The following is a 57671-nucleotide window of genomic DNA, read 5'->3' on the forward strand; positions in this document are numbered from 1 at the left end:
CGATCAAGAAGCTATGCGTTCCGTAGGTGTGGAACAGGGACTGCCAGACCAAGATTCGCAAGATCCCGATCGAGGCGAGGATCGCTCCGAGGCCAAGGCCGGACAAGATCTCTCGGTGCATCACACGCCACCAATCGCGGAGCTTCACCTCGCCGAGCGCCATCGCGCGGATCACGAGCGTCGTGGCCTGGCTGCCCGAATTGCCGCCGCTCGAGATCACCAGCGGAACGAACAGGGCCAACACGACGGCGCGCGCGATCTCGGCCTCGAAGTAGCCCATCGCGGTCGCCGTCAGGCTCTCGCCCAGGAAGAGAACCGCAAGCCAGCCGGCTCTCTTCCGAATCATGTGGCCGATCCCGACGCGTAGATACGGAGCGTCCAGGGCGGCGGTGCCTCCGATCTTCTGGATGTCCTCGGTCGCCTCTTCCCGGACGACGTCCACGATGTCATCCAGGGTCACGATCCCCTTCATCCGGCCTTCCTCGTCGACGACGGGGAAGGCCAAATACCGGTGCGCGGCGAAGAGGCGGCTCAGCTCCTCCTGGTCCATCTGCTCGGGCACCGTCACCAGATTCGTCCGCATGATCGCGTCGATTTTCTGGTCGGCCTTGGCCGTGATGAGGTCCCGGTACGAGACCACGCCCAGGAGCTTGTGATCCGGGGAGAGGACGTAGGCGTAGGTGAGCGTCGCCCCCCGGTCCGCGGCGTGGCGCCTCAGGTAGGTGATCGCCTCGTCCACGGTCATGTCCGGCCGCAGGCGCGCGTAGCGCGGGTTCATCAGCCCACCGGCGTCGTCCTCGGCATAGGCCAGGAGCCCGCTCACTTCCTGGCGCGTCGGCTCGTCGAGGAGCGACATCAGGGGCTCGCGCTCCTCCGCGGGAACTTCCTGCACCAAATCCGCGGCGTCGTCGGGCGCCAGGAGCCGGATCCAGGAGCGCCGCTCCGCGGGCGGCAGGCCCAGGAGCAGGTCCGCCTGATCGTGCGCGCTCAGGCCCAGAAAGAAGTCCTCGGCCTGCGTGCGCTCGAGGGCCCGGAAGCTTTCCAAGCGATCCGAAGGGACGAGGAGCGTCCACGCCTCCTTGAGATCGGAGACCGAGAGCGGCTCTTCGAGTTCCGTGTCCGGGCTGGAAGTCATCATGTGAGCTCCCGAGTAAGGGGATCTGCGCGGGCTCGACACGAGCCCGCATCGAAGCGCACGCATGGTAGAAGATCGCTTCGGTCCCCATCAACCCCCGTGACGGTCCGGGCGCATTCGCCGGGGGCCGTGGGGTACAATTAGGGGTGAGATGAGCGTCTGAGCGCGCCCAGGAAGGGCGCGCCCGCCCTTGGGAGAAACGCCATGCACACCCGGCACCGCCCCGCGATGCTGGTCGTTGACGATGATCCGGGCTCGTCCGGTCTCCTCCGCGAAGTGTTCGTGGGGGAGGGCTACGACGTCGTGCTCGCATCGAGCGGGACGGCGGCGCTCGATCTGGCCGCCGCACGGCCGTTCGACATCGTTCTGAGCGACGTGCAGATGCCGGACATCGACGGCATCGAGGTGCTTCGCCGGCTCCGCCGCCTCACCCCCGACCCGACCGTGATCCTGGTCACCGCGTACGGGACCATCGAGACCGCGATCCGCGCGCTCCACGAAGGCGCGTTCGACTACGTCCGAAAGCCGTTCAAGCTCGACGAGGTGCGGCTCTGCGTGGAGCGCGCGATGGAGCGGAGGGGGCTCCGCGACGCCGCGAAGGGCGACGCGCCGGTACCCCGGCCCAGCATGCTCCCGACGACGGGACCCAAGCGGGCGCGGCCGATCGTCGGTTCCCACCCGGGCATGATGGAGCTGATCAAGCTCGTGTCGCGCGTCGCGGGGACGAAGAGCTCGGTCCTCGTCATCGGCGAGAGCGGCACCGGAAAGGAGCTGATCGCGCGGTCCATCCACGAGGCGAGCCCGCGGCGCGATCGCGCCTTCGTCGCGGTGAGCTGCACCAGCCTCTCCGAGACGCTCCTCGAGAGCGAGCTGTTCGGACACGTCAAGGGCGCCTTCACGGGGGCGATCGAACGTCGTCCCGGGCTTTTCGTGGAGGCGAATCGGGGAACGGTCTTCCTGGACGAGGTCGGCGACATGTCGCTCTCGATGCAGGCGAAGCTCCTCCGCGTGCTTCAGGAGCAGGAGATCAAGCCGGTGGGCGGGACCGATACGGTGCCGGTCGACCTGCGGGTCGTCGCCGCCACGCACCAGGACCTCGAGGCGTTGGTCGAAGCGAAGCTCTTCCGCGAGGACCTCTACTACCGGCTCAACGTCGTGGCGCTCCACGTGCCGGCGCTTCGGGAGCGGCGCGAGGACATTCCGCTCCTGGCCGGACACTTCCTCCGCGAGTACGCGGCACGGTCGGGCCGGCCCCTGCGGGGGTTTTCCCCGGCCGCCATGGATCTTCTGCTCGCCCATCCTTGGCCGGGGAACGTCCGCGAGCTGGAAAACGTCGTCGAGAGAGCGGTCGCCCTCGCCCCCGGGTCGATGGTTGAAGTCGGAGACCTGCCGGAAAGGGTGACGGGACGTGCGGAGGCGGGGCAATCCGCGTCTCCATCCCAGCCACGACAGACCCTCGATGAGATGGCCTGCCAGTACGTGCTGCGCGTGCTCGAGCAGTCGAAGGGAAACAAGTCGGAGGCGGCGCGGGTTCTCGGGGTTCCTCGTAGGACGCTCTATCGAATGCTGGAGCGCTACGCGGAGGCGGGAAGAATCTCCGATGTGAGCCACGGAAGTACTTCTGTGCATTGATGGCACATGTCCAGCAATCTGTCGCCTGGTATCATCTTAGCGTGATATACCGTTCTTGGCTGCGCAGATCAGGCACAATCATCCTACGGCGAACAAAGGCGGGCCTTCGCCCCAACATGTCGCGGGGGCTCGTAACCCTCTCGATCGGAGCAAGTTGAGCTCTCGAATGGAAACCTCCATGCGGCCACGCCGCGTGGCATGGGCTGTGCTACCACGAAGCGGACGTCCACATACGGGATTCCGGCCTATCGGCTCGAGCCCAGCGTGGCCTGCACGTGTTAGTCAGACACCCACCGACATCTCTTCCGGACACGAGGCCACGCTCTGGGTTCATGCCGATGAGGTCAATGGCCCTTGGCTGCTGACGGCAGCCTCGCGATGCTTCTGCCCCCCACACTTCGCGAGAACCGTCCGCCGGGGGCCTAAATTTTTCTTCCGCGCGGACGCGGACCATTTCTAAGCCTCCCGTGTTCGTGATCCGCCCCGTCCACCTCCGTCCCCTCCGCCCGCTTGCCTTCGCGATCCTCTTCGCCGCGGCGGTCGTGGTATCCGCCGTGACGCTTGGGGGCGCGGAGCCCCCGAAGTCGGCCTCGCCCGCCGCCCCGTCGCCGCGATCGCACGCGCGCAGGTCCTCGCCCAAGGCCGCGGCGCCCGCGGCGGTGCCGCCGGAGCAGATCGGCATCGTCGACGGGATTCCGATCTTGCAGGTCGAGTGGGATCGCCTCGCGAAGCCGTACTTCGAGGAGATCCAGGCCCGCGCCGGGCGATCGTTGAACGACGAGGAGCGGAAGCTCCTCCAGAAGAACGTCCTCGACGAGCTTATTCGGGAGCGTCTGTGGCTCGCGGACGCACAGCGGCGCGGAATGAAGGTGACCGAGGCCGAGATCGACGCCCGGATGAAGCAGAGCGACTTCTTCAAGACCGGCGGCAAGCTGGATGAGGCCAAGTTCCAAGCCTTCAAGCACTCTACCTCCTCCAACTATCCCGAGCTTCGTTTCCAGGCGGAGCGGGGGCTTCTTCTCGAGGAGTACGTGCGCTGGATGGAGCGCCGGTTCGGGCCGCGCGAAGCCGAGCTCAAGAAGACGTTCGAAGAGCGGACCACGCAGGCTTCGATCGACTACATCGTTCTCGGTCCCGACGCGGTCTCGCTCGACCCCGAAGCCACGCCCGCCCAGGTCCGCGCCTATTACGACGCCCACCCCGACGAGTTCATGAGTGGGGAGGAGGCGCGCATCCAGTACATCCGCGTTTCGGCCGTGCCCGAGGGCGCCGCGAGCGATTCCGCGCGCGAGGCGGCCGGGCGGGTCGCGATGAAGACCGCCGGCGATCTCCTCGCCGCGGTGAAGGCGGGCCTGCTCCCTGAGAACGCGGCGAAGCCGCACGGAGGGGTGCACGAGTCCGGATGGTTCCGTCTGAACGAGCCGGTCCGGGGACTCGGCCGGTCGGACGCGCTGGTCGCGCTCGTTCGGGCCACCCGACCGGGCGAGTGGGCCGAGGAGCCGATCCGCATCGGACCCTTCGTCGTCGTGGTGCGCTTGGCCGAGCGCCACGACACGGCCAGACTCCCGTTCCGGGACGTGGTCACGCAGGCAAAGAGGAAGGCCGACGCTGAAGTGCGTGACGCGTCGATCGATTCGCTGGCGCGGGCCGAGGTCCGGCTCCATCCCGACGTCTACGCCGTGCCGCGCGTGTCGGCGTCGATCCTGGCCCGCGGCGTCGACTCCTTCGATGCGGGCCGCCCGCCGACCGCCAAGGACGTGGAGAAGCGCCTCGACCGGCTCCGCCGGGAGCTGAAGCACTCGGGCTCGGAGCGCGCGTGGGCCGACTCGGCGCGCCCGGGCATTGCCGATCTCATCCGGCGGGAGCGCCGGCTCGACCAGGCGTGGCGCACGCTGCGCGAGGCCGGGGTTCGCCTGAAGGACAGGGAAGATCGAGCGCGGGTCGCGGCGCGCTACGCGGCGGCGGTCAGGGAGATCACGCTCTATCGGGGCGAGCCGCTTCCCGGACCGCTCCTCGTGGAAGGGAACCTGCTCGACACGCTCTATACGCTCCGCCCGGGCGATGTCCTCGGGCCGAGGGTGAATGGCGACTCGGTCTTCGTGGTCCGGGTGGATTCCCTCGATCTAGGCTACGTGCCGCCGTACGAGGCGGTCCGTGCCGCCGCGCGCGCCGCTGCGACGGAGCAGCGGCGTCAGCGCCTCGAGAGCGAAGCGGAGAGCTACTTCCGCGAGCACCGCGGCGACTATCGCACCCCGACGCGCTGGGTCATCGACGCCGTGGCCTTCCGGAGGGCGAAACCCCAGGACGTCAAGGTGTCTGCGGACTCGATCGCCGCCTACTGGCGCTCCAACCCGCTCGAATTCACTGTGCCGGGAAGAGCCCACGTGCGACACATCCTCGTGGCGTTCCGCGCGGCGGACGGCGCCGGCGCCCGCGAGGCGGCGCGCCAGAAGGCGCTCGCCGCGCGAAAGCGGATCGCGGACGGGGAAGACTTTGCCGCGGTGGCACGCGAGGTCTCCGAGGACACCGGGTCCGCGTCCAAGGGCGGAGACTTGGGCGAGCTGACGCGAGGGTCGGTGGCGAAGGAGTTCGGCGACGTCGCCTTCACGACTCCCGTCGGTGAGCTGAGCCAGGTGTTCGAAACCCGGTTCGGATTCCACGTCCTGGAGGTCGAGAGCCGGAAAGCGGAGCGCCTTCGACCGCTCGGCGAATGCGAGGAGGAGATCCAGGGCGTCCTGGGCGGAGCGGTCGCCGACTCCTCGGCCCGGACCGGCGCGCTAAAGCTGATCGCCGCGGCGTCGGAGCCCGGCGCGAATTTCGAATCGCTCGCGGCGGCGTACGGCGGCGCGAAGCGGTCGAATCCGGTCGGGGCAAACGAGCCGATCGAGGGGATCGGGGCGGCGCCGTGGCTCGAGAAGACGGTCGGCTCGCTTCCCGACGGCGGCGTCGCGCCGGAGCCGATCGAGCTCCCCGACGGCTACGTGGTCGTTCGACGCGTGCGGGAGGTGCCGCCCGGTCCGGCCACCTTCGAGGATGTGAAGGAACGACTGATGGCGGAGCGGCAGCTCCGCCGCCGCCGCGCGGTCGCGGATTCGCTGGATGCACGGTACCGGGCCGCGTTCCTCGCGGGGGCGAACCCCGAATCGCTCTTCGCCGGCCTCGGGGGCCTTCGCGTGAGCAAGCAGTTCGGGCGCGAGGGACCGATCCCGGATTTGAGCCGGGATCCCGCCCTCGCGCGGGATTCCACGTTTCTGAGCCGGGTCTTTTCATCCGAGCCCGGCACGCCGCTCCCGCCGATACGCGGGAGCATGGGGACGCTCTATGCCGTCGTGGACACGGTGGAGGTCCAGCCCCCCGCCGAGTTCGCCAAGCACCGCGACACGCTTCTCCGCGAGCTGGTCGACCAGCGGGTGGAGGCCTGGACGCAGCGGCTGCGCGCCAAGGCGCCGATCCGGATTCATAGGAAGGAGCTCCGGGCTCAGCTCGGCTGACGCCCGGGTCGAACGCCCTTGCGGCGCGCCGACCCGGCGCGTAGCATCTCAGTTCCTCGCGTTTCGCCTCGCCGTGGTCCCGCTCCCGAAAGGGGCGGTCATGCAGCGGGAACAGAACCTCAACATTCGTGACATGGAAGAAGCGGATCGGCCGCGCGAGCGCCTGCTCGAGCTGGGCCCCGGCGTCCTGAGCGACGCGGACTTGATCGCCGTCCTCTTCGGCAGCGGGAGCGCGGGGGAGAGCGTGCTGGAGACCGCAACCCGAGTCGCGCGCTCCGTCAACCTGCGCCGGCTTCCCCAGGTCGCGGTGGAGGAGCTGCTCGCGGTCAAGAGGATGGAGCCCGCGCGCGCGGCCCAGCTTCTCGCGGCCGCCGAGATCGGGCGCCGGCTCTGGCCCGAGGGCGATCAGATCCCGCTCATCCGGGGGCCGGAGAGCGTCTACGAGCTCACCCACGACATCCGGAGCTCGAACCGCGAGCACTTCGTGGGCTTCTATCTGAATTCCAGAAATCAGGTGCTGCGCCGCGAGATCATCTCGATCGGGAGCTTGAACGCGAGCATCGTCCATCCTCGGGAGGTCTTCGTCCCTGCCATCGCCGTTTCGGCCGCGAGCCTGATCCTTGCCCACAACCACCCGTCGGGCGATGCGACACCGAGCGAGGAGGATCTTGCCATCACGCGACGGATTCAGGAAGCTGGGCGCCTGCTCGGGATCGAGCTGCTCGACCACGTCGTCGTCGCGCGGGAGGCGTACATGAGCTTCAAGGAGCGGAGACTCTTGCGGTGAGCGCGCCGCGCGCGGAACGCTCCCCGGTCCTGAGGCCCGCTTTCACCCTGGGCCTCACCCTGGCCCTAGGACTCGCGCTCGGGCTCGCGGGCTGCTCCGGATCGAAGCCCGGCGTTGGGCTGTCGCCCCCGGCTGCCGCGCCCCCGGCTGCCGCGCCACGCGCCCCCATCGACGACGGGGCCGGCCCCGACGCGCTGGTCGCCCTCGCCGATTCGGCGGTGGCCGCCGCGGAGCCCGATCTTGCGCGGCGCGCCCTCGAGCGCGCGGTCCAGGCGGCGCCGCAGAGCGCGGCGGTTCACCTGGGATACGGGCGCTACTACACCGCGATCCTGCGTTACAAGGACGCCAAGGCCGAGCTCGACCGCGCGGCCGAGCTCGAGCCTGCGAGCCCCGAGCCGCCCTACTGGCTCGGCGTCGCCTACCTGAAAGCGGGAGAGAAGGAGCAGGCGTTTCGATCACTCTCCCGGGCGCTCCGCCTGGATCCGATCCACGCCGGCGCGCGGGCGGCGATCCGTCCAATACTCGAGGCCCGCTACCGGGGCGCGGGCATCCCCGGTGAGTACGCCGCGCTCGCCGAGCATTCCACCGTTTCGCGCGGGGAGCTTGGAGTCATGCTCGCGGTGGAGCTGGGAGTCGATCCGGATCGGTCGGTCTGGCGTGCCGAGGAGGTTCATCGGACCGACTGGGCCGTCCTCGACGGGGCGTGGGGCTCGCGCTGGCTCCGCGCCTCCGTCGCGCGGGGCTGGATCGGCCCGATGGCGGACCGGGACCTCCATCTGGACGACCCGGTGACACGCGGCGCGCTGGCCATGCTGCTCACCGAGATCGAGGTGGCCTCGCCGGCACCGGCCCGTCCGGATACCGCGGCCGTTTCCGCCCGAGCTTCCGGCGTGAGCGCCATTCCGGCGGAGTTCCCGGATCTGGGACCTCGGCATTATCTGGGGCGGGCCGCATCGGTCGCGGCGCGGCTGGGTCTCCCGCTCCGCGATGGGGGGCGCTTCGAGCCTCAAGCCTTTGCGGCCGGCTTCGAGGCGCTGCTCGGCATTCGTGGCTTGGCCCGAGCGATCGGGGCGACGCCCATTGTTTCAGGGGAAGCCGACGAGGTCTCTCTGGTAAAATAGTACCCATATGCGCCCCTCGGCCGGCCTCCGGGCCACGGCCCTCATCCTGCTCCTGCTCCCCGGCGCGCGGGTCGCGCGGGCGGCGTTCCCGCCCCTGGAACGCGGCCCCGGCGACGTGGCGCCGAGAAGCGCCATCCTGCAGGACCCCGCGAACCGCTCATCGACACTTCGGACCTACACGTCCGCCGACACGATCACCGTCTTCAACAACGACCTGGAGGGCCTCTCGAGCCCGGGGAACGAGGGAGGCTGGACCCACTCCGATCAGTCGGGGCAGCCCGCCGCCTGGAACATCTCCAACCTCTACGGGTGCGGCAGCAACGCCTTCTGGTGCGGTCTCGTCGACTCCTCCTGGACGGGCGATCCGAACCGGCGCGGCTACGCGAACAGCTGGGAGCAGATCCTCGAGAACTTCGTCAATCTCGCGGGAGCGGCGTCGCCCTACACGCTCTCCTTCAAGGTTCGAATGAACGTCGAGAGCGGGTTCGATCGCGGGTACGTGGAGGTGTCGCACCCGGTCGAGGGCTGGATCCCCCTGGCCACGCTGACCGGGGTCGTGAACGACGGGGGCGGGACCCTCTGCAACACCTATACGGTCACGATCCCCGACTCGGTCGTCGCCGCCTCGTCCACGCCTCACTTCCGATTCCGTTTCGTGAGCGACATCGAAGGCTCCTCCGAGGACGGGCTCTACCCAGCGGGTGAGGGGTGGGTGATCGATGACGTGACCGTGAAGGGAGGCGTGTCCGACATCCGCTTCTTCGACGACATGGAGTCGGGGATGGGGACGTGGACGCGATCCACCTTCCCGCCGGTCGGGGACTACTGGAAGATCGTGTCGAATCCGCTGACCCAGCAGGTCTGCACGACCAATACGGGCAAAGTCTGGCAGGTCACGGACAACGTGACGGGCGCGCTCGTCCCGCGGCTCGACGACAAGCTCCTGAGCCCCGCCGTCGCCGTGAACCGCTCGGACCAGGTCTTCCTCTTCTTCGACGTCTACCGCGACCTGCCGTTCGAGTCCTGCTTCTACTACGGCGTCACCTTCCGGACCCGGAACGCGGGCGCGCCCGCTTGGTCCGCGTGGGCCGATCCGACTGGGCTTCTCTACTACGGCAGCGAGAAGGAATGGCTTCGCCAAACGGTCGCGCTCGCGGGCGCGGCGGGCGTCGACTCGATCCAGTTCCGCATCGGGGTCAAGGACTATGGACCGGTCTATTGCGGCGGGAGCCAGGCGGCGAGCGGGACCCAAGTGCTCTTCGACAATTTCAAGGTCGGCGTGATCGCCACGGCGGGTCCGTCGATCAGCGTGGTGGAGACAGATCTCTACAACGATACGTTCCGCACGACGGCGTTCTACGGGAACGACAATTTCAACACCCCGCGCGGGGACAGCGTTGCGGTGAAGGTCAGCGCCGCCAAGGGGCTGAAGTCCGCCTCCTTCCTCTACAGCCTCAACAACGCGTCGTTCACCTCGATCACGCTGACCAAGGTGGGCTCCGGATCGTCCAACAACTACTTCGCGGACGTGCCGGCCTCGAATTACCCGCGCGGGACGGACCTTCGTTACTATTTCACGGCCACCGACTCGACCAACGCCGTGGTGACGCTCCCAGCGGACGCGCTCGCGGCGAGCCACTACTATCGAGCGACGATCCTCCCCGCGATCCAGACGAGCTCCGGACTCTGCCCCGACGACACCGCCCGCATCCTTTACGTCAACGCGACCTCCGGACCCGACCTCCCGACCGGAATCGGCCAGAGCCTCGCCGCCCTCGGCGCGCGCTACGACCGTTACGACGTGAACGCGCCCGGGTCGGGGGTCGGAAACGCCCTGGGGGGTGGGAACCCATCCAGTCCCGGGCCGGTGTGGCCGGCGGTGCCGCTCGCGACCCTCGGCATCTACAAGGCGATCCTCTGGGACACCGGCGATCGGTCGGCGGTGACCTTGAGCGCGCAAGATCAGACGCTGCTCCAGAGCTGGCTCGCCCTCACCGGAAAGAACCGAGGGCTCCTGCTCGCGGGCGACAACATCGCTTACGACCTCACGGTGAACGGTCAGGGAATCACGAATTTTCTGTCGTGCACGATCGGCGCCACCTATCTCCGGGACGTCTGGGAGGATTCGCCACAGGACTCCCTGACGCCGGCCTTGGCCGCGGGATCCGGCACGCGGATCTTCCCCGAGATGTTTTCGATCGACGGAGGGTGTCCCGGGATCAACCGGTTCGACGGGCTTGGCCTGAGCTCGTGCGCCGGCTCGACCGTGCGCCAGTGGCTCCGCTACCCGAACACGTATTCCGCCGCCACCGAGCGCCGCGACGCACTGGGGCCGGCCGGCGGGGACAGCGTCCGCGCCATGCTGCTCGGCTTCTCGCTCGATTACATGACCAGCACCGTGCGGCGAAACCTGTTCCTCTACCGCACGCTCGTCGAGGAATTCGAGAACCCGAGCTGCTACGCCGCGACCGGCGTCCCGGTTTCGCCTCCGGCCGAGCCGAGCGGCCTCGCGCGCCTCTACCCGGCCGTCCCGAATCCCTTCAACCCGAGGACCATGATCCGCTTCGAGCTCGCGCGGGGAGCCAGGACCCGGCTCCGGATCTTCGCGGTCGACGGGTCCTTGGTCCGGACGGTCGTCGATCGGGTCTATCCGGCCGGAGAGCACCGGGTCTACTGGGACGGACAGAGCGACCGGGGCCGCGATGTGGGAAGCGGCGCCTATTTCGTGAGCCTGGAGGCGGATGGGATCGTGACGCCGGGCCGGAAGGTCATCCTCTTGCGCTAGGCGCACCGTTCCCGGTATTCTATCGGTCGAACGCAGACATCCTTCGGGGCGGGGTGAAAATCCCCACCGGCGGTGAAAGCCCGCGAGCTCCGGGTCACGGACCCGGCGCAGATCCCGGTGAAATTCCGGAGCCGACAGTTAAAGTCTGGATGGGAGAAGGATCGTCGCACAGCTAGGGAACGTACGGCCTTGGGCCGAGCGCGCCCCGCGGGTGTCTGCCTGCGGGGGTTTTTTATTGTGAGCCTACGAACGATATCGAGCGTCTCGGACGGGCACGGGGAATCAAAACACGATGGGCAGGCGGAGGCCGAGGAGCGGGCCATGCGCCAGGCGATTCGCGTCGCCCGGCGCGGGATCGGATCGACCCACCCGAACCCTCGCGTCGGAGCCGTGGTCCTCCGCGGGCGGGAGGTCGTCGCGAGCGGCTACCACCTCCGCGCGGGCCAAGCCCACGCCGAGGTGCGGGCGCTCACGCAGGCGGCCGGGCTGGCCCAGGGCGCCACGCTGGTCGTCACGCTGGAGCCGTGCGCCCATTTCGGCCGCACGCCCCCCTGCGTCGACGCGATCGTGCGAGCCGGCGTCCGCCGCGTCGTGATCGGAATGCGCGATCCGAACCCGCTCGTGGACGGCCGCGGCATCGAACGGCTCCGCCGTGAGGGGCTGGACGTCGAGGTGGGCCTCCTCGAATCGGAGTGCCGCGCCCTGAATCCGCCGTATCTGAAGCAGCTCGAGACGGGGCTCCCCTGGGTGACGCTGAAGGCGATGCTCTCCCTCGACGGCAAGATGGCCAGCGAGAGCGGCGAGTCGCGCGGGCTGGGCGGGGAAGCCGAGCAGCGCCTCGCGCACCGGCTCCGGGCCGAGAGCGACGCGGTGCTCGTCGGAGTGGGCACCGTCCTCGCGGATGATCCGCTCCTCACGGTGCGCCTGGCGCGCGGGAAGACGCCGCTCCGGGTCGTGCTCGATTCGACGCTCCGAACCCCGAGCGAGGCCCGCCTCCTGGCAACCGCGGAGGAATCGCCGGTCGTCTTCGCGACGACCTCGCGGGGGAAGTCCCGGGTCCGCGAGATCGAGGCGCACGGTGCTTCGGTCTGGGTCTTCGAGCCGGCGGCCGATGGCCGCGTCCCGCTGGCCCCGCTCCTCCTCCGCCTCGCTGGCGACGGACGCTACGCGGTGCTGGTGGAAGGCGGCGCGGCGGTCCATACCGCCTTTCTCCGGGAGGGCCTCGCGGACCGGATCGCGGTCGGGATCGCCCCGGTGATCCTGGGCGGGGCGAGAGCCCCATCGCTCGCCGGAGACCTGGGGCGCTCGCGCCTCTCGGAGGCGATCGCCCTGGAGAGCCTCGTGGTTCGCCGCGTGGGGCGGGATCTCTGGATCGAGGGAAGCATCGAGCGAAATGGAGCCTCGGATGTTTAGCGGGATCGTCGAGCGGGTGGGCACGGCCGAAGGCGTCGAGCGCGTCGCGAGCGGGACCCGGCTCAAGATCCGGTCCGACTTCGAGCGCGATCCGGCCGCCGGCGAGAGCGTGGCGGTGAACGGAGTCTGCCTCACCGTCGAGCGCGCCTCGTCCGGAGTCTTCGAGGCGGTCGTCGTGGGGGAGACGCTCCGCCGCACCACGCTCGGCTCCCTCGAGGTGGGGAGCCGCGTGAATCTGGGGCGCGCGGTCCGCATCGGAGATCCGCTCGGGGGGCACTGGGTCCAGGGCCACGTCGACGCGGTCGCCACGCTCGGAGCCGTGTCGAGGGACGCCGCGGACGTTCGGGTGGAGATCGAGATCCCGCCGGCGTTTCGCCGCTACGTCGCGGAAAAGGGATCGCTGGCCGTGGACGGCGTGAGCCTGACGGTGGCGGCGGCTCGTGAGACCTCGGCCGTCGTCGCGCTCGTCCCGTATACGCTCTCGCACACGATCGCCTCGGAGTACGCGCCGGGCGGTCGCGTGAACCTGGAAGTCGACATCGTCGCGCGCTATCTGGAGAAACTCCTGGAAGCGCGCGGATACTTCAACGAAGCGGCGGGCGTTGCGTCCGCCGCGGGGAGGACCCGGTGAATCGCAAGCGGCCGCACCGCGCGGGAACCTTCGCCACGATCGAAGAGGCGCTTCAGGCGATTCGGGCCGGGTCCATGGTCGTCGTGATGGATGATGAAGATCGGGAAAACGAGGGGGACTTCGTCATGGCGGCGGAGAAGGTGACCCCCGAGGACGTGAACCTCATGACCCGGGAAGGGCGGGGGCTTCTCTGCGTGTCGATGCCGGGCGGGCGGCTCGAGGAGCTGGGGCTCGCGCTCATGACGCCGCTCAACACCGCGCGCTTCGCCACGCCGTTCACCGTTTCGGTCGATCTCCTTCGCGGCACCACGACCGGATCCTCCGCCCAGGACCGCGCGCTCACCATCCGCGCGCTCGCGTCGCCCAAGACACGGCCGGAGCAGCTCGCCCGCCCCGGGCACGTCTTTCCGCTTCGCGCGGACGATCACGGCGTGCTCCGCCGGGCCGGACACACTGAGGCCGCGCTCGATCTGGTCCGCCTGGCGGGCCTCCGCCACGCCGGCGTCCTCTGCGAGATTCTCGCGTCCAACGGCAGCATGGCACGGGGGCCGGAGCTGATCCGGCTCGCCCGGAAGCACCGTCTTCCGCTCGTCACGATCCGCGATCTGGTGCGCTACCGGTACCGGAAGGAGCGCATGGTGAAGCGCATCGCCGCGTCGCGTCTGCCGACGCGGTACGGCGATTTTCGGATCGCGGTCTACGAGAGCCAGATCGACGGCCATCACCACGTCGCGCTCGTGAAGGGCTCTCCGCAGAAGGGCACGGGCTTGGCACCGCTCGCTCGCGTTCACTCGCAGTGCTTGACCGGCGACGTTTTCGGCTCGCTCCGCTGCGATTGCGGCGAGCAGCTGGCCGCCGCGTTGGCGCGGATCGACGAGGAAGGCGTTGGAATCTTCCTCTACATGAGGCAGGAGGGCCGGGGGATCGGGCTCGCGAACAAGCTCCGCGCCTACGAGCTTCAGGACTTGGGGCTCGACACCGTGGACGCCAATCTCAAGCTCGGCTTCGCGCCGGACCTTCGCAACTACGGCGTCGCGGCTCAGATCCTGCGTGACCTTGGCTTCACGCGAGTCCGGCTCCTCACGAACAACCCGCGGAAGATCGAGGAGCTCGTCGATTACGGGATCGACGTGGCCGCGCGGGAGCCGCTCGAGATCCATCCCAACGCGATCAATCGGAAGTACCTCCAGACGAAGCGGAAACGCCTGGGCCATCTCCTCAAGCATCCCACGCTGAGCCTCCTCGCGTCGCCGACCTCGAACGGCCGTCGCCGGAGCCGGGGGTGAGCGCGCCGCGCACGATCGAGGGGACCATCGACGGGAACGGACTCGCCATCGCGGTCGTGGCCTCCCGCTTCAACGAGATGCTGACGGAACGCCTCCTCGTGGGCGCCCTCGACACCCTGGAGCGCCGCGGCGTCTCCTCCGCCGACATCGCCGTGGTCCGCGTGCCGGGAGCGTTCGAGATCCCGACCGCGGTCGCGCACCTCGCCCGCTCGGGCCGCTGGGACGCGGTGGTCTGCCTCGGGGCCGTCGTGCGCGGCGAGACGCCTCATTTTGAATGGGTCGCGGGCGAGGCGGCGCGCGGCATCGCGCGGCTCGGGGTGGAGACCGGCGTTCCGGTCCTCTTCGGAATCGTGGCCACCGACACCGTGGAGCAGGCGCTCGACCGGGTGGGCGGCAAACACGGGAACCGGGGCGCCGACGCTGCCGCGGCCGCGATCGAGATGGCCCACGTCACGCGCGCCTTGGGACGAGAGGCTCCGAAGTGAATCGCCGGCGCGAGGCGAGGGAGATCGCGTTTCGGGCGACGTACCAATCGGACGTGACCGGGGATCCGATCGACCGCTGCCTCGGGGAGATCGTCGAGGATCTGGACGTGCGCGACGATGTCCGGGAGTTCGCCGTGCTGCTCGTGCGGACGCTCGCGGACCATCGGGACGAGATCGACGCCGCGGTATCCCGGATCGCCCGAAACTGGTCGCTCGGCCGGATGGCGGCGACGGACCGATCGATCATCCGACTCGCGGCCGCCGAGCTCTACTTCCACGCCGATACCCCCACGCGCGTGGCGCTGGATGAGGCGATCGAGATCGCGAAGAAATACGGAATGGAGACCTCCGGAGCCTTCGTGAACGGAATCCTTGACCGGATCGCCCACGAAGCGCGACCCTCCGTCGGATGACGACCGCACTCATCTCGGACATCCACGGAAATCTCGAGGCCCTGGACGCAGTCCTCGCCGAAATCGAGGCGCGCCGGCCCCGTCGGGTGTTCTGTCTGGGCGACGTCGTCGGTTACGGCGCGAGCCCCAACGAGTGCCTCGCCAAAGTTCGGAAGCACTGCGAGCTCGTTCTGCTCGGGAATCACGACGCGGCGGCGAGCGGCGGGCCGGAGGCGGCGCGGTTCAACATCTACGCGCGCGTCGCCGCCGAGTGGACCGCCAAGACCTTGACGCGGGAGAACCGCGAATACCTCCAGCGCCTCCCGCTGACCTCGCCGCAGGGCTCGGCCTTCCTGGTCCATGCCTCGCCCGCGTGCCCGCGGGATTGGGAGTACCTCCTCGACCGCTTCGACGCCGAGCCGCAGTTCCACTACTTCAACGAGCCGGTCTGCTTCATCGGCCACACGCATCAGCCCGCGGTGTACATGGCGGACCCGTCGGGATGCAAGTCGCTCCCGCTCTCCGACGTCACGCTCGAGCCCGACCGCCGCTACATCATCAACGTCGGCAGCGTCGGCCAACCGCGCGACCACGATCCGCGCGCCTGCTTCGTTATCCACCATGAGGCGGCTGGAGGGATCGAATTCGTCCGCGTCCCCTACGACATCGAGGGAGCCCAGGCGAAGATCCGGGCCGCGCAGCTCCCGGAGGTTCTCGCCGCGCGGCTGGCGACGGGCGAGTAGCGCTTCGTGCGAGCTTCCACCGAAGCCCACTGGAGCCGCTTTTGGCGCGAGCGCGCGGCCGTCGACGACGTCTACCCGACCGCGGGACGCGTCGTCGATCGGATCGTTGCGGAGGGGCCGGTCCGGGGACGGCGGATTCTCGAGGTCGGTGCCGGCTCGGGACGCGACAGCGTCTCCCTCGCGGAAGCCGGCGCCGTCGCGGTGATGCTCGACTACTCGATGGCGTCGCTCCAGGTGGCGGGGAGCGTGGCGCGACGCGCGGGCGTCACCCCGCTCCTCGTTCGCGCCGACGCTCTTCGCATGCCGTTTCGGGAAGGTGCCTTCGACGTGGTGTTTCATCAGGGGCTCCTCGAGCATTTCCGCGACCCGCTCCCGCTCCTTCACGAGAACGTGCGCGTGCTGAAGCCGGACGCGCTGCTCCTCGTGGACGTCCCGCAGCGGTTTCATCTCTACACCGTGGTGAAGCACGCCCTGATCGCGATCGGGAAATGGTTCGCCGGATGGGAGACCGAGTTCACGATCAGCGAGCTCGAGGGGCTGATGCGCCGCTCGGGCGTCCGGATCGTGCGCCGGTACGGCGCGTGGATGATCCCGGGGCTTTTTTACCGCTCCCTCAGGCTGGGCCTCCTCAAGCTGGGCGTGGCGCGGCTTCCGCTCGAGCCGCCGCGCATTCCCCTGGTCACGCCGATGCTCGCGTCCGTTCGGTCCGTATGGTCGCGGACGCCGTTCGCGTTCTACACGTACTTCGTAATCGGCGCCATCGGGCGGAAGGGCGCGCCGTCGCCGGCCGGCTCTCCGGGTTGAACCTGATCGCGTTCAACTGGCGGGACCCGAAGCATCCGGAGGCGGGCGGCGCCGAGCTTCACCTCTTCGAGATTCTCCGCCGCGCGGTCCGGGACGGCGACCGCGCGGTCTGGCTGGCGGAACGGTTTTCCGGCGCGGCGGCCGAAGACTTAGTCGAGGGGATCGAAATTCATCGCGCGGGTTCGTGGTACAATGCGCACCTTGCCCTCGGGGCGCTGTATCGGAAGCGGTTCCGGGAGGAGCGATTTGACCTCGTCCTCGAAGACATCAATAAGGTTCCGTTCTTCACCCCGCTCTTCGCCAGGGCGCCGGTCCTGGCAATCATTCCCCATCTCTTCGGCGGCGCGGCGTTTCGAGAGGCGTCCGCTCCCGTCGCCGCCGTCGTCTGGGCCCACGAGAGCCTGATCCCCTTCGTGTATCGGCGCGCTCCCTTTCTCGCGATCTCGGAGAGCACCCGGGACGATCTCGCTCGGCGCGGCATCGATCCGAGCCGGATCGCGGTGGTCCGGTGCGGGCTCACCCAGGAGGATTACTCCGTGACCGTTGCGCCGGAGGCCCGACGCGACCCCACGATCATCTTTCTCGGCCGGCTCCGCCGGTACAAGGGCGCTCAGTACGCGATTCGCGCCCTCCCGCGCATCCTGGCTCACGTGCCCGCCGCCACGCTCATCGTCGCGGGGGACGGGCCCTACCGGCCCGACCTCGAGGCGATGGCGCGCTCCCTGGGCGTGGCCGAGCGCGTCACCTTCCTCGGCGCGGTCTCGCAGCGCGAGAAGGTCGCGGCGCTGAACCGCGCGCAGGTCGCGGTCATGCCTTCGCCGAAGGAAGGCTGGGGACTCACGGTCATCGAGGCGAACGCATGCGGTGTCCCGGTCGTCGCGAGCCGAAGCCCGGGCCTCATCGAGTCGGTCCGGGAAGGGGAGACGGGGCTTCTCACGCCGCACGGCGATGAAGCGGCCCTCGCCGACGGGGTGATCCGGCTCCTGACCGACCATGACCTCCGCGTGAGCCAAGCCAAGGCGGCCGTCGCCTGGGCGAAGACGTTCGATTGGGAGACCTGCTACCGCGGGAGCCGCGCGGTGATGGAGCGCGCCGCGTCGCGGAAGGTCGCGTGAAGGGGGGACTGCGCGGTCTCCTGAGCCGCTACAAAGTCCCGCTCATCGCGGCGAAAATCGTGTTGAGCTTCGCCCTCTTCGCCTACGTGGTCGCCAAGGTGTCGCCCGGGGACATCTGGGACACGATCCGTCCCGCGGACGAGCGATATCTTCTGGCGGCGGCCGGGCTCTTCCTGCTGTCGAACCTCATCGGAAGCTGGATTTGGGCCCGGCTTCTCCGCGCGCAGGGCGTCCCCATTCCGTATCGGAAGGCTGCCTCGTACTATTTCGTTGGGCTCTTCTTCAATAACTTCCTGCCCTCGAACATCGGCGGGGACATCACGCGGATCAGCGACGCCGCCAAGCACGCCGACCACGTGAGCCCCGTGTTCTCCGCGACCGTGATGGACCGCCTGGTCGGAGTGCTGGCGATGGCGTTGGTCGCGGTCCTCGCGTCATTCGCCGCGATCGATCGGATCCACCTCTACGCGATCTACATGGCGATCGTGATCACATTCGTGGTCTCCCTCGGCCTCTTTCTCAGCATCTTCAACCGGTCGGTGCTCAAGGCGTTCGAGTGGCCCTTCCGCGTCATCGGGGCGCGCACGATCGAGCGTGGGATCCGGCGGCTGATGGACGATCTCCACGGCTACAAGCAGCAGGGGAAGGTCCTCCGGTTGGTCTTCGCCGCCTCGGTCGTGGTCCAGGTGAGCCGGATCCTCGTCCACTACCTGGTGGGCCTCGCGCTTGGCGTGCGCGTCGCCGTGGGATACTACTTTTTGTTCGTGCCCGCGCTCGCCGCCCTCGTTTCCCTTCCGATCTCGCTCAACGGGCTTGGGATCCGGGAGGGGGCCGGCGTGGTTCTATTCCACATGGCCGGCATGACGAAAGAGCAAGCCTTCACGGTCCCGTTCCTAACCTATCTGATCTCCGTGTGCATCAGCCTGCTCGGGGGGCTCATCTTCGTCTCCCGCACCCCACGGCGCGCGCTGAAGGGAATCTTGGAGAAGCGTAGAACGGCGCGCGCGGCCGCCGCGGCGGGCGGACGGGCCCGGAAAGGGATCGATTGAGCACTACGAAGCGGTGGCACACCCTCTTCGCCGCGATCGCGTTCGGCGTGCCGCTCCTGGCCTACATCCGCACGTTGACGCCGACGGTCCCGTTCTGGGATTCGGGCGAATTCATCGCCACATCGCGAATCCTGGGCCTGCCGCACCCCCCCGGGAATCCCGTCTACACCATGCTCGGGCGGCTGCTCACCCTCATCCCGATCGAGACCGTGGCGTGGCGCGTGAACTTCATGAGCGCGCTCGCGTCGGCGCTCACCTGTCTCTTCACGTTCCTCTTCACCGTGCGCGCGCTCCGCCGAACCGTCTCCGGCAGCTCGATGGTCGAATGGCTCGGCTGCGAGCTGGGGGGGCTGGTGGCGACGTTCTTCCTCGCCTCGGTGAGCGCGTTCTGGGACAGCGCGATCGAGGCGGAGGTCTACTCACTCTCCTCGTGCATCATCGCCCTGACGGTCTGGCTGGCGTTCAACTGGTGGGACCACCTGGGCGAGCCGGGGAACGACAACCTGCTCGTCCTGATCGTGTACATCCTGGGCGTCTCGACGGGCGTTCACTTAGGGACCGTCCTCATCGCTCCGGGCCTCCTCGTCCTCTTCATGCTGGCCCGCCCGAGCTATTTCTCGAACCCCAGATTTCTCCTGCCCGCGATTTTCCTCGCGGTCTTCGTGGCGGTGGTCTTCCTGGCCGGCGCGCTCGAGATCCCCATCCCCGGATTCGTGCTCGCGGCGGTCCTGGGAATCGCCGTTCTCTACGCGGTGATCAACTACCGCACGTACGTGAAGAACAATCTGGTGGCCTGGTGGGTGGCCGCCGTCCTGATCGGTTTCACGGTCCAGATCTTCCTCCTGGTCCGCAGCCAGCAGATGCCGAACATCAACGAAGGCGCTCCGGGGACCCTGTCGACGTGGCTCGAGTACCTGAGCCGCAAGCAGTACGGCCCCGCCAACCCGTTCGAGCGGCGCGCCGAGGTCTGGTATCAGATCCAGCACATGTACCTCCGCTACGTGGGCCAGCAGTGGCACCTGATCGAGCGGCTGGGCCGCCTCGACCTCTCGTCCTTCTGGGTCAAGGCGGTGAACGCGATTCCATTCCTCCTGTTTTTCCTGGGCGCATGGTGGAATTACCAGCGCGACCGGAAGACGTTCTGGTTCTTCCTCACGGTGCATCTCGTGATGGGGCCCGCTCTGATCTTCTACCTCAACTTCACCGACCACGAAGTGCGGGAGCGCGAGTACTTCTTCACGAACTCCTATCACTTCATGGCGATCTGGATGGGCATGGGCGCGACCGCCCTCTATCAGCTCCTCGCGAGCGGGCTCGCGCCGTCCGCCGTGGCGGGAGCGCCCGCGCCCCGACCGGTGCCGGCGAACGGGGCCGCCGTCGATGCCCCCGCGGCGCTCCAGCCCTGGCCCGAATCGACCCCGACGCGGCTGGGCCTCGGACTCGGAGCCGTCGCCCTGATCGGAATTTCGCTCCTGCCGATGCGGTCGGGTTGGTTCACGCACGACCGCTCCGGGTTCTATATCGCCCACGACTATGCCTACAACATGCTCGTGCCGCTGGAGAGGAACGCGGTCGTCTTCACCAACGGCGACAACGATACGTTCCCGCTCTGGTACATCCAGGAAGTGGAGCACGTCCGCCGCGACGTCCGCGTGGTCAACCTGAGCCTGCTCAACACGGCGTGGTACATCCGCCAGCTGCGCGACCAGGAGCCCAAGGTCCCGATCTCCTTCACCGACCAGCAGCTGGACGTGATGGGTCCCTACCAGGATGAGAAGACGGGGAAGATCGTCTGGGTGAAGGACCTCGCGGTGCAGGACATCATCAAGACGAACGCGTGGAGGAAGCCGCTCTACCTCGCGGTGACGGTCCCCGACCAGATGGGGCTCGACAAGCGGCTCACGCTCGAGGCGCTCGTCTTCCGCATCAATACGCAGGAGTCCGGGCGGACGATCGACATCGAACGGACGCTGCACAATCTCTACGGCGTCTTCCTCTACAAGGGACTCCTCGACAAGAACCGGAACTACGACACCACGGTCTACAAGGACGAGAACGCGTATCGGCTGGTGCAGAACTACACGGCGGCCCATTTCCAGGTCGCCTATCAGCTGCAGCTCCTCGGCAAGGTTCCCCAGGCGATCCGCGTGCTCCAGGACGCCGCGAAGATCTCGCCCGATTTCCCCGGGCTGCTGGAATATCTCGGCCGGCTGTACGAGGACGCGGGAAACATGGGAGAGGCGGAGAGGACCTATCTCCAGGGCGTGAGGCGCTTCCCCGACGCTCCGGAGTTTCATTTCCACCTCGGGGTGACGTACTTCCAGTCCGGGCGCACAGAGCAGGGGATCGCGGAGCTGCGCCGCGCGGCCGAGCTGAACCAGCAGTACTTCGACTGGTTCAGCGCCCTCTTCACGGCGCTCTGGAAGGTGGGAAGGCACTCGGAGGCCGTGGACGTGCTCCGCACCTGGATCCGCGCGCATCCCGAGGATCGCGAGGGCGCCGGGTATCTGAAGCAGTACGAGGAATCGCTCCGCATCCTCTCGGGGAAGCCTTCGCCGGGCGGCGGCCGGCCCCCCGGGAAGGGCTAGAGGCGTGAATCGCGCGCTGGTGACCGGGGCGGCGGGCTTCGTAGGCTCGACCCTGGTCGAGGCGCTGCTGGATTCGGGATGGGAGGTGGTTGGGGCGGACGCCTTCACGGAGAACTACCCGCCGGCGCGGAAGCGCGCGAACCTCGCCCGGGCGCTCGCGCACCCTCGATTTCGACTCGTCGAGTCGGACCTTCGCACGGCGCCGATCGAGCCCCTGCTCGAGGGCATCTCGCACGTGGCGCACCTGGCGGCGCTGCCGGGCGTGCGCTTGAGCTGGGGGGAGCCGTTCCGTGAGTACGCCGAGCACAACGTCGTCGCGACGCAGCGGCTCCTGGAAGGGCTGCGCGTCCACGCGGTGGAGCGGGCGGTGGTGGCGTCGAGCTCATCGATCTACGGGCTTCCGGCGCGATTCCCGACGCCGGAGGAGGAGCCGCCGCGGCCGATCTCCCCGTATGGAGTGACCAAGCTGTCGACCGAGGCGCTCCTCCACGCCTACCGCGCGACCTTTCGGCTCCCGGTCGTCGCCCTTCGCTACTTCACGGTCTACGGGCCGCGCCAGCGGCCCGACATGGGATTTCACGGATTCTTCGAGGCAGCCCGCCTCGGGACGCCGGTCACGATCTACGGGGACGGCGGGCAGACCCGCGATTTCACCTACGTCGACGACGCGGTGCGCGGCACCATGCTCGCGATGACGCGACCCGCGCCCGAGCTGGCGTACAATATCGGCGGCGGGCATCGAATCTCATTGAACGAGGTGCTGAAGCGAATGGAGCAGGTGACGGGACGAACGATCGATCGGAAGCAGGTCGCTCCGCCGCCGGGCGATCCCCGCGACACCTCCGCGGACGTGTCGCGCGCGCGGCGCGATCTGGGATACGAGCCGCGGACCGATCTGACCGACGGGTTGAGGCGGCAATGGGAGTGGCAGCGGAATGGCTAACGTCGGAGGAGACGCCGCGCCGGGCCAGGCTCCCGGGCTCGACCTGACGGTGCTCGTGCCGGTCCTGAACGAGGCCGAGAACATGCGGCCCCTGGTCGAGAAGATCGTTCAGGATCTGAAGCCGCTCGGAAAGAGCTACGAGATCCTCGTGATCGACGACGGCTCGACCGACGGCACGTTCGACCAGCTGCGGGCGCTCGCGCCCTCGACTCCCGCGCTCCGGGCCATCCGCTTCCGGCGGAATTTCGGAAAATCGGCGGCCCTCTCGAGCGGCTTCCGCGAGGCGCGCGGCCGCGTGGTCGTCACGATGGACGGTGATCTGCAGGACGACTCGGCCGAGATCGCGCGGCTCCTCGCGAAGATCGATGAGGGATTCGACCTCGTCTCCGGATGGAAGCAAAACCGGAAGGATTCGATCAGCAAGACGGTCCCGTCCAAGCTCTTCAACGCCGTGACCTCGGCGGTGAGCGGCGTGCCCCTCCACGACATGAACTGCGGGCTCAAGGCGTATCGAGAGGAGGTCACGCGCACGATCCACCTTCGGGGCGAGCTCCACCGGTTCATCCCGGTCCTCGCGCACTGGAGCGGGTTTCGCGTGGGGGAGATCCGCACCGTCCACCACCCGCGAATTCATGGAAAGACGAAGTTCGGCGTCTCGCGCTTCTTGAACGGATTTCTCGACCTCACGGCCGTCATGTTCTTGACGACGAGCAGCAACCGGCCGGTTCATCTGTTCGGACGGGTGGGCATCGCGTTCGCGCTGGCGGGCGCCGCTCTCACGGTGGGCTACACCTGGCCCTGGTTCCTGGGCGAGGGCTTGAGGCTCCGTCCGGGCCTCCTCTTCGGGCTCGTTCTCGTCATCCTCGGGATTCAATTCCTCTCGCTCGGCTTCCTGGGCGAGATGATCGCGGGAAGCCGTGCGGAAGAGCCCCACTACGCGATCCGCGAGCGCCTCTAGGGCCGGACTCGCGCGGGATCGCGGCCGATGAGGGTCGCGCTCCTGGGGCCTACCCACCCGTACCGCGGAGGGATCGCCCACTACACGACCCTTCTCGCGCGAGCGTTCGCGAAGTCGCACGACACCCATATCATCTCCTTCAAGCGGCTTTACCCCGGCCTGCTCTTCCCTGGCGTCACCCAGTTCGACCGGAGCGCGGATGCGCTCCTGCCGCCGGTCGAGCCCGAGCCGATCCTGGACAGCATCAACCCCCTGACATGGCGGCGGGCGGGAATGAGGCTGCGCGAGCTCGGTCCCGACCTGCTCATCGTGCCGTGGTGGCATCCCTTCTTTGGGCCGTCGCTCGGCATGGCCGCGCGGCTCGCGCGCGTCGGCGACCGCCCCAAGCGGATCTTCCTGGTCCACAACGTCGAGCCCCACGAACCGACGCCGCTCAACCGTTGGCTCCGGCACTACGGGTTGTTGGCGGCGGACGGATTCATGGTGCACGCGCAGGCCGAGGCGGAACGCCTCAAGGCCCGGGTGCGCGGCGGCCCCATCCGCATTCATCCCCACCCGACGTATGAATTCTTCAGCGAGCACCCGCCCTCGCGCGAATCGGCCCGGGCCGCGATCGCCGCGCGGGGGCGCGTGATCCTCTTCTTCGGCTACGTCCGTCCATACAAGGGACTCGCGGACCTCCTGGAAGGGCTCCGTCTCGCGCGGGGCGACGCATGGGATCAGTGCTACGTCGTGGGCGAGTTCTACGAGCCCCGCGCCCGGTACGAGCCCGCGCTTCACGACCCGGCGCTCCGAGGCAAGGTGACCGTTGTCGACCGATACCTCGCCAACGAGGAGGTGGCGACCTACTTCGCGGCCGCCGACGTCGTCGCGCTGCCGTACCGATCCGCGACCGGCTCCGGGATCGTGCAGATCGCCTTCGGGGCGGGCGTGCCGGTGATCGCGACGAGAACCGGCGGGCTCGATGAGGTCGTCGAGGACGACGTCTCCGGCCTCTTGGTGCCGCCGTCCGATCCGGGCGCTCTCGCGCTGGCGATCGAGAGGTTCTTCGGGGAAGGCCTGGGCCCGAGGCTTCGGGAGGGGGTGGAGCGCGCGCGCGGCCGCTTCTCGTGGGGCGCGCTCCGGGACGCGCTTCTCGACCTGTACAAGGAAACCCCGTGAGCGCGGATCCCACGTGGGCGGTCGTGCTCGCCCACAACCAGCACCGGTATACGCGGGAGTGCCTCACCTCGATTCTCGCCCTCGATCCGCCGGCGGACCGCGTGCTCGTGGTCGACAATGCCTCGACGGACGGAACGCCGGAGCGCGTGCGCGCGGAGTTCCCTTCGGTCGAGGTGCTGGCCCTCGGGGAGAATCGCTACTTCGCGGGCGGGGTGAACGCGGGCCTCGCGAGGGCGCTCGAGGGAGGCGCGGATTCGATCCTGGTCTTGAACAACGACGTCGTGCTCGATCGCGGCGCGCTCGGGACCCTTCGCGCGGCGCTCGCGGCCGATCCTGCGCGCGGGGCTGCGAGCCCGAAGCTCTTCTTCTACGACCCGCCCGACCGGATCTGGTTCGCGGGCGGCATCGTGTCGCGCGGCTTCGCCCTGCTCAGGCACCGCGGCATCCACAGGACGGCCGGCGCCTTCAAGGACGGCGCCCGTCCGATCGATTACGTCTCCGGGGCGGCCGCGCTGCTCTCCCGCCGGGCGCTCACGACGGTCGGCCTCCTCGATCCGGACTTCGTCATCTACGTGGAGGATGCCGATTGGTCGGCCCGCGCGCGAGAGGCGGGCTTCACCCTCTGGTACGAGCCCGCGGCGCGCGGGTGGCACCACGTCTCGGTGACGAGCGGGGGCGGGCTCACCCCCCTCAAGGCCTACTTTCGACTCCGGAGCGGCGCTCTTTACCTCACGCGGCACGCCGAGTCGTGGGAGCGCCCGCTCGCGTGGGGGGCGTACGGGCTCTGGACGGTTGCCCTGCTCGTGCGATCGGCCTTCCGCTCGGATTTCCCTTCGGGCCGCGCGCTTGTCCTCGGCTTCCTCGACTTCACGCGTATTCTCCTCGGCCTGAAGCCACCCGAGCGTAGACCCGAAGCATTCGCTCCCCGAACTCCTTCGCGCTGAACCTGCGAACCCGCTCGCGCCCCCGGGCCGCGTAGCCTGTCAGGGAATCCGGATCGGTCGCGGCCCCGCGCAGGATCCCCGCGAGGGCCCGGACGTCCCCCGCGGGGAAGAGGTGGCCAGCGTCGCCCACCACCTCGGGCACCGAGCCGCCGTCGCTCGCGACGATCGGTACGCCGGCGGCCATCGCGAAGAGGAGCGGGATTCCGAACCCCTCGTGGAGCGAGGGGTAGATGAAGAGCGAGGCGCCGGCGAAGAGCGCGGGCAGCTCGGAGTCCGGTACGTGGCCCAAGAACCGGGCGGGCAGCCCAAGCCGGCGCGCCATCCCTTCGCACCTGCGCGCATACGTGTTCCGGGCGCCGGCCAGGGCCAGCATCGGGGCGGACGTACGATCCGGAAACGCCTGGGAAACCGCCTCGAGTAGGGTCGGAATCGCCTTGCGCGGGTCAAATCCCCCGAGATAGAGCCAGTACGGGCGGCCGCCGGCCAGGCGGGCTCGAAGCGGCATGCCGTCGGCCTCTTCCGCCGGTCGGAACCAGCGCGGGAGCGGATTCGGCACGACCTCGACCCGGTGCGCGGCGGTCGGGAGGTGCTCCTCGATGTCGGATCGGCTCGTCTCGCTCACGGTCACGATCGCGGCCGCTTCGCGGGCCGAGGAGGAGAGAGCACGGCGATAGAGCGCCCTGTGGAGCCACGCTGGCCTCGGCCACGGGACGTCGCGCGGAAAGCGCCAGGGAATCAGATCGTGGATGGTCAGGATCGACGGAAAGGGGAGCCCCTTCGGCAGCCCATGATTCCACGCAGCGTGAAAGAGATCGGGAGCCGGGTCGATGCGCCGGAGGAGTCGGGGCAGCGCATTCCATTCCCATCGAATCCGCCCGCCCGCGCCCCGGCGGACGAGAACCGGGACGGTCGGAGGAATCCGGCCATGGGGTACGGGGCGGTTCGAGACGCCCACAAACGTGGCGCCCTCCCCCTCGAGCTCTTCGAGAATCTGCCCGATGACGACCCCGACGCCCGTAACGGACTCGAGCGCGAGCGGGCGGAGGTCGATGGCGATTCGAAGATCGCGGGTCACCGGCGGCACGCTACGGGAGCCGGCGCCTCCGGTCAACGATCGCTCGCATCCTACGCCTTGACTTCGCCTTGCGCGGCCCGGTACCCTCATGGGATGCGCCATCACGGAGGCCCACGTGCGTCCCATCTGGGACGTCGTCTGGCTGAGTGACATCCCATGGGGGAGCCTCTGGCAGCGGCCGCAACAACTCGCGACCCGCATTCCCGGCGACGCGAGGATTCTCTTCGTGGAGCCGTGGGCCCTTGGCCACGCCCCCGCGGTGAGGCCCGTCCCGGTCGCTCCCAGGATCGCGCGCGTATCGTTCCCATTCCTGCCCCTTCACGCGCGAGCGCATAGGCTGCGGCGCTTGGCGTACCACTTCGGGAGCTCGGCGCCGGCGACGGCGGCGTTCTTCGCGCTCCAGCGCGCGTGGGCCCGCGGGCTCCGGGGATTCTTCCGCCCGAATGCCAAGCGGCTCGCCCTCGTGCAGAACTTCATGAGCGCTCCCGCGCTGGACGCGTGGCGGCCCGATCGGGTCGTCTACGACATGATCGACGCGCCGCTCCACTTCGCGCCGGTCCCGCCGCGGCTCGTGCCGCTCTGGGAGGGACTGCTGCGCCGGGCGGACCGGGTGGTCGTCACGTCGGGTCCGCTCCAGGCGCTCGCGAAGAGCGGAGGCGCTCGCGAATCGCTGCTCGTGGGAAACGGAGTGGAAGCGTCCCGGTTCCGCTCGGCGGAGTCCCACCCCGCGACCTTGCCGGGCCCGCCCGACACGCCGGTCCTGGGCTACGTCGGATCGATCCATGCGTGGTTCGACGTTCCCCTGGTCGCGGCGCTCGCGCGCGCCATCCCCGAGGCGAGGATCGTGCTCGTTGGTCCGGCGCACCCCGCGACCGCGCGGGAGATCGCGCGCGCCGCGGCTCTGGCGCCGAATCTCCACTGGATCGGACCCAAGCCCTACGCCGAGATCCCGTCGATCGTCGGGGCGTTCCGCGTGGGGCTCATCCCGTTCCGGAGAACGCCGCTCACGGAGGCGGTCAATCCGGTGAAGCTGTACGAGTACGCGGCCGCGGGCGTTCCGTGCGTGACGACCCGGTTCAGCGACGAGGTCGACCTCTGGTCCGAGGCGGCCCGCGTCGCATCGACCGAGGAGCAATTCGTGAGCGAGGCGCGGGCGCTTCTCGCCGCGCCGCCCGACCGGGCGCCGCTCCGCGCCTTCGCCGAGCGGCACGACTGGGATGAGATCGCCCGCCGCTTCACCGCGATCTGCCTGGAGGACGCCGCGTGAAGCGACCGGCGGCGCGTGCCGGAGGGAAGGGCGCCGCGGGGTCCCGCGCGCGCGGGCCTTCGCCGGGCGACCGAGAGGGGAAGCCGTTCTCTTGGACCTGGGCGTACGCGGCGGTCGCGCTCCTCGTTCTGCTCTTCTTGTATCCGATCGCCATGGGGAAGGTGTTTGTCTCGCCGGACTCCGTCGCGCCGGCCGGCTTCTCGAAGATCGCGACCGACGCGCTCGTGCACCGGCACGTCTATCCGCTCTGGAATCCGTTTCACTTCCTCGGGATGCCGACCTTCGGAAGCCTCGCCTTCGTGCCCTACGTCTACCCGCCGGACGCCCTCTTCGGTTTCTTACAGGAGGTTCTCCGGTTTCCGAAGATGACCTGGCTTCTGGCCCACTACATTCTGCTCGGCCTCGCGATGCTCGCGTTCCTGCGCGCCGCGGGCGCGGCCCCGGAGGGCGCCCTGCTCGGGGCATTCACGCTCGCCCTCACCCCGAATCTCGTGGCGGTCGGCGCTTTCGGGCACGGAAGCCAGATCATGACCGCGGCCTACCTGCCGCTCCTCCTCCTGCTCTTGGACCGCTTCGCGCGCCGCGGCTCGTGGCTCGCGCTGGCGGGATTCGCCTTCGCGGCGGCGTTCCAGCTGCTTCGCGCGCACGTGCAGATCGTCTTCTACTCCTGGATCGCGCTCACCCTCTACGCGCTGTTCCTCGGCGTCACGGCTCTCCGAGAAGGCCGGCGGGCGGAGGGAGTGCGCGCGTTCGCCGGGCTCGCGGCCGGCCTCGCCCTCGGATTCGGGATGAGCGCGTTCCTCTACCTGCCCGTTCATGAGTACGCGAAGCTCTCGACGCGCGGCGGCGGAGAGGGTGGGGGCGCGGGGCTCGTCTACGCGACCTCGTGGTCGTTCCATCCGCGCGAGATGCTGACCTTCGTGATCCCCAGCATGTTCGGCTTCGGGGGGAGCACGTACTGGGGCAGCATGCCGTTCACCGACTATCCGAACTACATGGGGATCGTCCCGCTGGCGTTCGCGGTCTATGGGGCCGCGCGCACGAGAGGGGTCACCCGGACGTATCTGGTCGCGCTCGCCGCGGTCGCGCTCCTGATCTCCTTCGGGAAGCACCTCCAGCCCCTCTACTCGCTCCTCTACTACCATCTGCCGTTCTTCAACAAGTTCCGCGTCCCGGTCATGATCCTGGTCCTGGTGCAGTTCGCCACCGCGGCGCTCGCCGCGCTCGGGCTCACGAACGCGCTCCAGTCCCGTTCGAATCCCGCGGGCAAGGGGAGCGATTCCGGTTCGGCGTGGATGCGCGGCGCGCTCCTCGCCGCCGTCGCGGGGTTCGGGGTGCTCTTCCTGATCAACCTCCTCGGCCCGGCCGTTCGAGACTACGCGGTTCGCTCCCGGCAGGGTTTCGACCCGAGCCACGCGCGCATGGCGCTCGACATGGCCTCCATCGACGCGATCAAGTCGGGGCTCTTCCTCGCGGCGGCGCTCGCCCTCGTGGGGATGGCGCGGAGGGGACGCCTCTCGCGGTCCGTCGCGGCGCTCCTGATCGTGGGCGTCACCGCGGCCGATCTCTGGACCATCGACCGGAAGATCATCGATCCCCAGGTCGCGACGCCGCGCGAGTACGACGACAACTTCCGCGAGACGCCGGAGATCGCGTTCCTCAAATCCGATTCGACCCAGTTCCGGGTGTTCCCGCTCCGCTGGGACGACAGCCGGCTGGCCGCGTTCGGCATCGCGTCGGTTCTCGGCTATCACCCGGCGAAGCCGCGACTCTACCAGGCGTTCGTGGACACGGTCGGCATCCAGTCGTTCGAGATGCTCCGGCTCCTGAACGTGAAGTACATCCTCGCCGACGGCGCGTTTCCGCCCGGGACCAAGGACGTCGCGCTGAGGTACGACGGGGAAGTGAAGGTGTACGAGGTCGAGGGGGTCCTCCCGCGGGCGTTCGTGGCCCACGCGATCCGCCAGGTCCGGGACGACGGGGTCGCCCTCGCGGTGATCCGGACCCGCGGGTTCGATCCGCACGCGGAGGTCCTCTGGAGCGAGCCGACCGCCGCTTCGCCGGTCTCCGCTCCCGGCGTCCCCGACTCGGTCCGGACGATTCGCTACGACTTCAACGAGGCCGAGTACCTGGCCTCCTCCTCCGCGCCTGGGCTCTTCGTCGTGATCGACGAGTTCGATCCCGACTGGGTCGCGACCGTGGACGGAGCGCCGGCCGCGATCCATCGCGTGAACTACCTGATGCGTGGGGTGGCCCTCTCCCCGGGGGTCCACCGCGTCCGCTTCGCGTACGCGCCGCGAGCGCTTGCAGCGGGAATCCAGATTTCGCTCGCGTCGGTGCTCGTGGGCCTGCTCCTGGCGGGATGGGGGGCGTGGCGTACGGTGGCGCGACGGGCCCAGGGCGGATCGCCCGCCGCGGCGGCTCCGGCGGTTCCAGAGGCCAGGGAGTGAAAGCGCTCGTCATCATTCCGACCTACGACGAGAGGGAGAACCTGGTCGAGCTCTTGGGCCGGGTCTTCGCCCAGAATCTTCCGACTGACGTTCTGATCGTGGACGATAACTCCCCGGACGGAACCGGCGAACTCGCCGACGAGCTGGCCGCGGCCAACCCGCGGGTGCACGTGATGCACCGCGCGGGAAAACTGGGGCTCGGATCCGCGTACGTGGCGGGCTTTCGGTGGGCGCTCGAGCGCGACTACGAGGCCGTGTTCGAGATGGACGCCGATTTCTCCCACAACCCCGACAGCTTGGGAGAATTTCTCCGCGAGCTGGAGAACGCCGATCTCGTCCTGGGCTCGCGCTACCTGCACGGCGTCACGGTGGTCAACTGGCCGCTCTCGCGGCTGATCCTCTCATACAGCGCCAACGTCTACAGCCGGGTCATCACCGGCATGCGGGTCAAGGACCTCACCGGCGGGTTCAAGTGTTTCCGCCGCAGCGTTCTCGAGGCGATCGACTGGAGCCGAGTCGGATCGGACGGCTACGCCTTCCAGATCGAGATCAGCTTCAAGGCATGGAGAAAGGGCTTCCGGATCAAGGAGATCCCGATCATGTTCGTCGATCGTCGCGCGGGCAGCTCGAAGATGTCTCGCAAGATCGTCCGCGAGGCGGTCTGGATGGTCTGGCGCCTGCGCCTCCTCGATCTCCTCGGCGCGCTCTAGGAGGCCCCGCGTGGGCATCTCGCTGGTCGTGGTCCACTACAAGACCCGGGAGGCGCTCGCGCGGCTCCTCGATTCGCTGCGGGCCGCGAAGCCGTCCTCGCTCCGCGAGATCCTGATCGTGAACAACTCGGGCGAACCCTTGGACGATCTCGCGCGCGGGGCGGGTTGGCCGGCGCGCGTCCTCACGCCCGGGAAGAACCTCGGGTACGCACGCGGCGTGAACGAGGGCATCCGGGCCGCGTCCGAGGAGGACGTGCTGATCCTGAATCCCGACGTCCAGGTCCCTCCCGGCTCGATCGAGGCCCTCGAGCGGGCGGCGGAGAGCCATCCGCGCGCGGGAATCCTTGCTCCCAGGCTTCTGAATCCCGACGGGAGCCTTCAGCTTTCCTCTCGCCGATTCTACAATTGGAGGACGCTGCTCCTTCGCCGTGTGCCCTTGGGAGCGCTCGTGGAGCGGAGCCGCGCGGTGCGCGCGCACCTGATGGCGGAATGGGACCACGAGGAGACCCGTGCCGTCGATTGGGTCTTGGGCGCCGCGATGTACGTCCGCCGCCGGGCGATGCGGGACGTGGGGCTGATGGATGAGCGGTACTTTCTCTACTTTGAAGACGTCGATTGGTGCCAGCGCATGTGGCGCCACGGCTTCGAGGTCGTCTACTGCGCCGAGTCGCGGATGGTCCACGACCACGCGCGGGCGAGCGCGCAGGGGCGGCCGCGTTCGGTCCGGGCGCACGCCGCCGGGCTCCTTCGCTTCACCGAGAAATGGAGCGCGATCGTGTACGCCATGAGCCAGCATCGCCGCCGCGTGGTACAGCTCCTGACCCTCGTCTCGGACATCGTCGCCGCCGCGGCGGCCTGCTTCGCCGCGTACGAGATCCGCGCCGCGCTCAATGCGTACTTCGAGCGGCCGGTCTACCCCATGCAGAGTTACAGCGGCCTCCTGTTCTTCACGATCGCGGTGACCGTGGCGGCCCTGGCGATGAACGGGCTCTACCGCCGCACGATCTTCAGCGAGGCGATCGAGCGCGGCTTCCTCATCGGGCAGGCGGTGATCCAAGCCGGCCTTCTCCTCATGGCGGCCACGTTCCTGTTCCAGATGCCACGGTACTCGCGCGTGCTGGTCCTGCTCGTCGGGCCAATCTTGTTCCTTTTTCTTCTCCTCTCGCGCGGGCTCCTGTCCCGCCTCGGCGCGGGCGCCCGGGCGCAAGGGTTCGCCTTCCGGCGGGTTCTTCTCCTCGGCTCCGGCTCGGAGGCCGAGCACGCGCGCGCGGCGCTCGAGGCCGCGCGCCGGGACGGATACGAGCCCCTTCACGCGGAGGCTCCGTCGGGCGAGGAGGAGACGCCGGAGGCGGCTGCGGCGCGCATCCGCGCGCTCGTCGACAGCGAGCGGATCCAGATCGTATGCGTCGTGCCGGAGTCCGACGAGATTCCCTACCTGCTCGCGCTGGCCGCGTCCCTTCGCGATTCGGGAGCGGCGGTCTACTGGGCGGGATCGGTCGCGCACCTGGCGTCGGCCGCCGGGGAATCGCGGAAGCTCGGCCCCCTCCGCGCGGCCCTTCTCTACGCCCCGAGCCGCGGGCTCTCGCTCCGCGCCCGGAAGCGGGTGAGCGACCTCGCCCTGTCGTTTCTGGTCGCGCCATGGCGTTGGGGCCGTCTCAGGGAATACCTCGCCGCGCAAGGCGAGGCGATCGGGCCCGGCGAAGCCTGGCGGCAAGTTCTGTCCGGGGAGCGGAGCTGGGTCGGGCGGAGCGCGTACGAGACCGACCGCTGGACCGACGTCCCCGCCTGGGCGCGCCTCGCCCTCGAATCGCTTCGCCCGGGCGTGGTCTCTCCCTCGAGCGACGCCGCCTCGGACCGCAGGGCCCGTCTCGAATCGGAGCTTGCGTACCTCGCGAGATTCTCGCTCGCCGAGGATCTGCGCATCTTCCTGAGGGCGACGGCGGGAGGCGCGGGCTGATGCCGATCGAGCGGACGCGGAGCCGGCCGATCCGGATCTGGCGGAGCGCGGCGCTCGCCGCGTTTCACGCGGCACTGCTCGCGGCGGCATCGCCCGGGACGGCCTTCGCGACGCGGCTCTTCATCAAGAACCACGTCAACTCGAACCAGATCGTGGGCCTCGCGGCGTGGCAGGGGAGGCTCGCGGCCGCGACGTTCGGTGGGGTAGTCTTCGCCGATCCGGCCACGGGTGCCCTCACGAAGCTGATCCGGGCCCCGGGCGGCCTCCCCTCGAACCGGATCCTCTGCGTCGTATCGAGCCCGAGCGGGTCCCTCTGGGCGGGCACCGCGGACAGGGGGCTCGCGCGGCTCCGTCCCGACGGCGGGTTCCGCCGGACGCTCACGTCGTTCGACGGCCTGCCGAGCGATCGCGTGCAGGCGCTCTATGTCCACGGCGACAGCGTCTGGGTCGGGACGAGCGGCGGCGTCGCGCTCTTCACCGAGAACCCGATCACCGGGCAGTTCGCGCTCCGGCGGTCCGATTCGAGCGCGAGCACGGGAGGCGCGCTCGTCGCCGACGACATCCGCGCGTTTCAGATGGTGGGCGACACGATCTGGTGCGCCACCTCCGCCGGCCTCTCTGCGTTCGCGGGCGGTACATGGCTCAATCGCGCGGCGGCGCTCGGGGTCCCGGTGCGGGACCTCGAGCTCCACGCCGACACGCTCTGGGCGTCCACGGTGGCGGGACCCCGCCGCTACGCGGCCGGCGTCTTCACGACCGTCGCGGCGGGGCATGCGGGCGAAAGCATCGCCCTCCACTCGACCGGCGGCGTCCTCTATTCGGGCACGACCGGCTCGGGCGTGTACCGCTATTCCCCCGGTGCCGGCTGGACCGCGCTCGGCTTGGTCGGACTCTCCAACGGCCGCGCGAACGATCTGGAGTCGGCGCCCGACGGAAGGCTCTGGATCGCCACCGACAATGGGCTTGCCAGGGACCTGAGCCCCGCGGTCGGTTGGGAGCTCCACCTCTCTCCCGGACCGGCGGTGAACGGGACGCAGCGCGCCACGGCCGACGCGCGCGGGGTTTGGTTCGCGACCGGGAATTCCGTGGAGCCCAGCATTCTCCACTACGACGGGCAGAGCTGGACCGAGCTCACCAACTTCTCGACCGGCGGCTCCCTCCAGCAGGCGAGCGTGTTCGGCATCTTCTCCGATGGCGCCGGAAAGCTCTGGATCGCTCACTGCTGCAGCGCCGGGGACCCGAAGCCCCGGACGGAGCGGTGGGACCCGGCGACCGGAGTATGGGACACCCTCGGCGTGACCAACCTCTACGCGTTCGCGCAGACTTCGACCGGCCTGGTCTTCGGGGTGAGCGTCGAGCACGGGAACGGCGCCTATGCCTTCGACGGCACGACGGCGGCGCTCCTCGACTCGCTGACCCCTTCGAACACACAGGGCGGAACGGGCGTCGGCATCGCGAGCAACAACCTACGCGGGGTCTCGTTCGACGCCGCGGGGCGCGGCTGGTTCGCCCTGGCCACGAGCGGGCTCAGCATCTGGGATGGGAACGGAACCCTCACCGACCACTCCGACGACCGCTGGCTTCGCTACACCGGAACCGGATTTCCGAGCGATCAGACCACCGCGGTCGTGACGACCGGGGCTTCCTCCGGATGGGTCGGGACCGTCGGCGGCCTCGTGCGCATGGTCAACGATTTCGTCGATCCAGCGGCGACGGCCGCGACGAACGCGAAGCTCCCCTCGCCCCAGGTCAAAGACCTCGTCCTCGACTCCGACGGAAACCTCTGGGTCGCCACGTCCGGGGGCCTCGCCCGCGTCGAGGCCGTGACCGGCGTCGTCGAGAGCTGGAGCGCGCTCGACGGTCTGGCCGGCGACGACGTTCAGTCGCTCGCCTGGGACTCCGGCCGCGGCGTCCTCTGGGCGGGAACCTCCGACGGCATCTCCGAGATCTTCCCGGGCGCGGGCTCAAGCGGGTTCAGCGACCGATCGTACCTCTACCCGAGCCCGCTCGGAGCGACCGCGACCGCGCTCCGCCTCGGGGGGATCACCGACGAGGTTTTCGGCGAAGTGCGCGACCTGACGGGCGCGCTCATCCGGCGCTTCCGCTGCGATCCGGCGCACAACGAGGTGTGGGACCTCCGCCTCGCGAACGGATCACCGGCCGCACCGGGCGTCTACGTCGTCGTCTTGAGGGCCGGCGACCGCTCGCGAATTCTTCGAACGGCGGTCGTGCGGTGAGGGTCGCCTCGGAAGTCGGGCTGGTCTCGCCGCCGGACACGTCGGCGTGGGACGGCTTGGTCGCCGCGTCTCCGGAAGCGACCGTGTTCCACACCTCGGCCTGGGCGAAGCTCTGGACCGAAGAATGGAAAGGCTCCAAGTGGGAGGCGATCGTCGTACAGGATTCGTCAGGCTACTCGGGCGGGATCGGCATGATCTCCCGCCGGCGGGGAATCTTCCGGACCGTCGAGTCGATGCCGTTCGGAACCTACGGAGGGCCGATCGTTCGCGAGGGGCATCCGGATCCCTCCGCGGTGCGCCGCCTTCTCATGGAGGCGTATGCCGCCCGAGTGGCCCGGAGGCTCGTGGCCCGCTCGCGCGTCACCTGGTACGAGGGGACCGCGGGCGATTTCCCGGACAACCTCCGCCCGGAGGAATCGATCACGCACGTGCTTGCGCTCTCGAGCGACTACGAGAGCGTGGCGAAGGGATTCTCTCCCTCGACGCGGCGTCTCGTCCGGCAGGCCGACGAGAGCGCGCTCTCGATCCGCGTCGCCGAGACGTCCGAAGATCTTCACGCGTTCTACGAGATCGCGGTGGAGACCGTTCGCCGCCGCGGCGGAACGCCCAAGCCGTATTCGCTCTACGAGCGAATCTTGAAATCCCTCGTGCCGGCCGGGCTCGCCCGGTACCACCTCGTCCTCCACGAGGGGGCGGCCGTCGCGGCGAGCCTCCACCTGTTCCACGAGGGGACCGCGATGAGCTGGCTCCCGGTCTCGCGCGAGTCGTCGTGGCATCTCCGCCCGAACAACTACCTCATCGCGAGCCTCCTCGAGACCCTCTGCGGGGCGGGCTACCTCGAGTACAACTTCGGCGCGACGCCTCTCGGCGCCGCCGGTCTCGTCCGGTTCAAGGAAGGATGGGGCGCGCGACCGCGGTCCGTCCTGATCGCGGGGCGCCGAAGCGCCCTCCACCGGCGACTTCGCTCCTAGGACGCCGGTGAGGATTCTCCTCCTCGCGCACGCCCCGGCGGTGCACACGCGGCGCTGGGCGCAGGGGCTTCGGGAGCGCGGTCACGAGCTTCGTCTGCTGACGGCGACCGAATCGGAGGTGCCGTCCGGCGTGCCCACGCGCGTCGTCGGTTGGCCCCTGCCGATCTCGGCGCTCCGCTACGCGAGCGCCCGCAAGGCGGTCCGGCAGGAACTTCGCGCGTTCCGTCCCGACGTGACCGTCGCGCACTTCCTGCCGAGCTACGGCTTCCTCGCCGCCCTGGCGGGGGCCACCCCGTGGATGCTCGTCTGCTGGGGCTCCGATCTGCTCCGGAACGCCACGCGCACGCCATTTCATCGCGCTCGGGCGCGCTGGACGCTCCGCAGCGCGCAATTGATCCACGTCGATGCCGGGAATCTCGAAGAAGCGGCGTTGCGCTTGGGTGCCGAGCCCGAGAAGGTCTGGAAGCGCGCGTGGGGCGTCAACGTCCGCGCGCTCGAGCCAAAGGAAGCCTGGGCCGCGCGTCGCGCCGGGTCCAGCGCGCTCCGCGTCCTCTGGACACGCCAGCTCGAGACGCTCTACGACCCCGCGACCTTCGTGCGCGCGCTCGGAATCCTGGGCCGGAAGGGCGTCGCCTTCCGCGCGACCATGGCCGGAGCCGGGCCGCTTCGCCCCGACCTTGAAGCACTCGCCCGACGCGAGGGAATCGCGGAGCAGGTCGTCTTCACCGGATGGGTCGAGGGCGAGAAGCTCCTCGCGCTCTATCGGGGCCACGATGCGTACGTTTCTCTCTCCCGGTCCGACTCGACATCGCAATCGCTCCTCGAGGGAATGGCCGCGGGCTTGGCGCCGGTGGTGACCGACATCGCCGGAAACCGGGAGTGGGTGACGCATCGGCGCGAGGGCCTGCTCGTGCCGGTCGGCGACGCGGAGGCGGTCGCCTGCGCGTTGGCCGAGATCGCGCGCGACGCGGCCACCGCCGGCGCCATGGCCGATCGCGCGCGGGCCGCCGTGACCTCCGGCGCGAGATTCGACGACACGCTCGCGGAGACGGAGGAGCGGCTCCGCGCGATCGCGGTCACCGCCGCAGGGCGGAACGGCGCGCTCCGCGGAGACCCCGCTTGAAACGGCTCCTCGTCCTCGCCTACTTCTTCCCGCCGATCGGCGGCGGCGGGTGCCAGCGTTCCCTGAAGCTCGTCCGCTACCTGGACCCGCTGGGCTGGACCTCGACTGTCGTGACCGCGCGCGATCCCGACTACTGGATCCTCGATCCCACGCTGCTCGAGGAGGTCCCCAACTCGACCGAAGTGATCCGCGCACGCGGGATGACGTCCCATCGTTTGCTCCGGCTCCTCGCGGGCGGGGGCGTGGCGGTCGAGCGGCGGCAGGGCGGGCGCGACCCGCGCTCGTTTCAAGCATTGAGGAAGCTTCAGTCGTGGCTCCTCATCCCGGACGGATATCTGCCGTGGGCGCGGGAGGCGGAGCGAGCCGCGGCCCGGCGCATCGAGGCGGGAGGCGTGGATGCGATCTGGACCACGTCGTCCCCGGAGAGCGCCCATCTGGCGGGGAAGGGTCTCAAGCGGCGCTTCGGCCTCCCGTGGATCGCGGACTTCCGCGATCCCTGGGTCGGGCGCGTAACGTACGCGCCGCCGACGCCGTGGCACGACGGGCGTCACCGCGCGCTCGAGCGCGCGGTCGTCGAAGCGGCCGACCGAGTCACGCTCGTGAGCGAGGCGATGGTCGCTCTGTACCAGGGGCGATATCCCGGCCTTCCGCCGGAGCGCTTCGTCTACGTTCCGAACGGCGTCGATTCGGACGACTGGCGCCGGGTCGACCGGCTGACGCCCACGGCCGCGTCGATCGAAGAGGAGAATCGCGACCGCGGGAGGCTCGTCCTCCTGCACGCAGGGCAGCTCGCGCATCGTCCCACGGCACGCACGCTGCTCGGGGCCGTGCGGCGGGTGATCGAAGCGGATCCCTCGGCCGAGGAATGGATCAGGCTCCGGTTCCTCGGTGGGAACGAGGAGCTTCTCCCGGACGATCTCGAAGACCTTCAAGGGATCGTCGAGCTCGAGCCATCCCGGCCGCACCTCGAGGCCCTCGCCGCCATGAAACGGGCCGGGGCGCTCGTCCTGCTTGGGCACGGCGGAGAAGCCGATGCGCTCCTCTACACCGGCAAAATCTACGAATACCTGACAAGCGGGCGCCCCGTGCTCGGGATACTGGACCCCGGCCCGGGCGCCGACCTACTCCGGGCATCGGGCGCGGGTCCAGTTTGCTCGGCCCGCGACGAGGGGGCCACCGCCGAGGCGATCGGACGCCTGTTCTCCGAGTGGCGCCGCGGCGGGGGTCTCTCCTCCGCGCCGCCCCGGCCGCAGGCCCCGGAATGGGAGCGAAGCGCCGTCGCGGCGCGGGTCGCAGGGCTCCTCTCCGGCCTCGATTCACACCCCCGCAACTAGACTTTCCCCACCTCTCCTCAAAATCCCGTAACTCATTACATAACACCATCATATTTTTGTAAAAAAGCCTGGAATCCGCCTTGACACCCCTTGGGTGCGGACGTACGATGCGGCGCGTGGTGAATTGTGGGACGAAGTGGGGAACGCTTCGATCCCCATAGGCGGGACGTTCGGGGGGCATCAAGGGATCTGGGATGGCGACGTTCCGCGGCAGTTACAAGCATTCCATTGATCACAAGGGGCGGGTGAGCATCCCTGCTCGCTTCCGGCGCCTCTTGTCGGGAGACGCGAGCGAGACGTTCGTGGTCCTCCGCGGTCTCGACGCTTGCGTCTCCCTCTTCCCGGCGGACGAGTTCAAGCGGCTCGAGGATCGACTCCGCTCCCGCTCATTCAGCGATCCAACCCATCGCCGCTACCAGCGCCATATGCTCCTCGACTCGCGCGATGAAACGCTCGACGCGCAGGGCCGCGTCGCGATTCCGCCGAGCCTCATCGCGCACGCCGCGCTGAAAAAGGAAGTGCTGGTGAACGGCGTGCTCGATCACATCGAAATCTGGAGTCCGGAAGAGTTCGAGAAATACATGGCCTCCTCGGACCGCACGTACGAGGACATGGCCGGAGAGCTTCTCCTGTGACGCGCGCGACGATCGATTCGCGAGCGGCGGGCGCGGCGGATCGACCCACCTATCAGTGGGAGGCCGCGCGCGGCGGCGCGCTCAAGCTCCGACTCTTCGGCAGCCTCGGGCGCCGGGAGCTCACGCGCGTCGTCGACGCGATGGTCGAGTCCGGAGGCTCTCCGCGCGACTCCCTTCGCATCGACTTCGAAGACGTGAGCCATCTGGATTACCGGGGTCTCTCGGAATTCACGTTGGCGCTCCAGCGCCTGCGCGATCGGGGAGCCTCGATCTGGTTTGTCGGGCTGAATCCGTACCTGCGCGCGCTCTTCCATGTGGCCGGCCAGGCGCCGGCTCTGAGCCGTCTCGAATGGCGCGCGACCGACTTCGAATCTGCGAGCTTCGCCCGCAGCCCCGCCGGAATTCCGGGGGCCGCCCGGGCGGAAGCCTGGGGCAAGACCAGGTACTAGGGGATCGCCGATGCCGGGTCACGTCCCGGTACTGAGGCAGGAGGCCGTGCGGCTGCTGGTGACCGACCCTGGGGGAACGTATTTGGACGCGACCCTGGGGTTGGGCGGCCACAGCCGCGAAATCGTGGCGGCGTTGGGAGGGGAGGAGGCTAGGGTCATCGCAATGGATTGCGATCCGGCGGCGGTCGAGCGCGCTCGCGCGAATCCGCCGGCGCCGCCACACCGATTCACCGCCGTCCGCGGGCGGTTCTCCGAGATCGATCAGGTTCTCGGGGGGCTCGGCATCACGGGCGTGCATGGCCTGCTGGCCGATCTCGGCATCTCCTCGGACCAGCTGGACGATCCGGCGCGGGGTCTCTCCTTCGCCCAGGATGGCCCGCTCGACATGCGCCTCGATCCGTCGCTCCCGATGACGGCGGACGCGTGGATCCGGGGAACGGACGACCGCGCCCTCGAGGCGGCCCTCCAATCGTACGGGGAGCTGCCCCGGGCCCGCGCCGCGACGCGCGCGATCCGACGCGCGGCGTCCGAGCACCATCCGCTCACGACGCGCACGCTTCGAGAGGCGCTCCAGCCGATCTATCCCGGTCCATCGCGGCCCCGCCGGATCGCGCAGGCCTTCCAGGCGCTCCGGATCGCCGTGAACCACGAGCTCGAGGAGCTCTCCGCGCTGCTCGAGATCGCGGCGCGCGTCGTTCTGCCCGGCGGCACGCTCTGCGTCATCGCCTATCACTCGCTCGAAGACCGAATGGTGAAAACCGCCATCCGCCCGCCGCGCCCCATGGACGCGTGGGTGGAGCCGACCCCGTCGCCGTGGGTGCCGTTGACCCCGCGGCCGATCCGCCCCTCGGTTGAAGAAGTCCGCTTGAACCCGCGTGCCTCGAGCGCGCGCCTTCGAGCGGCACGGAGAAAGGAGACTGGTTCGTGAGCGTAGCCAGCAACATTCTCGAGATTGTGACCCCCGGCGGAGCGATTTCCGGACGGTCGGGAGGCGCCCCGGCGCGCGCTTCCGCGAGGGCCGATTCCGGCCGCGTCTACCTGAGGCGTTACTCGGTGCAGGCGCCGCGGCCCCGGTACGGCAAGCTGCTCCTCGCGCTCTTCGTGCTGGGCTCGCTCCTCTTCTCCAAGGTCTGGGAGAGCACCATCACGAATTCCCTCTCGATGGAGCGGGAGCGGCTGCGGAGGGAAGTGCGGGGCCTCGAGAACCGGATCCGTCTCTCGTCGGAGCTCCGCGACCAGGCGGCGCTGCGCGAGGGAATCGATTCCCAGACGCTGCGCGCGCAGGGATTCGTCGCCCCCGATCCGGCGCGGATCATCGAGATCGATCTGGATCAGGCGATCCCGCGCGCCGTTTCGCGACCCGGAGTGGTCGACCGGCTCGGCGCGTTCTTCCGGCGAATTCACAAGGGCCGACCCGCGCCGCTTGACGCGGACGTCACGGCCGTGCCGGTGCGGGCGGCGGTGGGTCGATGAGCCCGCGCGATCTTCGTCGTCTCCGCCTCATCGCGGTTCTCGGCATGGGCGCGTTCCTCTTTCTCTTCGCCCGCCTCGTCCAGATTCAATTGCTCGACCACGGCCGGTTCGCCCGGGCGGCGAGACAGCAGCAGACGCAGCGCGTGATCCTTGAGCCGGAGCGCGGCCGGATCTACGACCGTCACCTCCGCTCCCTCGCCGACAACGTCTCGTTGAGCCGGCTTTCGGTCCGTCCGAGCGACGTCAAGAACGCGGGCGCCACGCAGGCCTTCCTCGCGCAGGCGGCGGGGCCGGCGGCCGCGAGCCGCTTCCGCGCCGGCAAGGCGCGGCACGCGGCCTACGTGCGGCTCTCGCCGCACCTGACCCCCGAGCAGGAACTCGCGCTTCGCACCACGGCGCTGCCCGAGGGAGTGCACGTCGAGGAGGTGCCCAGCCGCGTCTACCCGCTCGATCTGGTGGCACGGCCCGTGGTCGGGCTCCTGGGCGGGGAAGGGCTGGGCCTCGAAGGGCTCGAGAAGATGTTCGATCGCGATCTCAGAGGAGGGAGCGGCTGGGCGACCCTCTTCAACGACAATCGGGGGATCACCTATCAGCTGCCGCAGAGCCTCGTGAAGCTTCCCGAGGCCGGCTCGAGCATCATCACGACGATCGATCTCGATGCGCAGTCGATCGCCGCGCTGAAGCTGCGCGAGGCGGTCGAGCGGACCGGCGCGAAGAGCGGCATGGCCGTCTTCGCCGATCCCAGGACCGGCGACATTCTCGCGATGGTGACCGTGGACGATCCGCGCCGGCCGGGCGGCGACGGACACCGGAACCGTCTGATCGCGGACCAGTACGAGCCCGGCTCCACGTTCAAGATCCTTGCAGGTTGCGCCGCGCTCGAGGGGCGTGTCTTTGCCCCATCCGATTCCTTCTGGGTCGAGCGCGGCGAAGGTGATTTCGGCGGGTTCACGATCCACGACTCTCATCCCGAGACCCGGTGGTACTCGGTGCGCAGCGCGACGGCGCTCTCGAGCAACGTCTGCTACGCGCGGATCGGTACCCGCCTTGGCGCGGCGACGCTCTACGACTTCGCCCGTCTTTTCGGATTCGGCCAGGCCACCCGCATCTCGCTGCCCGGAGAGGCGCCCGGCCAGATCCGGCATCCGGACCGGTGGTCGAAGCGCTCGCTCGCGACCATCTCGATCGGCCAGGAGGTCCTGGTCACGCCGATCCAGATGCTGATGGCCTACGCCGCGGTCGCGAACGGGGGCATCCTCCTCCGTCCCCGGATCGTCTCGGCGGTGGTCGACCCGGACGGCGAGCCGATACGGGAGGTCCCGATCGAGCAGGTCCGGCGCGTGATCTCATCGGAGACGGCGAGGACGTTCCGCTCGTTCCTGCGCGACGCGGTGACCCAGGGGACGGCCACGGAAGCGGCTCTGCCCTGGTGCGAGGTGGCCGGAAAGACCGGCACGGCCCAGAAGACCGTGGAGAACGAGCGCGGTTACGGGGTAGGTCGCTACATCTCTTCCTTCATCGGAATGGCCCCCGCTGCCGACCCGGTCGTGGTCGGGCTCATCATCCTGGACGAGCCCAGGGGCGCCTATTACGGCGGCTCCGTCGCGGCCCCGGTCTTCCGGGAAATCCTGGCCGCATGGGCGCTCCAGGGACGCGGACCGATCGCGCTCCCACCCTCCACCGTCGTACGGGTCGATGACGAGGCCCCGGCGGCCGACGCGGTGCCCGACGTACGCCTGCTCGAGCTGAGCCGGGCGCGGGAGGAGCTGGCCCGGGCCGGATACGGAATGCGCGTCGCCGGGATGGGCGCCGTCGGAGGGCGGGTCTCGACCCAGTTGCCCGAGGCTCGGACGGCGGCGCGACCCGGAACCGTGGTCGAGCTGACCCTCGCGGCGCTCGAAGAGGAGGATGCGGCGGTGCCCGATCTCCGCGGTCTCGCGCTTCGCCAGGCGCTCTCGCGGCTCAGCGCCGTGGCCATCGAGATCGGAAGAGTGCGGGGAAGCGGCGTGGTCGTCGATCAGACGCCCGCGCCGGGCGAGCCGGCGCGAAAGGGAACCAAGTGCTCGCTGGTCCTGTCTCCGCGGGGCACGTGATCGCCGCACCCGCAAAGGAGGTTGCCGCCGTGCCGGGGATCTTGGGAGCCGCGGAGGTCGTCGGGAGGCTCGCGGGCGGGTGGGAGCGGGTGCAGTACGACTCGCGCTCGGTCGGGAAGGGAGATCTCTTTGTCGCGGTGAAGGGCGGGCGCACGGACGGGCACGAGTTTCTGCGCGCGGCGGTAGAGAAGGGCGCGGCGGCCGCGGTGGTCGAGCGGCCGGCCGGAGAGCTTCCGATTCCTCAGATCCGCGTGCGGGACAGCCGGCGGGCACTGGCGCAGCTGGCGGCCGAGGAGACCGGGCATCCGTCGAAGGAGCTCGTGATGGTGGGCGTGACGGGAACCAACGGAAAGACGACGACGGCGCACCTGATCCGCGGGGGGCTGGCCGCCCGGGGCGATCGCGTCGGCGTGATCGGAACCGTCGGCTACTCGTTTGAAGGGGCGGAAGAACCCGCTCCGCACACGACGCCCGAGGCGCCGGAGCTTTCGCGGCTTCTGCGCCGCTGGCGCGATCGGGGAGCGACCGCGGTCGCGATGGAGGTCTCGTCGCACGCTTTGGCTTTGGACCGGACATACGGCGTGGCGTTCGACGCGGGAGTTTTCACGAACTTGACGCAAGATCATCTCGATTTCCACGGCACGCTCGAGGCATACCGCGACGCGAAGCTCAGGCTCTTCCGCGCGGAGACCCGAGGTGATCGCTCCAAACAGTTCATGGGGGTGGTGAACATGGACGATCCAGCCGGTCGCTGGATCCGGGAGCATGGAGATCAGCCGTTCCTGGGATTCAGCTCGAAGAGCGCAGCGGAGGTTAAGGCCGAAGACGTGCGGTTCGACCCGGCGGGCACGAGGTTCCGGATCGATACGGCGCACGGCTCTTTTTCGGTCGCCCTCCGCCTGCGCGGTGCTTTCAACGTGATGAACGCGCTCGCAGCATTCTCCGGCTGCATGGCCGTCGGCGCGCCGCCGGCGGCGATCGCCGCCGGGCTCGAGGCGGTCGTCTCCGTTCCGGGGCGGCTCGAGCCGGTCGAGTCGGGGCAGCCGTTCCAGGTGCTGGTCGACTACGCGCACACGCCCGACGCGCTGGAACGCTCGCTCGAGGCCGTGCGCGCGATGAGGCCGCGACGCGTCCTCTGCGTTTTCGGCGCCGGCGGCGACCGCGACCGCGGCAAACGGCCGCTCATGGGGAAGGCGGCGGTTAAAGGCGCCGATCTGGTGTTCCTGACGTCGGACAATCCGCGGAGCGAGGATCCCAACGCCATCCTCGCGGACATCGTGGCGGGGACGGAGGGCGCGACGAACGTGCGCGTCATCGCGGACCGCACCGAGGCGATCCGGGCCGCCGTGGAGGCGTGCCAGGCGGGGGACGTGCTCCTGATCGCCGGGAAGGGTCACGAGACGTACCAGGTATTGAGCGATCGGACCATCGTCCTGGACGACCGGGATCTGGCGCGGCGCGCGCTCGAGGCGAGGGGCTTTCGCCCGTGAGCAGGACCGGCAGCCCTTGGCTCAAGCTGTTCGACGTCCTCGAGGTGACCGGGGGACGTCTCTGGGATCCGATGCCCTCGGGAACCGAGCCGCACTTCTCTGGCTGCGCGATCGATAGCCGTGCGCTGGAGGGCGGGGAGCTCTTCATTCCCTTGCCCGGATCGCACGCCGACGGCCATGACTTCATCGCGGCGGCGTTGAAGGGCGCGGCGGGGGGCAGCTTGATCCGGGCCGGGAGGGCGTCGTCGGCCGAGTGGCCGCGCGCCGGCAAGCCGGTGATCGAGGTGAGGGATCCGCTCGCGGCCCTCCAGGCGCTGGGGCGGCACTGCCGGGACCGCGTTTCGATTCCCGTCGTCGCGGTGACCGGGTCGAACGGCAAGACGACCACCAAGGAGATGATCGCGGCCGTCCTCGGCACCGCGAGCAAAGTGCACAAGAACGTGGGAAACCTGAACAATCACATCGGCGTCCCGCTCACGCTCTGCCGGCTCCGCCCGGAGCACGAGGCGCTTGTCATCGAGCTCGGGATGAGCGCGCGCGGCGAGATCGAATTCCTCGCGACGCTCTGCCGGCCGACCGTGGGCGTCCTCACGAACGCCTCGGCGGCACACCTGGCGCAGCTGGGAACCGTGGAGGAGGTCGCGCGGGCGAAGAGCGAGCTCGCGGCGGCCATCGCTCCCGATGGGCTCCTGGTGCTGAACGCCGACGATCCACTTCTCTGGGAGATGAACCGGCGCCGCGCGGTCCCGATCCGGAGCTACGCCCTCGACAACGCCGAGGCGGACCTGAGGCCCACCCAGATCTCGACCACCGCGGTGGGGGGCACCCGATTCACGCTCCCCGACGGGACGGTCGTGTCGCTCTCGCTCCTGGGGCGCCACAACGCCCGGAACGCCCTGGCCGCGATCGCGGTCGGCGATCACCTCGGCGTTCCGCGCGATCGGGCCGCCGCCGCGCTCCATGCGCTGCGACCGACACGTCACCGCCTCGAGCTGATCGAGTCGAAGCGAGGGGTTTCGATCGTCGACGACGTGTATAACGCCAACCCCGCCTCGATGCGCGAAGCGCTCGCCCTCCTGGGATCGATGGAGACCGGCGGGGCGCGCCGCGCGGTGCTCGCGGACATGCTGGAGCTGGGCGTGGGCGCCGAGTCGCTCCACGAGGAGGTGGGGCGCCTGGTGCCGCCGGATTCGTGGCTCTACGTGGCCGGGACTTATGCGACCGCGGTCGAGCGCGGAGCGCGTGACGCGGGGCTTCCGGCGTCGCGCATCCGGCGTTTCGAGGACGTGCCCGAGATGGCGGCCGCGGTCTCGAAGGACGCGAAGCGCGGCGATCTCATTCTCGTGAAGGCGTCGCGCGGGATGCGCCTCGAGCGCGTCGTGCAAGCGCTCGAGCCTGGCTCGGCGGGGAAAGACTGATGTTCTACCACTTCCTCTATCCGCTCCACGAGTACTTCGCGCCGTTCAACGTTTTCCGGTACATCACGTTCCGCTCCGCCTACGCGCTCGCGACCGCGCTCCTGATCGCGCTGGTGCTCGGACGTCCGGTGATCGCCAAGCTCAAGAGCCTGGGCGTCGGGCAGAAGGTTCGCGACGATGGGCCGAAGACCCATCTTCCCAAAGCAGGCACCCCGACGATGGGAGGAGTCCTCATCGTCATCGCGATCACCATCTCGACCCTTCTCTGGGGGAATTGGGGCAACCGGAACGTCCTGATCGCCCTCGCCGCGACCCTCTGGATGGGCTCGGTCGGCTTCATCGACGACTACCTGCGCGTGATGCTCCATTACCGGAAGGGGCTCCTGGGCCGGTACAAGCTGGCGGGCCAGATCCTCTTGGGGATCGGGGTGTTCGTCGCGGTCTACTTCTACCCGGCGCACGGAATGATCGATCCGGGCGCGACGAACGTTCCGTTCCTGAAGCGCACGGTGATCGATTTCGGGTGGCTCTACCTTCCCTTCGTGATCCTGGTCATCACGGGCGCGTCGAACGCGGTGAATCTCGCCGACGGCCTGGATGGCCTCGCCGCGGGGATGACCGCATTCGCCGCGGTCGCGCTCGGCGGCATGTGCTACATCACCGGCCACGTCAAGTTCTCCGAGTACCTCCAAGTGCCGTACATCGCGGGCACGGGAGAGCTGACGGTCTTCTGCGCCGCCGTGGTCGGGGCCACGCTCGGCTTCCTCTGGTGGAATTGCAATCCGGCCGACGTCTTCATGGGGGACACCGGCTCGCTGTCGCTCGGCGCGGCCCTCGGTGCCGTGGCGGTCCTCATCAAGCGGGAGTTCCTGCTCGCGATCGTCGGCGCTGTTTTCGTGGCGGAGGCGCTCTCGGTCCTGATCCAGGTCTTCTCGTTCAAGGTCTGGGGGAAACGGGTCTTCAAGATGGCGCCGTTACACCATCACTTCGAGCTGTCGGGATGGAAGGAGCCGCGCGTGGTCGTCCGATTCTGGATCGCCGCCGCGCTCGCCGCCCTGGTCGGCTTGAGCACGCTGAAGCTGCAATGAACACCACCAAGAGCCCTCCCTGGTTCGCGGGACGGCGCGTCCTGGTGGTGGGCTTGGCGCGGAGCGGCACGGCCGCGGCGCGGCTGCTTCTCAAGTACGGAGCGAACGTGAGGGCGATCGACCGCCGGCGGCGGGATGAGATTTCGGGCGACGCGGCGGACCTCGAGCGCCGCGGCATGGAGGCACGTTACGCCACGATGGACCCGTCCGCGCTCGAAGGGCGGGACCTCGTCGTCGCGAGCCCCGGCGTGCCCGCGGACCTTCCGCTCTTCGTGGAAGCCGAGCGCCGTGGAATTCCGATCGCGCCCGAGATCGAGCTGGGATTCGCCGTGGCGAAGGCCCCTACGGTCGCGGTCACCGGCACGAACGGGAAGAGCACGACCGTGGAGCTCTTGGGCGCGATGGGCCGGAACGCGGGCCGGAAGACGGAGGTCTTGGGGAACATCGGGACCGCGCTCTCGGAGCGCGCGGAGGAGGTGCCCGAGGACGGGTTTCTGGTCGTCGAGGTCTCAAGCTTCCAGCTCGAGCTCTGCACGCGGTTCCGCCCGCGCGTGGGCGTGATCCTGAACGTCACGCCGGATCACCTGGACCGCCACGGCACGATCGACCGCTACGCCGAGATCAAGGTGAAGATGTTCGCGAATCAGACCGCGGAGGATTTCCGGGTCCAGCCGCTCGGCGACCCGCGGCTCACGCGGCTCCTCCAGCCGATGCGCTCCCACCCGATCTGGTTCGGGTTCGCCGATCCGACCGGAGACGGCGTCTGGGAGTCGGAGGGGTCGATCCGGTACCGCGTCGCGGGCCGCGAGGGAACGCTCATGCGCCGGGACGAGGCCTTGCTCCAGGGGCCGCACAACACCGAGAACCTCTGCGCCGCCACCGCGGCCGCGATGGCGCTGGGCGTGCCGGCGCGGGCGGTCGTGAAGACGCTCCGGGAATTTCGCGGCCTTCCGCACCGTCTGGCTCTGGTGGCGGAGGTCGAGGGGGTGCGCTACGTGAACGACTCGAAGGCGACGAACGTCGACGCGCTGCGCCGGGCGCTCGAGTCGTTCGATTCGCCCATCGTCCTGATCGCGGGGGGAAGGGACAAGGACGGCGACTTCGCGTCGATCGCGCCGCTCGTCCGCGAGCGGGTCCGCCAGGCCGTCTATGTCGGGGAGGCGACGTCGAAGCTCGAGCAGGCCTGGCCGCGTGTTCCCTCGGTGCGCGCGAAGACGCTGGAAGATGCGGTCCAGCTGGCCCGGACCCACGCGACGGCCGGAGGGGTGGTCCTCCTCTCTCCCGGCTGCGCGAGCTTCGACATGTTCCGGAATTTCGAAGAGCGGGGCGCCCGGTTCGAGGCCGCGGTCCTTGAGCTGAAGCGCTCGCTGACGAGGGCGAAACGATGAGCTTCGCGATCACGCCGCCGCGGCGCCTCGATCTCACGCTGCTCCTGCCGGTGGCCGCCCTCGTCGCGCTCGGCCTGGTGATGGTCTATTCCTCGAGCGCGTTTCTCGGCGCCGAGCGATACCAGTCGGAATATTTCTTCCTGAAGCGCCACGCGATCCGGATCGGGATCGGCCTCGTCGTGCTGCTCCTGGCGGCGCGCGTCGACTATCACGTCTACATGCGCCTGGCGCCGTGGGCCCTCGGCGCCTGCACGGCGCTCCTCGTCGTGCTCCTCGCCGTCGGCGGCGTGGGTGTCCGGGGCGCGAATCGCTGGCTCTCCTTCGCGGCCATGAACGTGCAGCCGACCGAGCTGGCGCGCATCGCGTGCGTGGCCTACTTGGCACGGCTCCTCGACCGCAAAGGGGAGCGCATGGCCTCGTTCAAGGACGGCGTTCTGCCCGCGGTCTTCGTGCTGGGCGGTCTTTCGCTCCTGATTCTCCTCCAGCCCAATCTGGGGAGCACCATCGCGCTTCTCGCCACCGGATTCCTGATGCTCCACCTCTCGGGCACCCGGTTTCGCCACCTGGGGTTTCTCCTCCTCGGAGGGATATTCCTGGCCTCGATCCAGGTCCTTCGCCATCCGTACATGATGGACCGCGTCGAGGCGTGGTGGGGTCTCTGGGGGAGCGGCTCGATCGACTCACTCGGCAAGAACTGGCAGCTCTCCCAGTCGATCATCGCGCTCGGCTCCGGCGGGCTCTTCGGCACCGGGCCCGGGCACGGGCTCCAGAAGGTCTTTTTCCTGCCCGACCCGCACACCGATTTCATCTACGCCGTGATCGGGGAGGAGCTGGGCCTCATCGGGACAGGCGCGGTCCTTCTCGCCTACGTGGTCCTCTTCCTTCGTGGCCTCAAGATCGCGGGCATGGCGCCCGACCGCTTCGGCTTCCTGCTCGCGGCCGGGCTGACCGTGAATCTCATCGTCTATGTCGCCATCAACGTCGCGGTGGTGACCGGCGTGGTGCCCACCACCGGTCTGCCGCTGCCTTTTCTGAGCTACGGGGGCTCGGCCCTCGTGGTGAACCTGGGGGTAACTGGTGTCCTCCTCAACATCGCAAGTCAGATGGAAACCGGCATTCGAACGACCTCGGTCGGAGGGAAGGCCGCGGTCCGGCGTGCGGGTGGACGATAGCGCGCGTTCCGTTCGCATCCTGATCGCGGCGGGTGGGACGGGCGGACACGTCTATCCCGGAATCGCCATCGCCGAGGAGTGGATGCGGATTCATCCCGATTCGACCGTCACCTTCGTGGGGACGGAACGGGGCGTCGAGGCGAAGGCCGTGCCCGCCGCGGGATTCGCGTTCCGCGCGATCGACGCGCGCGGGTTTCCCCGGCGGCCGGGGCTGGGCATGATTCGCGCGGCGTGGGGATTTGGGAAGAGCTTCGTTCAGGTGGCCGGGATCATCAAGGACGTCAAGCCGCACGCGGTCATCGCGACCGGCGGCTTCGTCAGCGGGCCGGTGGGCCTCTGGGCCCGCCTTCTCGGCATTCCCTTGGTGCTCCAGGAACAGAACTCGGTGCCCGGCGCGGCGAACCGCTGGCTCAGCCTCATCGCGAGCCAGGTGCACATCAGCTTCGTGGAGTCGCGGAACTACTTCCGTCGGAGGAACAACCTGAAGGTCTCGGGAAACCCGATTCGAAGCTCGCTTCTGCGCGGGGACCGGCAGAGCGCCTACGAGTGGCTCGGCCTCGACCCGTCGCGTCGGACACTCTTGGTGTTCGGCGGCAGCCGCGGCGCCTCCAGCATCAACCGGGCGCTCTCGGGAGCGCTGCCGCGTCTCTCGCGGGTGCCGCAGCTTCAGATCGTCTGGCAAACCGGCGCGGAGGATTTCGAAGCGAGCCGGGCCCGGGCCAAAGAGATTTCCATCCCGGTTCGTGCCTTCGCCTATCTCGACCAGATGGAGAAGGCCTACGCGGTCGCGGACCTGGCGGTCTGCCGCTCCGGGGCCATGACCATCACGGAGCTCACGGCGTGCGGCGTTCCGGCGATCCTGATTCCGTACCCCCACGCGGCGCGGGACCACCAGACGCAGAACGCGCGCGGCCTCGTCGAACGGGGCGCGGCGGAGATGATCGCGGACAAGGAGCTGACACCGGATAGTCTGGCCGACCAGATCGAGATCCTCTTCCGCGACGAGCAGCGGCTGCGGCGCATGGGCCGAAACGCGCGCGCCTTCTCGCGAACCAACGCCGCGGAGCGGATCGTTCGATCGATCGGGGAGCTGCCCGAGCTGAGTGCCGCGGGCTCCGAGTCCCCGAGCGGGGAATGAACGGACGAATTCGGAGGATCCATCTGATCGGAATCGGCGGGAGCGGGATGAGCGGGATCGCGGAGGTGCTTCTGAACCTGGGGTATGAGGTGTCCGGCTCGGACGTGAAGGAGGGCGAAGTCGTGGCCAGGCTCCGGGAGCTGGGCGCGCGCGTCGCGGTCTCCCACGACGCCACGCACGTCGAGGGGGTGGACGTCGTCGTCGCCTCGACGGCGATCGAGGAGTCGAACCCCGAGATCCAGCGCGCCCACCTGCTCGGCATCCCGGTGATTCCGCGGGCCGAGATGCTCGCCGAGCTGATGCGGATCAAGCACTCGGTCGCGGTCGCGGGGGCGCACGGAAAGACGACCACGACCTCGATGGTGGGCGAGATCCTCGCGCGCGGCGACCTGGACCCGACGGTGATCGTCGGCGGGCGCCTCATGGCGATCGGCGCCCACGCGCGTCTGGGACGCGGGCCGTACCTGGTCGCCGAGGCCGACGAGAGCGACGGCTCCTTCCTGCTTCTCTCGCCGACCATCGCGGTGATCACCAATATCGACGAGGAGCACCTCGATTTCTACAAGGGCTTGGAGGAGATCCGCGCGGCGTTCCTCCGCTTCGTCAACCGCGTGCCGTTCTACGGGACGGTCGTCCTCCCGATCGACGATCCGAACGCCGCCCTGATCCGCCACGACGTCAAGCGGCGCGTGCTGACTTACGGCTTCGGGACCGACGGCGACTTCGCGGGGAAGGACCTCGTGGTCGATTCCAAGGGCGTCCGGTTCCGGCTGGTCGCGCACGGTCGGGACGAGGGATCGATCGAGCTCAAGGTCGCCGGCGCGCACAACGCGAGGAACGCCCTCGCCGCGGCGGCGACAGCATGGGAGCTGGGCATCCCGTTCCCCACGATCCGCGCCGCGCTCCACGACTTCGCGGGCGTGGGCCGTCGTCTCGAGGTCCGCGGCGACGTATTGGGCGCGCTCTGGATCGACGACTACGGCCACCATCCCACGGAGATCGAGGCAGCGCTCCTCGCGCTCCAGGCCTCGTACGGCCGCCGGATCGTCGCCGTGTTCCAACCGCACCGCTACTCGCGCACGCAGGCGCTCCTCGATCGGTTCGCGCGGTGCTTCACGGGAGTGTCCGAGCTGGTGCTCCTCCCGATCTATCCCGCCGGGGAGAAGCCGATCGAGGGAGTCACCTCGGAGGCGCTGGCCGCCGCGGTGGAGGCGGCGGGCGGACCCCGCGTCCGTCGGGCCGCCTCGTTCGACGAGGCCGCGTGCCAGGTGGGGAAGGCGCTGAAGCGCGGAGATCTCCTCGTGACAATCGGCGCCGGCGACGTCTACCGGGTCGCCGAGATCGCCAGGGGGAAGAGTCGATGAGAGCCGGCTATCAAGAGCAGCCGACGTGGAAGAAGCCGGCGCGGCGGCGGCGGAATCGGAGAATCCTTCTGCTCGTCCTCGGCTCCGCGGCGGCCGCGCTCCTGCTTCCGCTTCTCGCGCGGCCGACGGCGCGCCTTCTGGGCGTTCTCCCCCCGTTTCGCGCGGGGGGCTTCGAGATCAGCGGCTATCTCTATCTCTCGCCCGAGGAGATCCGGGCTCAAATCCCGGTCCGCGAGGGAGCTTCCTTGTTCGGGATCGATCCCGCGAAAGTCGAGGCCGCGCTCCGGCTGCATCCGCGGATCGAGGACGCGCGGGTGACGCGAGCCCCGGGACGTCTCCGGGTGGAGATCCGGGAGCGCCGCACGTTCCTCCTCGTGAACGCCGGGACGCTCCTCGAGGTGGACGCCACCGGGACGATCCTCTCGCCGCTCGCGCGGGGCCTGGTCGCCGACCGGCCCGTCCTCTCGGGCGTGCCGTTTCCCACCGTGAAGCCGGGCGCGCACGTCACGAGCGCGCGCCTCGCCGACGTGCTGCGGCTCGTCTCGCTCCTCGAGGCCCCGGAGGTGGGGCTGGTCTCGGATATCTCGGAAATCATCTCGGAGGACCGGAACCGCGTGGTGCTTCGCACATCGCGCGATCAGATCCCGATCTATGTCGACCCGGAGCGCGTCACCTTGCCCGCCATGCGGGCCCTGGGCGCCGCGCTGCGGGACGTACGGGAACGCGACCGCCGTGTCCTCGCGGTCGACACGCGCTATCGGGATCAAGTCGTGGTGCGCTGCGCGCCGGGGGACAGCATGACCGTCGCGGCGCCGCGCTCGAAGGTCTAGGGAGGGCCGGGATGCCAGAAGGGAGAATGTACGCAGGCCTCGATATCGGCACCACCAAGATCAACGCGATCGTGGCGGAGTGGGACGAGGAGACCGACGGAATCAGGATCATCGGAGTCGGGACCGCGCCCTCGGACGGGCTGAAGCGCGGGGTCGTGGTGAATCTGGAGAAGACGGTCCGCTCGATCCAGCACGCCGTGGACGAGGCGCAGCGGATGTCGGGGCGGACGATCAAAGGAGTCTACGCGGGGATCGCGGGGGATCACATTCGCGGTATCAACAGCCGCGGCGTCATCGCGGTCGCGCGCAAGGACTCGGAGATCCGGCCGGGCGACGTGGCGCGCGTGACCGAGGCCGCGAAGGCGGTCGCGATCCCGACCGACCGCGAGATCCTCCACGTGATTCCGCAAGAGTACATCGTCGACGATCAGGACGGGATTCGCGACCCGGTCGGGATGTCGGGGGTCCGCCTCGAGGCGGAGGTCCACATCATCACCGGCGCGGCGTCGGCTTGCCGGAACCTGATCCGCGCCGCCGAGCGCGCCGGGCTCTATGTGGAGGAGTTGGTGCTCGAGCCTCTGGCCTCGGCGCACGCCGTCCTCACGCCCGACGAGCGGGACCTGGGCGTGGTCCTCCTCGACATCGGCGGGGGAACCACCGACGTCGCGGTCTTCTTCGAGGGCTCGATCCGCCACACGGCGGTGATCGGGCTCGGGGGCTCAAACATCACGAACGATCTGGCCATCGGTCTCCGCACGCCGGTCGAGCGGGCAGAGGCGCTCAAGCTCACCTGCGGGTGCGCGCTCACCTCGATGGTGCGCCAGGAAGAGTCGGTGCGCGTGCCGAGCGTGGGAGGGAGACCGGATCGGGACATCTCGAGGCACATGTTGTCGATGATGATCGAGCCGCGCGTGGAGGAGATTTTCGCTCTGGCAAGCAAGGAGGTGCGGAAGAACCACGTCGCCGACCTGCTCGGCGCGGGTGTGGTCCTGACCGGCGGCGCGTCGTCGCTGCCCGGGATGCCCGAGCTGGCGGAGCAGGTTTTCGACCTGCCCGCACGCCGCGGAATCCCGATCGGTTTCAGTGGATTGACGGAAGCGGTTTCCAATCCCCGGTTCGCGACCGGAGTCGGCCTGGCGATGCACGCATTGCTGCACGACGCCAGGCCAAGGGCGGCGGAGGGGGGAGTCATCGGTCGGATCTCGGTGGGACTCCGACGTTGGATCGAGGAGCTGGTCTAGGACCGGCGCAAAACCAGGGAGGCTAGAGTCGAATGTTCGAGCTGATCGATGATGATGACAAGGATTCGTTGGCGGCATCGATCAAGGTGATCGGCGTCGGAGGGGCCGGTGGGAACGCGGTCAACCGGATGATCGAGGCGGGGTTGAGGGGCGTCGAGTTCATCGCGGCGAATACCGACGCGCAGGTTCTGGATGCGTCGCTCTGCCCGAAGAAGCTCCAGCTGGGCACGGGCCTCACGAAGGGCTTGGGCTCGGGCGCGAATCCGGGCGTCGGGCGGGAGGCGGCGGAAGAGGAAGAGGCCCTCATCTCCGAGGCGCTCGAGGGCTCCGACATGGTGTTCGTGACTGCCGGGATGGGCGGCGGCACCGGGACCGGCGCCGCGCCGGTCGTGGCGCGCATCGCCCGATCGCTGGGAGCGCTCACCGTGGCGGTGGTGACGCGCCCCTTCGAGTTCGAGGGAAGGAAGCGGGCGCAGATCGCCGAGGAGGGGCTCCGCGAGCTCCGGGAGAAGGTGGATACCCTCATCGTGATCCCGAACCAGCGGCTTCTCGCGATCGTCGAGAAGCACACGCCGCTCCGCGAAGCGTTCAAGGTCGCGGACCAGGTGCTCCACCACGCGACGAAGGGCATCTCCGACCTCATCACGGTTCCGGGTCTGGTCAATCTCGACTTCGCCGACGTCAAGACGGTGATGGCCGAGCGCGGAAACGCCCTCATGGGCGCGGGGCACGCGACCGGCCCGAACCGGGCGTACGAGGCGGCCCAGGCCGCGGTCTCGAGCCCGCTGCTCGACGAGATCTCGATCTCGGGTGCCGAGGCGCTCCTCGTGAACGTGACGGGCGGCGAGTCGATGACGCTGCACGAGATCAATGAAGCGGTGACGGTCGTCGTCGACGCGGCCGGCCACGACGCGAACGTGATCTTCGGCGCGGTGATCGACGAGTCGATGGGCGATTCGCTTTCGATCACGGTGATCGCGACCGGGTTCGGCAAGGGCGACGCCAAGGCGAAATCGGCCGAGCAGCTGCGCGCGATGACGAGTCCGAGGATCTACGAAATCGAGCCGCGCGAGCGGGCGGTGGCGCGCCCGCCGGTCGTGGTCCGGCCGGCTGCCCGCGAGGAAGACGTCGAGCCCGAGGAAGCGCCGGGTCCGGCTCCGACGGCAAGGCCCGCATTCCGGATGGCGCCCTCCACCACGCGGCGTCCCTTCGGCGGACGTGCCATCACGAAAGAGAACATGGATGTCCCCGCGTTCATGCGGAAGCAGATGGATTAGGGAGTTTCCCCTGCTGGAAGGGGATCCCCCGCCAGGGGGCGGGGTGTAGGGGTGGGGTGGGGAACGTGCAGCGCGTCCGGAGCTAGATCGCCCGGGCGCGCTGCGTTGCTTTTTGGCCCATGTTCTTCTGCACGGAGCCGGTGCGGAGGCACCGCGTGCAGACGCGGATCCGTTTCGGCCGTCCCGCGACGAGCGCGCGAACCGTCTGGAGATTTACCTCCCAGCGCCGCTTGGTCACGTTGTGGGCGTGGCTGATGTTCTGCCCGTGCTGAACGCCCTTGCCGCAGATGTCGCAAACTCTCGCCATGAATTCCTCCAGTGTGAAGAGCGCGCCAGTTTACTCGATCCGACCCTTCCGCCGCAACGGTTCGGCCCGTTTCGCAGCGCCACACTGAGATCCCGCCCCGTGCGGTTTGCCCCATTCGACGAGGGCGACCTGCACGGGGCCGCACCGCGCCTGGAGCCAAAAATCGAGCCTCACGCCGCGCGTATCCCATTGCCATTTAGCTAATTGCGGGAGCCGGCCACAACCCCTGGCACATCGGTTGCGTCCTATGGTGTGGAAGAAACTTGACGCGCGACGCGGTGCCGGGGGGCGAACAAGAGTGAAGGCGTTCCATCGCAGCGGCTTCACGCTGGTCGAGATCATGGTCGCGGTCGTGGTGGCCGGCGTCCTGATGGCCGCCGGGCTTCCCTCGTTCATTCATTTCTCCCGCTCCCTCTCCCAGAAACAAGCACGCGACCTCCTCGAAGGATCGCTCCGACTCGCCCGCCAGCAGGCCGTGACCTCCCACCGGCCGATCGTGGTGGCGTTCGGAAACGGGATCTCCACGGCGGGCGTCACGACCTACAGCGTCCACACCGACGTGAACGGCGATCGCGTCAAGCAGATCGGTGAGCCATGGAAGTCGTTCACGCTGCCGGGCGGTACCCAGCTGACGTCGGTCTCGCTCTCGCCGATCGATTCCGTGATCTTCGACTCGAGCGGCGCGCTCGCCCCGAGCGTCACGGGCGGATCGGTCGTCGTCGGCGGCCAAAGCGGCGACCTCGACACGCTGCTCATCTCGGCGACCGGCCTGGTCTACCGCCCATGACGCGCCGAGCCCAATCCGGCTTCACGCTCGTCGAAGTGCTCGTGGCGCTGATGGTGTTCGTCATCGGCATCCTGAGCATCGCGGCCATGATGCCGTCGGGGTCTCGCAGCGTGAACCGGTCGGGGGACGAGACGCGCGCCTCGGAGTTGGCCTCCGCGCGCGCGGAGCGGCTGCTCTCCACCAGCTACGCCGACCCGGACTTAACGGCGGGGTCGCATCCCGATCCCGCGAATCCCTACGACGGAAAATATTACGTGAGCTGGTCCGTGCAGAACGACCAGCCGATGGCTCAGTGCAAGAGAGCCACCGTGGACGTGCGCTGGCCGACGGCGCTCTCCGCCCCGGGCGCGAGCGTCGTCATCGTGGTTCCGAGATCGGGAGGCTGACGTGAATCGGGTCGATCGACAGAGGTGGGCGCGCCCGGCTCGCGGATACACGCTCGTCGAGCTCATGGTCACGATGACGATCCTGAGCGCCGTCTTGGCCGCGGTCTACTACTCGTTCTTCCGCGCGCAGTCGAGCGCGCGCCGGACCGAGCGGGTCGTGGATGCCCGGCAAGGCTCCCGCGCTGCGCTCCAGCTGATCGAGCGGGAGGTCCGGATGGTCGGCTCGGGCTGGGGCCGGATTCCGATCTACGGCGCGCTGAACGGCTCCCCGATGACGATCCACGCCTTGGTGCCGGGCTTCACGACCGCCGCCGGGAACGATTCCCTGGAGCTCCTCGGCGGCTGGGACGCGTGCACGACGCTTCGCGCCCCGATGACCACCCCGAGCTCCGGATCCCCGATTCCGTGCGACAGCACGACGGGGTTTCGCGCCGGCGACTTCGTTCTCGTCACGAACGGATCCACCGCGCACATCTTCCAGGTCACGGCGGTGCCGAATGCGCCGGCGGATCTGGTGCACGACGCCTCCTCGATCTACAACATGGCGG

47 protein-coding genes, 1 pseudogene and 1 riboswitch (2 of these 49 only partly in view) are annotated in these 57671 nt (G+C 69.1%); of the genes and pseudogenes, 45 read left to right on the forward strand and 3 right to left on the reverse strand.

Annotation, left to right across the window (positions count from 1 at the left end):
• A pseudogene (mgtE, locus tag E6K79_06695) lies at window positions 1-1135 on the reverse strand (magnesium transporter) (it extends 153 nt beyond the left edge of the window).
• A 204-nt stretch (window positions 1136-1339) separates the two neighbouring features.
• Here mgtE and E6K79_06700 point away from each other — a divergent pair.
• The 19 genes from E6K79_06700 to E6K79_06790 all read left to right on the forward strand — a co-directional run bounded on the left by E6K79_06700 (window position 1340) and on the right by E6K79_06790 (window position 25463).
• Entirely contained in the window at window positions 1340-2767 is a 1428-nt protein-coding gene (locus E6K79_06700) for a sigma-54-dependent Fis family transcriptional regulator (GenBank protein TMQ64720.1), read from the forward strand.
• A 467-nt stretch (window positions 2768-3234) separates the two neighbouring features.
• The gene (locus E6K79_06705) at window positions 3235-6258 is read left to right on the forward strand and encodes a hypothetical protein (protein ID TMQ64721.1); all 3024 of its coding nucleotides are present in this window, start codon (window positions 3235-3237) and stop codon (window positions 6256-6258) included.
• A gap of 100 nt (window positions 6259-6358) precedes the next feature.
• The gene (gene radC / locus E6K79_06710) at window positions 6359-7045 is read left to right on the forward strand and encodes a DNA repair protein RadC (GenBank protein TMQ64722.1); all 687 of its coding nucleotides are present in this window, start codon (window positions 6359-6361) and stop codon (window positions 7043-7045) included.
• A complete protein-coding gene (locus E6K79_06715) occupies window positions 7042-8166 on the forward strand; it encodes a hypothetical protein (GenBank protein TMQ64723.1) in 1125 nt (374 codons plus the stop codon). The genes radC and E6K79_06715 overlap by 4 nt, the downstream gene beginning before the upstream one ends.
• Before the next feature lie 7 nt (window positions 8167-8173).
• The gene (locus E6K79_06720) at window positions 8174-10951 is read left to right on the forward strand and encodes a hypothetical protein (GenBank protein TMQ64724.1); all 2778 of its coding nucleotides are present in this window, start codon (window positions 8174-8176) and stop codon (window positions 10949-10951) included.
• A 35-nt stretch (window positions 10952-10986) separates the two neighbouring features.
• Window positions 10987-11116, forward strand: a riboswitch (FMN riboswitch).
• 156 nt (window positions 11117-11272) lie between these two features.
• Window positions 11273-12364 (forward strand): bifunctional diaminohydroxyphosphoribosylaminopyrimidine deaminase/5-amino-6-(5-phosphoribosylamino)uracil reductase RibD, encoded by a 1092-nt coding sequence (gene ribD, locus E6K79_06725; GenBank protein ID TMQ64845.1) that lies wholly within the window; start codon window positions 11273-11275, stop codon window positions 12362-12364.
• Entirely contained in the window at window positions 12357-12995 is a 639-nt protein-coding gene (locus E6K79_06730; protein ID TMQ64725.1) for a riboflavin synthase, read from the forward strand. The genes ribD and E6K79_06730 overlap by 8 nt, the downstream gene beginning before the upstream one ends.
• Before the next feature lie 38 nt (window positions 12996-13033).
• Complete coding sequence (locus tag E6K79_06735; protein TMQ64846.1) at window positions 13034-14281, forward strand: bifunctional 3,4-dihydroxy-2-butanone-4-phosphate synthase/GTP cyclohydrolase II; 1248 nt, start codon at window positions 13034-13036, stop codon at window positions 14279-14281.
• Window positions 14278-14766, forward strand: a complete 489-nt coding sequence (locus tag E6K79_06740) for a 6,7-dimethyl-8-ribityllumazine synthase (GenBank protein TMQ64726.1) — start codon at window positions 14278-14280, stop codon at window positions 14764-14766. Before E6K79_06735 ends, E6K79_06740 begins: the two co-directional genes overlap by 4 nt.
• A complete protein-coding gene (gene nusB / locus E6K79_06745) occupies window positions 14763-15179 on the forward strand; it encodes a transcription antitermination factor NusB (protein ID TMQ64727.1) in 417 nt (138 codons plus the stop codon). The genes E6K79_06740 and nusB overlap by 4 nt, the downstream gene beginning before the upstream one ends.
• Entirely contained in the window at window positions 15176-15901 is a 726-nt protein-coding gene (locus E6K79_06750) for a metallophosphoesterase (GenBank protein TMQ64728.1), read from the forward strand. The genes nusB and E6K79_06750 overlap by 4 nt, the downstream gene beginning before the upstream one ends.
• Before the next feature lie 6 nt (window positions 15902-15907).
• The gene (locus E6K79_06755) at window positions 15908-16705 is read left to right on the forward strand and encodes a class I SAM-dependent methyltransferase (GenBank protein ID TMQ64729.1); all 798 of its coding nucleotides are present in this window, start codon (window positions 15908-15910) and stop codon (window positions 16703-16705) included.
• On the forward strand, window positions 16390-17820 hold the full coding sequence (locus tag E6K79_06760; GenBank protein ID TMQ64730.1) for a glycosyltransferase family 4 protein: 1431 nt from the start codon (window positions 16390-16392) through the stop codon (window positions 17818-17820). Before E6K79_06755 ends, E6K79_06760 begins: the two co-directional genes overlap by 316 nt.
• Window positions 17736-18869, forward strand: a complete 1134-nt coding sequence (locus E6K79_06765) for a flippase-like domain-containing protein (GenBank protein TMQ64731.1) — start codon at window positions 17736-17738, stop codon at window positions 18867-18869. The genes E6K79_06760 and E6K79_06765 overlap by 85 nt, the downstream gene beginning before the upstream one ends.
• Entirely contained in the window at window positions 18866-21457 is a 2592-nt protein-coding gene (locus E6K79_06770) for a DUF2723 domain-containing protein (protein ID TMQ64732.1), read from the forward strand. Before E6K79_06765 ends, E6K79_06770 begins: the two co-directional genes overlap by 4 nt.
• A 4-nt stretch (window positions 21458-21461) precedes the next feature.
• The gene (locus E6K79_06775) at window positions 21462-22400 is read left to right on the forward strand and encodes an NAD-dependent epimerase/dehydratase family protein (GenBank protein TMQ64733.1); all 939 of its coding nucleotides are present in this window, start codon (window positions 21462-21464) and stop codon (window positions 22398-22400) included.
• The gene (locus E6K79_06780; protein ID TMQ64734.1) at window positions 22393-23358 is read left to right on the forward strand and encodes a glycosyltransferase family 2 protein; all 966 of its coding nucleotides are present in this window, start codon (window positions 22393-22395) and stop codon (window positions 23356-23358) included. Before E6K79_06775 ends, E6K79_06780 begins: the two co-directional genes overlap by 8 nt.
• A 27-nt stretch (window positions 23359-23385) precedes the next feature.
• The gene (locus E6K79_06785; GenBank protein ID TMQ64735.1) at window positions 23386-24519 is read left to right on the forward strand and encodes a glycosyltransferase; all 1134 of its coding nucleotides are present in this window, start codon (window positions 23386-23388) and stop codon (window positions 24517-24519) included.
• On the forward strand, window positions 24468-25463 hold the full coding sequence (locus E6K79_06790) for a glycosyltransferase family 2 protein (protein ID TMQ64736.1): 996 nt from the start codon (window positions 24468-24470) through the stop codon (window positions 25461-25463). Before E6K79_06785 ends, E6K79_06790 begins: the two co-directional genes overlap by 52 nt.
• Here E6K79_06790 and E6K79_06795 read toward each other — a convergent pair.
• Window positions 25387-26739: a glycosyltransferase family 4 protein gene (locus E6K79_06795; GenBank protein ID TMQ64737.1), complete on the reverse strand. Its 1353-nt coding sequence runs from the start codon at window positions 26737-26739 to the stop codon at window positions 25387-25389. The genes E6K79_06790 and E6K79_06795 overlap by 77 nt on opposite strands.
• Between E6K79_06795 and E6K79_06800 the strand changes: the two genes are divergently transcribed.
• The 23 genes from E6K79_06800 to ftsZ all read left to right on the forward strand — a co-directional run bounded on the left by E6K79_06800 (window position 26654) and on the right by ftsZ (window position 55643).
• Complete coding sequence (locus E6K79_06800) at window positions 26654-27805, forward strand: glycosyltransferase family 1 protein (protein TMQ64738.1); 1152 nt, start codon at window positions 26654-26656, stop codon at window positions 27803-27805. The two genes, E6K79_06795 and E6K79_06800, sit on opposite strands and share 86 nt — an antisense overlap.
• Window positions 27802-30255, forward strand: coding sequence for a YfhO family protein (locus tag E6K79_06805; GenBank protein TMQ64739.1), 2454 nt, complete (start codon window positions 27802-27804; stop codon window positions 30253-30255). Before E6K79_06800 ends, E6K79_06805 begins: the two co-directional genes overlap by 4 nt.
• Window positions 30168-30965, forward strand: a complete 798-nt coding sequence (locus tag E6K79_06810) for a polyprenol monophosphomannose synthase (GenBank protein ID TMQ64740.1) — start codon at window positions 30168-30170, stop codon at window positions 30963-30965. The genes E6K79_06805 and E6K79_06810 overlap by 88 nt, the downstream gene beginning before the upstream one ends.
• 10 nt (window positions 30966-30975) lie before the next feature.
• Window positions 30976-32922 carry a glycosyltransferase gene (locus E6K79_06815; GenBank protein ID TMQ64741.1) on the forward strand — a complete coding sequence of 649 codons (1947 nt, stop codon included), beginning with the start codon at window positions 30976-30978 and terminating at the stop codon, window positions 32920-32922.
• Window positions 32367-35159, forward strand: a complete 2793-nt coding sequence (locus E6K79_06820) for a hypothetical protein (protein ID TMQ64742.1) — start codon at window positions 32367-32369, stop codon at window positions 35157-35159. The genes E6K79_06815 and E6K79_06820 overlap by 556 nt, the downstream gene beginning before the upstream one ends.
• Window positions 35156-36130, forward strand: a complete 975-nt coding sequence (locus tag E6K79_06825; GenBank protein ID TMQ64743.1) for a GNAT family N-acetyltransferase — start codon at window positions 35156-35158, stop codon at window positions 36128-36130. The genes E6K79_06820 and E6K79_06825 overlap by 4 nt, the downstream gene beginning before the upstream one ends.
• Before the next feature lie 7 nt (window positions 36131-36137).
• A complete protein-coding gene (locus E6K79_06830) occupies window positions 36138-37253 on the forward strand; it encodes a glycosyltransferase family 4 protein (protein ID TMQ64744.1) in 1116 nt (371 codons plus the stop codon).
• On the forward strand, window positions 37250-38587 hold the full coding sequence (locus tag E6K79_06835; protein TMQ64745.1) for a glycosyltransferase family 4 protein: 1338 nt from the start codon (window positions 37250-37252) through the stop codon (window positions 38585-38587). The genes E6K79_06830 and E6K79_06835 overlap by 4 nt, the downstream gene beginning before the upstream one ends.
• A 194-nt stretch (window positions 38588-38781) precedes the next feature.
• On the forward strand, window positions 38782-39222 hold the full coding sequence (gene mraZ / locus E6K79_06840; GenBank protein ID TMQ64746.1) for a division/cell wall cluster transcriptional repressor MraZ: 441 nt from the start codon (window positions 38782-38784) through the stop codon (window positions 39220-39222).
• A complete protein-coding gene (locus E6K79_06845; protein ID TMQ64747.1) occupies window positions 39219-39671 on the forward strand; it encodes an STAS domain-containing protein in 453 nt (150 codons plus the stop codon). Before mraZ ends, E6K79_06845 begins: the two co-directional genes overlap by 4 nt.
• A 10-nt stretch (window positions 39672-39681) precedes the next feature.
• Window positions 39682-40599, forward strand: coding sequence for a 16S rRNA (cytosine(1402)-N(4))-methyltransferase RsmH (gene rsmH, locus E6K79_06850; GenBank protein TMQ64748.1), 918 nt, complete (start codon window positions 39682-39684; stop codon window positions 40597-40599).
• Complete coding sequence (locus E6K79_06855) at window positions 40596-41144, forward strand: hypothetical protein (protein TMQ64749.1); 549 nt, start codon at window positions 40596-40598, stop codon at window positions 41142-41144. Before rsmH ends, E6K79_06855 begins: the two co-directional genes overlap by 4 nt.
• Window positions 41141-43237, forward strand: a complete 2097-nt coding sequence (locus tag E6K79_06860; GenBank protein TMQ64750.1) for a PASTA domain-containing protein — start codon at window positions 41141-41143, stop codon at window positions 43235-43237. The genes E6K79_06855 and E6K79_06860 overlap by 4 nt, the downstream gene beginning before the upstream one ends.
• Window positions 43204-44727, forward strand: a complete 1524-nt coding sequence (locus E6K79_06865) for a UDP-N-acetylmuramoyl-L-alanyl-D-glutamate--2,6-diaminopimelate ligase (GenBank protein ID TMQ64751.1) — start codon at window positions 43204-43206, stop codon at window positions 44725-44727. Before E6K79_06860 ends, E6K79_06865 begins: the two co-directional genes overlap by 34 nt.
• Complete coding sequence (locus tag E6K79_06870; protein TMQ64752.1) at window positions 44724-46145, forward strand: UDP-N-acetylmuramoyl-tripeptide--D-alanyl-D-alanine ligase; 1422 nt, start codon at window positions 44724-44726, stop codon at window positions 46143-46145. The genes E6K79_06865 and E6K79_06870 overlap by 4 nt, the downstream gene beginning before the upstream one ends.
• Window positions 46145-47233, forward strand: coding sequence for a phospho-N-acetylmuramoyl-pentapeptide-transferase (locus E6K79_06875; GenBank protein ID TMQ64753.1), 1089 nt, complete (start codon window positions 46145-46147; stop codon window positions 47231-47233). The genes E6K79_06870 and E6K79_06875 overlap by 1 nt, the downstream gene beginning before the upstream one ends.
• A complete protein-coding gene (gene murD / locus E6K79_06880; GenBank protein ID TMQ64754.1) occupies window positions 47146-48621 on the forward strand; it encodes a UDP-N-acetylmuramoyl-L-alanine--D-glutamate ligase in 1476 nt (491 codons plus the stop codon). Before E6K79_06875 ends, murD begins: the two co-directional genes overlap by 88 nt.
• Window positions 48618-49793, forward strand: a complete 1176-nt coding sequence (ftsW, locus tag E6K79_06885; GenBank protein TMQ64755.1) for a putative lipid II flippase FtsW — start codon at window positions 48618-48620, stop codon at window positions 49791-49793. Before murD ends, ftsW begins: the two co-directional genes overlap by 4 nt.
• On the forward strand, window positions 49696-50931 hold the full coding sequence (murG, locus tag E6K79_06890; protein ID TMQ64756.1) for an undecaprenyldiphospho-muramoylpentapeptide beta-N-acetylglucosaminyltransferase: 1236 nt from the start codon (window positions 49696-49698) through the stop codon (window positions 50929-50931). Before ftsW ends, murG begins: the two co-directional genes overlap by 98 nt.
• Window positions 50928-52295: a UDP-N-acetylmuramate--L-alanine ligase gene (locus tag E6K79_06895; GenBank protein ID TMQ64757.1), complete on the forward strand. Its 1368-nt coding sequence runs from the start codon at window positions 50928-50930 to the stop codon at window positions 52293-52295. The genes murG and E6K79_06895 overlap by 4 nt, the downstream gene beginning before the upstream one ends.
• Entirely contained in the window at window positions 52292-53125 is an 834-nt protein-coding gene (locus E6K79_06900) for an FtsQ-type POTRA domain-containing protein (protein ID TMQ64758.1), read from the forward strand. Before E6K79_06895 ends, E6K79_06900 begins: the two co-directional genes overlap by 4 nt.
• Window positions 53126-53136: 11 nt before the next feature.
• Entirely contained in the window at window positions 53137-54366 is a 1230-nt protein-coding gene (gene ftsA, locus E6K79_06905) for a cell division protein FtsA (GenBank protein TMQ64759.1), read from the forward strand.
• A gap of 32 nt (window positions 54367-54398) precedes the next feature.
• A complete protein-coding gene (gene ftsZ, locus E6K79_06910; protein TMQ64760.1) occupies window positions 54399-55643 on the forward strand; it encodes a cell division protein FtsZ in 1245 nt (414 codons plus the stop codon).
• Between the two features lie 82 nt (window positions 55644-55725).
• Here ftsZ and rpmB read toward each other — a convergent pair whose 3' ends face one another.
• Entirely contained in the window at window positions 55726-55950 is a 225-nt protein-coding gene (gene rpmB / locus E6K79_06915) for a 50S ribosomal protein L28 (protein TMQ64761.1), read from the reverse strand.
• 247 nt (window positions 55951-56197) lie between these two features.
• Here rpmB and E6K79_06920 point away from each other — a divergent pair, with 247 nt between their 5' ends.
• The 3 genes in view from E6K79_06920 to E6K79_06930 are tightly spaced (at most 1 nt apart) and all read left to right on the forward strand, a layout consistent with a single transcriptional unit that may run on beyond the window.
• Window positions 56198-56737, forward strand: coding sequence for a type II secretion system protein (locus E6K79_06920; protein TMQ64762.1), 540 nt, complete (start codon window positions 56198-56200; stop codon window positions 56735-56737).
• Complete coding sequence (locus E6K79_06925) at window positions 56734-57123, forward strand: prepilin-type N-terminal cleavage/methylation domain-containing protein (GenBank protein ID TMQ64763.1); 390 nt, start codon at window positions 56734-56736, stop codon at window positions 57121-57123. The genes E6K79_06920 and E6K79_06925 overlap by 4 nt, the downstream gene beginning before the upstream one ends.
• A 1-nt stretch (window position 57124) precedes the next feature.
• Window positions 57125-57671 carry the 5' portion of a type II secretion system protein gene (locus tag E6K79_06930; protein ID TMQ64764.1) on the forward strand. It continues 329 nt past the right edge of the window, so only the first 547 of its 876 coding nucleotides appear in the window; its start codon is at window positions 57125-57127; the stop codon falls past the right edge of the window.

This window comes from Candidatus Eisenbacteria bacterium (assembly GCA_005893305.1).
Lineage (GTDB): Bacteria > Eisenbacteria > RBG-16-71-46 > SZUA-252 > SZUA-252 > WS-9.

What these genes read in the sequence shown, in the direction of transcription:
- E6K79_06900 (TMQ64758.1), top strand. Translation starts at nt 52,292, where the DNA reads ATGAGAGCCGGCTATCAAGAGCAGCCGACGTGGAAGAAGCCGGCGCGG.
- E6K79_06820 (TMQ64742.1), top strand. Translation starts at nt 32,367, where the DNA reads ATGCGTCGTGCCGGAGTCCGACGAGATTCCCTACCTGCTCGCGCTGGC.
- ribD (TMQ64845.1), top strand. Translation starts at nt 11,273, where the DNA reads ATGCGCCAGGCGATTCGCGTCGCCCGGCGCGGGATCGGATCGACCCAC.
- E6K79_06760 (TMQ64730.1), top strand. Translation starts at nt 16,390, where the DNA reads ATGGTTCGCCGGATGGGAGACCGAGTTCACGATCAGCGAGCTCGAGGG.
- rsmH (TMQ64748.1), top strand. Translation starts at nt 39,682, where the DNA reads ATGCCGGGTCACGTCCCGGTACTGAGGCAGGAGGCCGTGCGGCTGCTG.
- E6K79_06810 (TMQ64740.1), top strand. Translation starts at nt 30,168, where the DNA reads ATGGGGGGCGTGGCGTACGGTGGCGCGACGGGCCCAGGGCGGATCGCC.
- E6K79_06730 (TMQ64725.1), top strand. Translation starts at nt 12,357, where the DNA reads ATGTTTAGCGGGATCGTCGAGCGGGTGGGCACGGCCGAAGGCGTCGAG.
- ftsW (TMQ64755.1), top strand. Translation starts at nt 48,618, where the DNA reads ATGAGCTTCGCGATCACGCCGCCGCGGCGCCTCGATCTCACGCTGCTC.
- E6K79_06895 (TMQ64757.1), top strand. Translation starts at nt 50,928, where the DNA reads ATGAACGGACGAATTCGGAGGATCCATCTGATCGGAATCGGCGGGAGC.
- rpmB (TMQ64761.1), bottom strand. Translation starts at nt 55,950, where the DNA reads ATGGCGAGAGTTTGCGACATCTGCGGCAAGGGCGTTCAGCACGGGCAG.
- E6K79_06860 (TMQ64750.1), top strand. Translation starts at nt 41,141, where the DNA reads ATGAGCCCGCGCGATCTTCGTCGTCTCCGCCTCATCGCGGTTCTCGGC.
- E6K79_06700 (TMQ64720.1), top strand. Translation starts at nt 1,340, where the DNA reads ATGCACACCCGGCACCGCCCCGCGATGCTGGTCGTTGACGATGATCCG.
- E6K79_06795 (TMQ64737.1), bottom strand. Translation starts at nt 26,739, where the DNA reads ATGCGGGTCGCGAGTTGTTGCGGCCGCTGCCAGAGGCTCCCCCATGGG.
- radC (TMQ64722.1), top strand. Translation starts at nt 6,359, where the DNA reads ATGCAGCGGGAACAGAACCTCAACATTCGTGACATGGAAGAAGCGGAT.
- E6K79_06925 (TMQ64763.1), top strand. Translation starts at nt 56,734, where the DNA reads ATGACGCGCCGAGCCCAATCCGGCTTCACGCTCGTCGAAGTGCTCGTG.
- E6K79_06750 (TMQ64728.1), top strand. Translation starts at nt 15,176, where the DNA reads ATGACGACCGCACTCATCTCGGACATCCACGGAAATCTCGAGGCCCTG.
- E6K79_06780 (TMQ64734.1), top strand. Translation starts at nt 22,393, where the DNA reads ATGGCTAACGTCGGAGGAGACGCCGCGCCGGGCCAGGCTCCCGGGCTC.
- murD (TMQ64754.1), top strand. Translation starts at nt 47,146, where the DNA reads ATGGAAGGAGCCGCGCGTGGTCGTCCGATTCTGGATCGCCGCCGCGCT.
- E6K79_06785 (TMQ64735.1), top strand. Translation starts at nt 23,386, where the DNA reads ATGAGGGTCGCGCTCCTGGGGCCTACCCACCCGTACCGCGGAGGGATC.
- E6K79_06720 (TMQ64724.1), top strand. Translation starts at nt 8,174, where the DNA reads ATGCGCCCCTCGGCCGGCCTCCGGGCCACGGCCCTCATCCTGCTCCTG.
- ftsA (TMQ64759.1), top strand. Translation starts at nt 53,137, where the DNA reads ATGCCAGAAGGGAGAATGTACGCAGGCCTCGATATCGGCACCACCAAG.
- mraZ (TMQ64746.1), top strand. Translation starts at nt 38,782, where the DNA reads ATGGCGACGTTCCGCGGCAGTTACAAGCATTCCATTGATCACAAGGGG.
- E6K79_06920 (TMQ64762.1), top strand. Translation starts at nt 56,198, where the DNA reads ATGGTGTGGAAGAAACTTGACGCGCGACGCGGTGCCGGGGGGCGAACA.
- E6K79_06875 (TMQ64753.1), top strand. Translation starts at nt 46,145, where the DNA reads ATGTTCTACCACTTCCTCTATCCGCTCCACGAGTACTTCGCGCCGTTC.
- ftsZ (TMQ64760.1), top strand. Translation starts at nt 54,399, where the DNA reads ATGTTCGAGCTGATCGATGATGATGACAAGGATTCGTTGGCGGCATCG.